General features: G+C 57.3%; 54 protein-coding genes (2 of these 54 running past the window's edge). 34 read left to right on the forward strand and 20 right to left on the reverse strand.

Features of this window, described 5'->3' with window-relative positions; all coding sequences use genetic code 11:
* The 4 genes from K8R57_05385 to K8R57_05400 form a co-directional block, all read right to left on the reverse strand.
* Nucleotides 1-365, reverse strand: the beginning of a protein-coding gene (locus tag K8R57_05385; GenBank protein MCE9587727.1) for a phospholipase. It extends 655 nt beyond the left edge of the window; 365 of the gene's 1,020 nt are visible here — the first part of the coding sequence; the start codon lies at nt 363-365; the stop codon falls past the left edge of the window.
* Between the two features lie 361 nt (nt 366-726).
* Nucleotides 727-6,357, reverse strand: a complete 5,631-nt coding sequence (gene uvrA, locus K8R57_05390) for an excinuclease ABC subunit UvrA (protein ID MCE9587728.1) — start codon at nt 6,355-6,357, stop codon at nt 727-729.
* Nucleotides 6,358-6,406: 49 nt separating this feature from the next.
* Nucleotides 6,407-6,745, reverse strand: coding sequence for an integration host factor subunit beta (locus K8R57_05395; GenBank protein ID MCE9587729.1), 339 nt, complete (start codon nt 6,743-6,745; stop codon nt 6,407-6,409).
* Nucleotides 6,746-6,876: 131 nt separating this feature from the next.
* The gene (locus K8R57_05400; protein ID MCE9587730.1) at nt 6,877-8,583 is read right to left on the reverse strand and encodes a 4-alpha-glucanotransferase; all 1,707 of its coding nucleotides are present in this window, start codon (nt 8,581-8,583) and stop codon (nt 6,877-6,879) included.
* 114 nt (nt 8,584-8,697) lie between these two features.
* On the opposite strand from K8R57_05400, the gene K8R57_05405 reads away from it, so the two are divergent.
* Together K8R57_05405 and rho are read left to right on the forward strand one after the other, a co-directional pair.
* Nucleotides 8,698-9,378, forward strand: coding sequence for a metal-dependent hydrolase (locus tag K8R57_05405; protein ID MCE9587731.1), 681 nt, complete (start codon nt 8,698-8,700; stop codon nt 9,376-9,378).
* 830 nt (nt 9,379-10,208) lie between these two features.
* Nucleotides 10,209-11,357 carry a transcription termination factor Rho gene (rho, locus tag K8R57_05410; protein MCE9587732.1) on the forward strand — a complete coding sequence of 383 codons (1,149 nt, stop codon included), beginning with the start codon at nt 10,209-10,211 and terminating at the stop codon, nt 11,355-11,357.
* Between the two features lie 126 nt (nt 11,358-11,483).
* Here the strand turns inward: rho and K8R57_05415 are convergent, their stop codons facing one another.
* The 3 genes from K8R57_05415 to K8R57_05425 form a co-directional block, all read right to left on the reverse strand.
* Nucleotides 11,484-11,852: a hypothetical protein gene (locus K8R57_05415; GenBank protein MCE9587733.1), complete on the reverse strand. Its 369-nt coding sequence runs from the start codon at nt 11,850-11,852 to the stop codon at nt 11,484-11,486.
* 80 nt (nt 11,853-11,932) lie between these two features.
* Nucleotides 11,933-12,250, reverse strand: coding sequence for a type II toxin-antitoxin system PemK/MazF family toxin (locus K8R57_05420; GenBank protein ID MCE9587734.1), 318 nt, complete (start codon nt 12,248-12,250; stop codon nt 11,933-11,935).
* Nucleotides 12,231-12,470, reverse strand: a complete 240-nt coding sequence (locus K8R57_05425; GenBank protein ID MCE9587735.1) for an Arc family DNA-binding protein — start codon at nt 12,468-12,470, stop codon at nt 12,231-12,233. Before K8R57_05425 ends, K8R57_05420 begins: the two co-directional genes overlap by 20 nt.
* Before the next feature lie 415 nt (nt 12,471-12,885).
* Between K8R57_05425 and K8R57_05430 the strand changes: the two genes are divergently transcribed.
* The 18 genes from K8R57_05430 to K8R57_05515 all read left to right on the forward strand — a co-directional run bounded on the left by K8R57_05430 (nt 12,886) and on the right by K8R57_05515 (nt 35,219).
* Entirely contained in the window at nt 12,886-13,338 is a 453-nt protein-coding gene (locus K8R57_05430; protein MCE9587736.1) for a hypothetical protein, read from the forward strand.
* A 115-nt stretch (nt 13,339-13,453) separates the two neighbouring features.
* Nucleotides 13,454-14,404: a 16S rRNA (cytosine(1402)-N(4))-methyltransferase RsmH gene (gene rsmH / locus K8R57_05435; protein MCE9587737.1), complete on the forward strand. Its 951-nt coding sequence runs from the start codon at nt 13,454-13,456 to the stop codon at nt 14,402-14,404.
* Nucleotides 14,401-14,805, forward strand: a complete 405-nt coding sequence (locus tag K8R57_05440; protein MCE9587738.1) for a hypothetical protein — start codon at nt 14,401-14,403, stop codon at nt 14,803-14,805. The genes rsmH and K8R57_05440 overlap by 4 nt, the downstream gene beginning before the upstream one ends.
* A 5-nt stretch (nt 14,806-14,810) precedes the next feature.
* Nucleotides 14,811-16,541, forward strand: a complete 1,731-nt coding sequence (locus tag K8R57_05445; protein ID MCE9587739.1) for a penicillin-binding protein 2 — start codon at nt 14,811-14,813, stop codon at nt 16,539-16,541.
* A gap of 11 nt (nt 16,542-16,552) precedes the next feature.
* Nucleotides 16,553-18,061 carry a UDP-N-acetylmuramoyl-L-alanyl-D-glutamate--2,6-diaminopimelate ligase gene (locus K8R57_05450; protein MCE9587740.1) on the forward strand — a complete coding sequence of 503 codons (1,509 nt, stop codon included), beginning with the start codon at nt 16,553-16,555 and terminating at the stop codon, nt 18,059-18,061.
* Nucleotides 18,058-19,419, forward strand: coding sequence for a UDP-N-acetylmuramoyl-tripeptide--D-alanyl-D-alanine ligase (locus K8R57_05455; GenBank protein MCE9587741.1), 1,362 nt, complete (start codon nt 18,058-18,060; stop codon nt 19,417-19,419). Before K8R57_05450 ends, K8R57_05455 begins: the two co-directional genes overlap by 4 nt.
* Nucleotides 19,420-19,438: 19 nt before the next feature.
* Nucleotides 19,439-20,557 (forward strand): phospho-N-acetylmuramoyl-pentapeptide-transferase, encoded by a 1,119-nt coding sequence (mraY, locus tag K8R57_05460; protein ID MCE9587742.1) that lies wholly within the window; start codon nt 19,439-19,441, stop codon nt 20,555-20,557.
* Between the two features lie 9 nt (nt 20,558-20,566).
* Nucleotides 20,567-21,952, forward strand: a complete 1,386-nt coding sequence (murD, locus tag K8R57_05465) for a UDP-N-acetylmuramoyl-L-alanine--D-glutamate ligase (GenBank protein MCE9587743.1) — start codon at nt 20,567-20,569, stop codon at nt 21,950-21,952.
* Between the two features lie 75 nt (nt 21,953-22,027).
* A complete protein-coding gene (locus K8R57_05470; GenBank protein MCE9587744.1) occupies nt 22,028-23,131 on the forward strand; it encodes a LysM peptidoglycan-binding domain-containing protein in 1,104 nt (367 codons plus the stop codon).
* A gap of 54 nt (nt 23,132-23,185) precedes the next feature.
* Nucleotides 23,186-24,331 carry a putative lipid II flippase FtsW gene (ftsW, locus tag K8R57_05475; protein ID MCE9587745.1) on the forward strand — a complete coding sequence of 382 codons (1,146 nt, stop codon included), beginning with the start codon at nt 23,186-23,188 and terminating at the stop codon, nt 24,329-24,331.
* A gap of 9 nt (nt 24,332-24,340) precedes the next feature.
* Nucleotides 24,341-25,474: a UDP-N-acetylglucosamine--N-acetylmuramyl-(pentapeptide) pyrophosphoryl-undecaprenol N-acetylglucosamine transferase gene (locus K8R57_05480; protein MCE9587746.1), complete on the forward strand. Its 1,134-nt coding sequence runs from the start codon at nt 24,341-24,343 to the stop codon at nt 25,472-25,474.
* Complete coding sequence (gene murC, locus K8R57_05485; protein ID MCE9587747.1) at nt 25,471-27,852, forward strand: UDP-N-acetylmuramate--L-alanine ligase; 2,382 nt, start codon at nt 25,471-25,473, stop codon at nt 27,850-27,852. Before K8R57_05480 ends, murC begins: the two co-directional genes overlap by 4 nt.
* On the forward strand, nt 27,842-28,765 hold the full coding sequence (locus tag K8R57_05490; protein MCE9587748.1) for a D-alanine--D-alanine ligase: 924 nt from the start codon (nt 27,842-27,844) through the stop codon (nt 28,763-28,765). The genes murC and K8R57_05490 overlap by 11 nt, the downstream gene beginning before the upstream one ends.
* Entirely contained in the window at nt 28,762-29,736 is a 975-nt protein-coding gene (locus K8R57_05495; protein ID MCE9587749.1) for an FtsQ-type POTRA domain-containing protein, read from the forward strand. Before K8R57_05490 ends, K8R57_05495 begins: the two co-directional genes overlap by 4 nt.
* A 24-nt stretch (nt 29,737-29,760) precedes the next feature.
* Nucleotides 29,761-30,984 carry a cell division protein FtsA gene (gene ftsA, locus K8R57_05500; GenBank protein MCE9587750.1) on the forward strand — a complete coding sequence of 408 codons (1,224 nt, stop codon included), beginning with the start codon at nt 29,761-29,763 and terminating at the stop codon, nt 30,982-30,984.
* Nucleotides 30,981-32,276, forward strand: coding sequence for a hypothetical protein (locus tag K8R57_05505; GenBank protein ID MCE9587751.1), 1,296 nt, complete (start codon nt 30,981-30,983; stop codon nt 32,274-32,276). The genes ftsA and K8R57_05505 overlap by 4 nt, the downstream gene beginning before the upstream one ends.
* Nucleotides 32,277-32,291: 15 nt before the next feature.
* A complete protein-coding gene (gene clpB / locus K8R57_05510; protein MCE9587752.1) occupies nt 32,292-34,862 on the forward strand; it encodes an ATP-dependent chaperone ClpB in 2,571 nt (856 codons plus the stop codon).
* A gap of 12 nt (nt 34,863-34,874) precedes the next feature.
* Complete coding sequence (locus tag K8R57_05515; protein ID MCE9587753.1) at nt 34,875-35,219, forward strand: hypothetical protein; 345 nt, start codon at nt 34,875-34,877, stop codon at nt 35,217-35,219.
* Nucleotides 35,220-35,245: 26 nt separating this feature from the next.
* Here K8R57_05515 and K8R57_05520 read toward each other — a convergent pair whose 3' ends face one another.
* On the reverse strand, nt 35,246-35,656 hold the full coding sequence (locus K8R57_05520; GenBank protein ID MCE9587754.1) for an OsmC family protein: 411 nt from the start codon (nt 35,654-35,656) through the stop codon (nt 35,246-35,248).
* An 86-nt stretch (nt 35,657-35,742) separates the two neighbouring features.
* Here K8R57_05520 and rmuC point away from each other — a divergent pair, with 86 nt between their 5' ends.
* The 3 genes from rmuC (at nt 35,743) to K8R57_05535 (ending at nt 39,236) form a co-directional block, all read left to right on the forward strand.
* Nucleotides 35,743-37,116, forward strand: a complete 1,374-nt coding sequence (gene rmuC, locus K8R57_05525; GenBank protein MCE9587755.1) for a DNA recombination protein RmuC — start codon at nt 35,743-35,745, stop codon at nt 37,114-37,116.
* Between the two features lie 78 nt (nt 37,117-37,194).
* Complete coding sequence (locus K8R57_05530; GenBank protein MCE9587756.1) at nt 37,195-38,304, forward strand: hypothetical protein; 1,110 nt, start codon at nt 37,195-37,197, stop codon at nt 38,302-38,304.
* A gap of 8 nt (nt 38,305-38,312) precedes the next feature.
* Nucleotides 38,313-39,236, forward strand: coding sequence for an N-acetylmuramoyl-L-alanine amidase (locus tag K8R57_05535; protein MCE9587757.1), 924 nt, complete (start codon nt 38,313-38,315; stop codon nt 39,234-39,236).
* Here the strand turns inward: K8R57_05535 and K8R57_05540 are convergent.
* Nucleotides 39,233-39,550: an RNA-binding protein gene (locus tag K8R57_05540; protein ID MCE9587758.1), complete on the reverse strand. Its 318-nt coding sequence runs from the start codon at nt 39,548-39,550 to the stop codon at nt 39,233-39,235. The genes K8R57_05535 and K8R57_05540 overlap by 4 nt on opposite strands.
* Before the next feature lie 342 nt (nt 39,551-39,892).
* On the opposite strand from K8R57_05540, the gene K8R57_05545 reads away from it, so the two are divergent.
* Nucleotides 39,893-40,141, forward strand: coding sequence for a hypothetical protein (locus tag K8R57_05545; GenBank protein MCE9587759.1), 249 nt, complete (start codon nt 39,893-39,895; stop codon nt 40,139-40,141).
* 48 nt (nt 40,142-40,189) lie between these two features.
* Nucleotides 40,190-40,375, forward strand: coding sequence for a hypothetical protein (locus K8R57_05550; GenBank protein MCE9587760.1), 186 nt, complete (start codon nt 40,190-40,192; stop codon nt 40,373-40,375).
* Between the two features lie 67 nt (nt 40,376-40,442).
* Here K8R57_05550 and K8R57_05555 read toward each other — a convergent pair whose 3' ends face one another.
* The 8 genes from K8R57_05555 to K8R57_05590 form a co-directional block, all read right to left on the reverse strand.
* Complete coding sequence (locus K8R57_05555) at nt 40,443-40,712, reverse strand: hypothetical protein (protein MCE9587761.1); 270 nt, start codon at nt 40,710-40,712, stop codon at nt 40,443-40,445.
* A gap of 116 nt (nt 40,713-40,828) precedes the next feature.
* Entirely contained in the window at nt 40,829-43,303 is a 2,475-nt protein-coding gene (ppsA, locus tag K8R57_05560; protein ID MCE9587762.1) for a phosphoenolpyruvate synthase, read from the reverse strand.
* 2 nt (nt 43,304-43,305) lie between these two features.
* Nucleotides 43,306-44,316 carry a 2-hydroxyacid dehydrogenase gene (locus tag K8R57_05565; GenBank protein ID MCE9587763.1) on the reverse strand — a complete coding sequence of 337 codons (1,011 nt, stop codon included), beginning with the start codon at nt 44,314-44,316 and terminating at the stop codon, nt 43,306-43,308.
* A gap of 78 nt (nt 44,317-44,394) precedes the next feature.
* Entirely contained in the window at nt 44,395-44,769 is a 375-nt protein-coding gene (locus K8R57_05570) for a hypothetical protein (GenBank protein MCE9587764.1), read from the reverse strand.
* A gap of 114 nt (nt 44,770-44,883) precedes the next feature.
* Nucleotides 44,884-45,249 carry a DUF5615 family PIN-like protein gene (locus K8R57_05575; GenBank protein MCE9587765.1) on the reverse strand — a complete coding sequence of 122 codons (366 nt, stop codon included), beginning with the start codon at nt 45,247-45,249 and terminating at the stop codon, nt 44,884-44,886.
* The gene (locus K8R57_05580) at nt 45,233-45,478 is read right to left on the reverse strand and encodes a DUF433 domain-containing protein (protein ID MCE9587766.1); all 246 of its coding nucleotides are present in this window, start codon (nt 45,476-45,478) and stop codon (nt 45,233-45,235) included. Before K8R57_05580 ends, K8R57_05575 begins: the two co-directional genes overlap by 17 nt.
* Nucleotides 45,479-45,559: 81 nt before the next feature.
* Nucleotides 45,560-45,733 carry a hypothetical protein gene (locus K8R57_05585; protein ID MCE9587767.1) on the reverse strand — a complete coding sequence of 58 codons (174 nt, stop codon included), beginning with the start codon at nt 45,731-45,733 and terminating at the stop codon, nt 45,560-45,562.
* A 128-nt stretch (nt 45,734-45,861) separates the two neighbouring features.
* Nucleotides 45,862-47,433 (reverse strand): APC family permease, encoded by a 1,572-nt coding sequence (locus tag K8R57_05590; GenBank protein ID MCE9587768.1) that lies wholly within the window; start codon nt 47,431-47,433, stop codon nt 45,862-45,864.
* Nucleotides 47,434-47,842: 409 nt separating this feature from the next.
* On the opposite strand from K8R57_05590, the gene K8R57_05595 reads away from it, so the two are divergent.
* From K8R57_05595 to K8R57_05615, 5 genes are all read left to right on the forward strand, one after another.
* Nucleotides 47,843-47,998 (forward strand): hypothetical protein, encoded by a 156-nt coding sequence (locus tag K8R57_05595; GenBank protein MCE9587769.1) that lies wholly within the window; start codon nt 47,843-47,845, stop codon nt 47,996-47,998.
* Between the two features lie 53 nt (nt 47,999-48,051).
* Nucleotides 48,052-49,164 carry a WYL domain-containing protein gene (locus K8R57_05600; GenBank protein MCE9587770.1) on the forward strand — a complete coding sequence of 371 codons (1,113 nt, stop codon included), beginning with the start codon at nt 48,052-48,054 and terminating at the stop codon, nt 49,162-49,164.
* A 314-nt stretch (nt 49,165-49,478) separates the two neighbouring features.
* Nucleotides 49,479-50,012, forward strand: coding sequence for a hypothetical protein (locus K8R57_05605; GenBank protein ID MCE9587771.1), 534 nt, complete (start codon nt 49,479-49,481; stop codon nt 50,010-50,012).
* A gap of 22 nt (nt 50,013-50,034) precedes the next feature.
* A complete protein-coding gene (locus K8R57_05610) occupies nt 50,035-50,679 on the forward strand; it encodes a VWA domain-containing protein (protein ID MCE9587772.1) in 645 nt (214 codons plus the stop codon).
* 146 nt (nt 50,680-50,825) lie between these two features.
* Nucleotides 50,826-51,074, forward strand: a complete 249-nt coding sequence (locus K8R57_05615) for an antitoxin VbhA family protein (GenBank protein MCE9587773.1) — start codon at nt 50,826-50,828, stop codon at nt 51,072-51,074.
* A gap of 34 nt (nt 51,075-51,108) precedes the next feature.
* Here the strand turns inward: K8R57_05615 and K8R57_05620 are convergent, their stop codons facing one another.
* Nucleotides 51,109-51,288: a DUF433 domain-containing protein gene (locus K8R57_05620; GenBank protein MCE9587774.1), complete on the reverse strand. Its 180-nt coding sequence runs from the start codon at nt 51,286-51,288 to the stop codon at nt 51,109-51,111.
* A 144-nt stretch (nt 51,289-51,432) separates the two neighbouring features.
* On the opposite strand from K8R57_05620, the gene K8R57_05625 reads away from it, so the two are divergent.
* Entirely contained in the window at nt 51,433-51,624 is a 192-nt protein-coding gene (locus K8R57_05625; protein MCE9587775.1) for a type II toxin-antitoxin system HicB family antitoxin, read from the forward strand.
* A gap of 666 nt (nt 51,625-52,290) precedes the next feature.
* Here K8R57_05625 and K8R57_05630 read toward each other — a convergent pair.
* Entirely contained in the window at nt 52,291-52,551 is a 261-nt protein-coding gene (locus K8R57_05630) for a hypothetical protein (protein MCE9587776.1), read from the reverse strand.
* Between the two features lie 11 nt (nt 52,552-52,562).
* On the reverse strand, nt 52,563-52,760 hold the full coding sequence (locus K8R57_05635; protein ID MCE9587777.1) for a hypothetical protein: 198 nt from the start codon (nt 52,758-52,760) through the stop codon (nt 52,563-52,565).
* 427 nt (nt 52,761-53,187) lie between these two features.
* Here K8R57_05635 and K8R57_05640 point away from each other — a divergent pair, with 427 nt between their 5' ends.
* From K8R57_05640 to K8R57_05650, 3 genes are all read left to right on the forward strand, one after another.
* Nucleotides 53,188-53,619: a hypothetical protein gene (locus K8R57_05640; protein ID MCE9587778.1), complete on the forward strand. Its 432-nt coding sequence runs from the start codon at nt 53,188-53,190 to the stop codon at nt 53,617-53,619.
* 104 nt (nt 53,620-53,723) lie between these two features.
* Complete coding sequence (locus K8R57_05645; protein MCE9587779.1) at nt 53,724-54,335, forward strand: DUF4236 domain-containing protein; 612 nt, start codon at nt 53,724-53,726, stop codon at nt 54,333-54,335.
* Nucleotides 54,336-54,590: 255 nt separating this feature from the next.
* On the forward strand, nt 54,591-56,746 hold the 5' portion of the coding sequence (locus K8R57_05650; GenBank protein MCE9587780.1) for a DEAD/DEAH box helicase family protein. Its footprint extends 577 nt past the window's final position; the window shows 2,156 of its 2,733 coding nt (coding positions 1-2,156); its start codon is at nt 54,591-54,593; the stop codon falls past the right edge of the window.

Consider the following 56,746-nt stretch of genomic DNA (forward strand, 5'->3'; position numbering starts at 1 on the left):
AGTCCGAAGTACTTCGGGGCCCAGTTGAGTGACATGATGAAGGCCTGTTTGCCGTCCACGACCATCGATTTTTCATGGGTGATCGGGTACTTCGGATTCGTCTCCTTCACGTTCACCTTCGCATTCTTGAAGAGCTCGAAGGCCTCGTCATTGTCATGCTCCCCGGTGAAGCGGGAGGGATTCAGCATCACTCGGACCTTCACTCCCCGCTTGTGCGCCGCGATCACTGCCTCCATCAGGACCGGATCGGTGAACTGGAACATCTTGATGTCCAGCGAGTGCTTGGCATTCTCGATGGTGCCCAGTATCGGGGCGATCCCATCATCTGGTTGAACGATCAGGCTGTGAACAGAGTCTTCAAACATAGCTTTGATTTGATCTGATTCAGAATCCGTGTCAATCAGTGATGGGGATGGTCTGCTATCGATGTCGACTTACCCGAGGTCACCGACAGAAGGCTCAAAAGTTTCTAAAAAAAGCCATATCGCCACAGGGAGGAGTAGAAACGGCATGGAATCCCTTGCTTGGATGAAGTGCACTCCATGGTGAAAGAAGCCGTGGCTTGCTACTTCGAGGATGAAGTTGAGCAGAGCGATTTAACACAATCTACTGACCGCAAAGAAGTGTTGCCTCGCTCATTCCCATGAGGCTCACTCCTTAGCCGCTATAGTACCATTTCTTCCTGTGATTGGTATGAGTTGTGCCAACAGCTGAACAGTCTTCAGCCTAAACCCCTTTGGCCACCTTGCGGCCAAGCACTTCCTTGAGAAATGGAGCTGTCCTGCTGGTCTTGCTCTTGGCTACTTCCTCGGGGGTTCCGGTCGCAACGATCTGGCCGCCCCGATGCCCAGCCTCCGGACCGACATCAATGATGTAGTCTGCCTCGGCCACGAGATCCAGATGATGCTCCACGACGATCACTGTGTGCCCCTCGTCGACAAGACGATGGAGCACGGTCTGAAGGAGTTCCACATCGGCTGCATGCAGTCCGATCGTTGGTTCTTCGAGGATGTAGAGTGTGCCTCCCCGCTTGGCCATGCGTGGGCGTTCGGTGCCTCCTCCTCCGCGCGCAAGCTGAGTAACGAGCTTGATGCGCTGGGCCTCACCGCCGCTGAGCGTGGGGCTCGGCTGTCCGAGCTTGAGATAACCGAGGCCTGTCTCGACCAGGAGCTGCAAAGGCTTGCGGATCTTGGGATGGGCGGCAAAGAACTCCGCGGCCTGTTCGACCGTCATCGAGAGAACGTCTCCGATGGACTTGCTATCGTACTTTACTTCCAGGGTCTGGCGGTTGAAGCGGGTTCCGCCGCAATCCTCACAGGGCATGTAGGAAGCGGGCAGGAAGTTCATCTCCAGCTTGATGACACCCTGGCCCTCGCAGGTGTCGCAGCGCCCGCCCTGATTATTGAAGGAGAAGCGACTTCCCGAGTAACCGCGCATCCTGGCGTCCGGCAAACCCGCGTAGAGGGTCCTGATAGCATCGAAGATCTTCAGGTAGGTGGCGGGGGTCGAGCGGGAGGTCTTGCCGATCGGAGACTGATCGACCTCGATCACCTGCGAGAGGTGCTGGACTCCGCTGATCGATTTCCAATACTGCGGGCCGTTCTTCTTCCGTCGGCCGGTACGAACCAGGGATTCCTCGACGGCAGGAAGAAGCACACCTCGCAGCAAGGTGCTTTTGCCGGATCCGCTGATGCCGCTGATGGCGGTAAGGCGTTGAAGAGGGAAGCTGACGTCGACGTTGTCGAGGTTGTGACGCTTGGCGCCCTTGAGTTCGAGCCATGCGGCAACATCCTTTATCGAGCGACGCGATCCGCGCAGTGGATGAACGGGCGGTTCGCGTAGGAACTTTCCGGTCAGTGAGCGCTCGTTAGCCATCACCTCATCCATGGTGCCGAAGGCGATGATTTCCCCTCCGTGGCTTCCGGCCTTGGGGCCGAGATCGATGATCCGGTCGGCCCGGCGCATCGTTTCCTCATCGTGCTCGACGATGATCAACGAATTACCCTGCGCCGTGAGTTCCCCAAGCGCATCGAGGAGTCGCTCGTTATCGCGGGGGTGCAGTCCGATGGTCGGTTCGTCGAGGACATAGAGGACGCCGCGCAGATTCGAACCAAGCTGGGCGGCGAGACGGATACGCTGCGATTCTCCGCCGCTGAGGGTCTTGGCTGAGCGGTGGAGTTGCAGGTAGTCGAGGCCGACACGGCCCAGGAACTCCAGTCGCTGGCGAATCTCCGGAAGGATATCCCGTGCCACGATCTCATCGCGCCCCTTGAAGTTCCAATTTCCTGTGAGAGTGAGTGCATCGTTGGAGGATCGTGCGGAGAAACCGGCGATGCTCTCCCCGTTGATCCTCACGGCACAGGCCACGGGATTGAGGCGGTCACCCTGGCAGACGGGGCAGGGGCGGGTCTCGCCCTCCTCACGGTTTTCAAAGGATTTTTCCGCCGCCAAGTCGGCCTCCAACTGGGAGTCAAAGTCCTTGGCCTTGGGGATCTCGCTCCAGACCTCGCCGAAGCCCCGGCAATGCTCGCACCATCCATGGGGTGAGTTGAAGGAGAAGAGCCTGGGATCGAGTTCTTCAAAGGATCGTCCGCAATCCGGGCAGTTCATCTCCGAGCTGAGGATTCGGAATTCCTCGGCGATGGCTGCGTTGGTTTTCTTGCCCGCTTTTTCCTTAAGTGCCTTGGAGGTCTTCGAGGCTTTGGTAGTTTTTCCCTTGGCAGGTTTCTCCTTGGGCATTTCAGCAGGCACGGGGCGTGCCTTGGCTGTTCCCTTGCCGATATCAAGAGCCTGCTTAGCCAGATCGAGGATTCCTTTCTTCGCTCCCTTCTCGATCGTGCCGATCAGGACATCGATGCTGTGTTCCTTAAAGCGTTCCAGAGGCTCAAAATCCTCCACCCCGACCAGTTCCCCATCGACCAACAGAGTCGAATATCCATGGTCACCCGCCCAGCGGGCGACCTCGGTGTGGTATCCCTTGCGTCCCCGGATCAGGTTGGCAAAGAGTTGGACTGGGGAGTCTTTCGCCATGGCCTCAAGCTCCGTGGCCACGGCGGTGAGTGAGCTCTTCTGGACGGCAACGTTGCAGTCGGGGCAATGCTGGGTTCCGAGCTTTGAGTAAAGGAGTCTTAGGAACTGGTGGATCTCTGTGACGGTGGCGACGGTCGACTTGCCTCCACCCCGGGTGATCCGCTGCTCGATCGCCACACTTGGTGGCAGGCCTTCGATCCTGTCGACATCTGGTTTCTCGAGTTGTTCAACGAACTGACGGGCATACGGGGACATACTGTCAAGGAACCGCCGCTGCCCTTCCGCGAAGAGAATGTCGAACGCTAGTGTCGACTTGCCGCTGCCGCTCAGTCCGGTCACGACGATCATTTCGTCACGCGGGATATCGATGGAGATGTTCTTGAGATTGTGTTCGCGTGCTCCGTGAATCTGGATCGATTTTGAAACCGGTGTCTGCTTTCGGACCAGGCCTTTTTCAAGAAGGAGAGGGGGTCTTCCCGCTAGGACTTCGCGCAAATAGCGTCCCGTGTGAGAGCCCTGGGTGGCCGCAACTTCCTCGGGCGTTCCGCTTACGACGAGATTTCCACCCTCGTCACCGGCTTCTGGACCGATGTCGATAACCCAGTCGGCGGTCTTGATCACGTCGAGGTTATGCTCAATGACAATGATGCTGTTCCCTTCCGAGACCAGACGCTCGAAGGCCTTCAGCAGGATGGCGATGTCGTCGATGTGCAGACCGGTCGTCGGCTCGTCGAAGATGAGGAGGGCCCCTCCCGGTTCGTGACCGGCAAGCCGTGCGGCTAGCTTCAGCCGCTGCGACTCGCCACCGCTCAGGACATTGAGGGGTTGGCCTAGCTTCAGGTAGTCGAGGCCAACATCGGAGAGAAGTTGCAGCGGGGCACAGATCGCTTCGGATTTGGAGCCACCCTTGAAAAAGGCGATTGCCTCCCGGGAGGTCATCTCCAGGACGTCGTGGATCGACTTGCCTCGGTGACGGATAGCCAGCACACGCTCCTGATAGCGCTTCCCCTCGCACTCCGGACAACGGAGGAAGAGATCGCTTAGGAACTGCATCTCGACCTTCTCAAAGCCAAGGCCCGAGCAACGATCGCAGCGACCTTGTCCCGAGTTGAACGAGAAGGCGGAGGGGCTCATGCCGGCCTCGATCGCTTCGTCCTCCATGCCAAAGAGTTCGCGGATCGCATCGAAGACCCCGAGATAGACGGCAGGGGTGGATCGGGGAGTGCGTGCGAGGGGCGACTGGTCGACCAACACCACGTCGGAAAGCTCATCTCCCCCCTTGATCGAGCGACAGCGACCGGCTGCCTCGCCCTCTTCGGCCGCTGCCGACGTGAGATTTCTGTAGAGGACATCGCGGACCAGTGAGCTTTTGCCGGAGCCGGAGACACCGGTCACGCAGCAGAAGACGCCAAGTGGGAACTTCACATCGAGTTTCTCGATGTTGTGGTGGCGGATCCCTTTGATCTCGATCCACTGCTTCGGTTTCTTCCGCTTCTTTGGCACCCCGATCACTTTGTCCCCCCGCAGGTAAGCGGCGGTGAGCGATTCCTTGGAGGAGGCAAGTTCCGAGAGCGGGCCCGAGAACATCAGGTGGCCTCCTTCCTGCCCGCGACCTGGTCCCAGGTCGACAATATGGTCCGCCGAGCGGATCACGGCCTCCTCGTGCTCGACGACGATGAGGGTGTTCCCCTTGTCGCGCAGAGCGCGCATGATTTCGAGGAGTTTGCCGACATCACGCGGATGCAGGCCGACGCTCGGTTCATCCATGACAAAGAGTGTGTTGACTAAGGATGCCCCAAGACAGGTGGTCAGGTTCACCCGCTCGATCTCTCCGCCGGAGAGTGTCTTGGTGGCGCGGTCGAGCGTGAGGTATCCCAGGCCGACCGACTCCAGGTAGCCGAGTCGCGAAACAATCTGGTCCAGAAGCATGATCGCCCCGGCATCGCCTGGAGCAATGGGAAGTTCTCTGAGCAGCGGAGAAAGTCGTGAGACCGGTGTCCCGGCGATCTCGGGCAGGGTCATCGGCTTACACGGCAAGGGGAGACGGAAGTTCAGGGTCTCCGGTTGGAAGCGTCCCCCCTTGCACGTCGTGCAGGGTCTGTAGGCGCGGTAGCGGCTCAGGAAAACACGGATGTGCATCTTGTAGGTTCGCTTCTCCATCCACTTGAAAAACCCGTCGATCCCGTACCACTGGCTGCTCTGCCAGAGTTCCTCGCCGCTGAGATCTGCCCCCTTTTCCCCCTCTATCACGAAACGCTGATCGGAGTCGGGCAGCTCCTCGAAGGGAAGATGCACGTCGATGTCTGCGGTTGCACAGGCCTTCAGAAGATCTCGCTGGCACTCGCGCGACTGACCGCTCTGGAAGGGTTTCACCACACCTCCGGCTATGCTCAGGGAACGGTCCGGCATGACTCGGTCATAGTCGAGGCCGATCACCCGACCGAAGCCGCGGCAGTCGGGACAGGCGCCGAGGGGATTATTGAAGCTGAAGAGACCGGGCGCCGGAGGACGGATATCGAGGTCGCAATGGGCGCAATGCCAGCCCGACGAGTGGGGAAACTGTTCGCCGCTTTCAGGATCAATCAGAGTGACCCGATCCTTGCCGAGTCGCAGGGCGGTTTCGATTGCCTCGGTGAGGCGCCCGCGTTCCTCCTCGGTGATGGCCAGACGATCCTGGATGACCTGCACGACAGCGGGCAGTTGGGTCAGCTGTGTGGGCTCATCCGTCCGATGGATGGTTCCCTCGATCCAGATCCGGAGATATCCCTGCTCCTGGAGGAAGGTGAAAAAGTCGGCCGGTGAGCGGGGAAGGGGTGGCACCTCTGTCTCTTCCTCCGATACTTCCGATCGCGTGGCGACGGGGAAGGTCACAAGCATCCGCCTTCCCGAGAGGGAGGACATAAGCGAAGAGGTGACTGACTCGGGTGACTCCGGTGTGACAGGGCGTCCGCATCCGGGGCAGGAGGCCGTGGCGGCGCGCGCCATCAGCAGCTTCAGGTAGTCGTTGATCTCTGTGATCGTACCGACCGTCGAGCGGGTGGTCTTGACGCTGTTGCTCTGCTCGATGGCAATCGCCGGAGGAATCCCCTCGATGGTGGTCGCACGGGGCTTGTCCATCCGGTCGAGGAACTGCCTCGTGTAGGGGCTGAAAGTCTCGACATAGCGTCTCTGTCCCTCCGCATAGATGGTATCGAAGGCGAGGCTCGATTTGCCCGATCCGCTGGGGCCCGTAACGACAATGAGCGACCCTGTGGGAAGGTCGAGGTCGATGCCCTTGAGATTATTCTGCGTGACGCCCTGAAGGCGGATCCTTGGAGACTCAGTCACCGGCTAAGTTTTTTTGGTTGGGGGGGGAGCGGTCTGGCTTGCTTAGGCTCTAGGCCGCAGCGTTCCCGCTGTGAGCCGGCTGACTCTTGAGCTCTTCGGTGCGAAGCAATACCCGCTGGCGCATGATCTTTCCTGACTTGAACTTCACAGTCGCACGCGAGGGGATGGGCACGTCGACATCGGGTTGGTTCGGATTCCTTCCCACGCGGGAACGGGTGAGGCGCACCTCGAACACGCCAAAATTCCTCAACTCGACTCCGTCGCCTTTGGCTAGGGCCTCCGTGATATGGTCGAGCGTCTTCTGGATGACGTTGAAGACATCACTCTGGATCAGGCCCGTTTCGTTACTGATGGCAATGACGAGGTCGCGTTTGGTGAGGTTGGCCATGATGAGAAGATGTTATGGTGGTTGTTTTCTCTATCGGGGGCCAGAGAAGAAAAGAAATGTCCTACAGAAAGAACTCTCTGATAGCAAGAAACAAAACTAAAAGAAAACCCTTCCTAAGGAATCTGCAGAACTCAACATCTGCCATTCTTGAGCACCGCCGAACGCCACCAAGCCAGCAGCTCGTGATGGCAGGCATTCCACTCGGAGATAGGCTCGGCAATACGGGCCGTCCAGTTGGCGGATCCTACGGCCCCCGGTACGTTGAAGCGCTGGCTTGTCCCGAAGAGGTCCGTGATCATCGGGATCGCGATCCAGGAATTGCAGGCCAAGATTCCTTCCATGAGAGCTCGATGAACAATATCGCCGAAGGAAGTCACCGGATCGATCTCCGGATGGGCTGAGAAGAGGAGGAGTTCATTGAGGATTTTGCGGCAACCCGCCTCTTCTTCCCCGCCATGAGCCAAGCCTGCTTGCCATGCTTCCCACTGAGTAATCATTGGCGCGTGGTCGTGGGTTGCGTAGGTGGCGACCGAGATGCGGTCGTAAGTTTCCCCACCCTTCATGGTGCCGTCGGGGTTTCGCTCCCACATCGGGATCTTGAAGCCTGGAAGCCCCATCCTGGCCATGACTGGGCGGACATACGGCGCGACTTCCCCGAGATCCTCGGCGATGAGGCGATGATCGCCGAGTTCCTCGTTCAGGATGCCGAGCAGCACCTCGCCGTGGCGTTCGTTGTGGAAGCGGTTCCCGGGCGTGCTGTCATCGAAGTCGATGAACCCCGGCAGTGGGCCGCCTGTCTTAGCCCGGGCCTCCTCGTCGGAGATTCCGGTGAATTCGGCATTGCGCTGCGGCGGCCACGGGAAGCTGTAGATGCGGAAGAACCCGAGTGCATGATCGACGCGCAGCAGATGAAACACCGACCGAAGCAGTCGGAGACGCCTGCGCCACCAGAGGAAGTTATTCCGGGCCATCACATCCCAGCGGTAGAGAGGGAACCCCCAGTTCTGCCCCCACTGCTCCGTGAAGGGATCGCTCTTGAAGACATGCTCCGGGGGCGCGCCGCAAGAGCGCGTAGGGTCGAACTCCTCCGGTGAGGCGAAGACATCAGCACCGCCCGCGGCCACGCCGACCGGCACATCGCCGATCAGGGCAACCCCCATGACCTCCGCGAGATCTGCCACCGCAGACCACTGGGAGAAGGCAGTCCACTGCACGAAGGCAAAAAAGAGCCGTTGCTCCTCCACGTCAGCACGCTCTTCCTCGGGAAGGGATGCAAGCCAGACTCGGGCCGATTTGGTATTCCGCTGGGTCAAGGGCCAGCTGGAGGTATCTTCCACGTGGTGATTGATCTCCAGTAGCACGCGGTAGAGCGTATAATCCGGCAGCCATGAGGAATGCTGGTCCAGGAAACGAGCAAAGAGCTTCGAGCGTCCACTGCGCCCGTCGCCTTTGCGGAAGCGCTTCCAGGCGGCTTCGAGAAGTTCCCGCTTGAGCGCTTTGACCCTTGTGTAATTCACCGGTCCGGTGCGAAGCGCTGCTAGGTCATGGCGTTCCGTGATCTGCCGATAGTCGCCGGGAGTCAGTTCCGGGAGCCTCGAGGGATGGGTGGTGATCGTGGAGGGCTCCAGCGCGAAGGCGCTCAGGACATTGTAGGGGCTGTGGTCGCCGCCTGTTTCATTGACCGGCAGGATCTGTACGGCGCGGAAATTGTTCCCCGCGGCCCATTCGATCACTTCGCTGAGAGCCTCCGTATCGCCGACACCCAGATCGTGCCTGCCACGCAAGGCGAAGAGGGGAACCAGAAGTCCCGCGATTTTTTTCTCAGGATCAAGCGTCATAGGGATTCAGCGTTTCCTTAGCCTGAAGGCGGCAGGGTGGGCTTGCAAGATTTCAGAAGTCTTTTGAAGCATTCTCGCTTGGCGCTGAACGAAGAACCCAGGATGATGACATCCATGAAGGTCACCTACTACGGCCACTCCTGCTTTTCCGTCGAGGTCTCCGGCAAGACTCTCCTCTTCGATCCCTTCATCACACCCAACCCCCTGGCTTCTTCCATCAACTATGCCAATCTGCACCCCGATTACATTCTGATCTCGCACGGACATTTCGACCATGTCGCCGATGTGGAGGCGATCGCGCGTCTGAGCGGCGCGACGCTTATCGGCAACTATGAGGTTATTCAATGGTTCGGCGGCAAGGGAATCGAGAAGATCCATCCCATGAACTCCGGCGGTTCCTGGACCTTCGACTTCGGCCGAGTCACCTTCACCCCGGCAATTCACTCCAGTAGCATGCCGGACGGTACCTACGGTGGACAACCCGGAGGCTTCCGGGTGGAGACACCTGAGGGGGCATTTTATTACAGCGGCGATACCGCGCTCAACCGGGATATGGAGCTGATTGGGCAGGCGGGCCTTTTGAAATTCGCAGTTCTCTGCGTTGGAGATAACTTCACCATGGGTGTGAAGGAAGCCGTGATGGCCGCGGAATGGCTCGGGTGCACGGAAATCCTAGGGGTGCATTACGATACATTTCCCCTGATTGCCATCGACCATGGGGCGGCTAAGAAGGCCTTTGAGAAGGAGGGAAAGAATCTCCATCTCATGGAAATCGGTTCGGAGAGGGAGTTCTAGAGGGATTGCCGAGAAAGGCGTTGACATGCCGGACCGGTATGATTTCATTTACTCAAGTTTCGGTCTTTTCGGATCTCTCCCCATACGGTTGCCGGTGAGTTGAAGTAACCTCGGCAGGTTGGTTTTGGAGATCCGTACCAACCCAATTGCAGATCAGCAGATCATTCATTCCAACAAGGAAGTGGTCATCGGTACGACGGAAAGCCGCTGTTGATAAATCAGCGATCCAGATCGTCACCGGGTCACCTGATCCCATGCCGGAGTGATTTCAAGTTTTTCCCCTCACCTCATCATCTAGAGCCTAAATCGCTAGAGTCTCCCCTTTCTCTCCCAACAGTCTGACAGCCCCAAGTCTTCCCCCCCTTCAAAAAATCACCTCTGACCTAACAGTCTAAAAGCCTTCAGTCTTCCCCCCATCACCCATCCCCAATTTCCTATCCCCTATTTTCATGAGCGACGATCAACAGCCCCAGCCCCAGCCCCAATCACAGCCCGAGCCCTCTTCACGTTCCCACGAACAGGCTCCCTCTCAGCAATCCAACTCCGATTCGTCTGCAGGCCAAGCCGGTAGCTCCGAGGGAGGTCAGCAGGCAAGCCCTCAAGGAGGTGGAGGTGGAGGAGGAGGCCGCAGGTTTGATAACAACCGCCGTGGTGGCGGCGGTGGCGGTGGTGGAGGAGGACGCAATCAGCGTGGACGCCGACCCTTCCGCAACAATCGCCAGGACAACCGTGGCGACCGCGCTCCAAATGATCAGGGAGGACAAGGTGGTCAGGGTGGGCAGGGTTTTCAGGGAGAACATGGCCCGGGCCCCGATGAATTTGCCGAGCCTGTGCCCGGATCTGCAGGAGCCGCGCCTCATGACGGACCTCCACCCGAGCCTACTTACGCCGAGGGGATCGTCGAAGTCTCCGGCAAGGGATTTGGTTTCCTCCGCGAGGCGAAGCGCGCCTACTCCGCCACTCAGAACGACATCTTCATCACCCCTGAGGTGATCCGTCAGTACAATCTGCGTGACGGAGTCCTCATCAAGGGTGAGACCCGACGTGGTCCCCGAGGGATCCAGCTCTTCCGCGCCACCGAGATCGAGGGTGATGATCCGGCAAAATTCATCAACATTCCTCTCTTCGAGGAACTCACCACGATCAGCCCGAACAAACGCATCAGGCTCGAGACCACGCCGGAGCGCTTCACCACCCGCGTGATCGACCTGATGACCCCCGTGGGCAAGGGCCAACGCGGACTCATTGTGGCTCCTCCTCGCACCGGCAAGACAACCCTTCTGCAGCATATCGCCGATGCCGTGGTGAAGAACCACCCCGAGATGAAGCTCCTCATCCTCCTGGTCGACGAGCGTCCCGAGGAGGTTACCGAAATCCGCCGCACCATTCCCCAGGCCGAGCTCTATGCGAGCTCCAACGACAGCGATATCCGCAGCCACACCCGCATCGCCCAGATCGCTATCGACCGCGCCAAACGTCTTGTCGAGCAGGGCAAGGATGTTTTTGTCCTGATGGACTCACTCACACGTATCGGACGTGCATTCAACAACGCGCAGGGGGGCGGGGGTCGCACCATGAGTGGAGGTATGGATGCCCGTGCCATGGAGATCCCCCGCAAGCTCTTCGCGGCCGCGCGCAATACCGAGGAGGCCGGATCACTCACCATCATGGCTACTGCCCTAATCGACACCAACAGCCGCATGGATGACCTGATCTTTCAGGAATTCAAGGGCACCGGCAACATGGAGCTCGTCCTCGATCGCAAGATCAGCGACCAGCGCATCTATCCGGCCGTCGACATCTTCCTCTCCGGCACCCGGCGCGAGGAACTCCTCCTTACCCCTGACGAGATGCATAAAATCAATATCATCCGCCGTGGACTCGCTGGTCACAAGCCGATTGAGGCGATCGAGCGGCTATTATTCTTCATCCGTCGTTATCCGACGAATGCGGAACTGCTCAAAAACATCCCTGGTTAATTTTTAAGGCTTGGAAGGATAGAGCAAGGAGAGGGCCTTCAACGGCATCCGAAATTCCTGCGAGTCGAACACAAAAAAACGGCCGGATTGCTCCGGCCGCTTTCGAGAGTGATGAATGAAAAGTGATTAGTTCTTCTTAGGCTTGATGGGGGTCGAAGCAGGAGCCGCATTGGTTCCTCGAGCCGACTGTTGGGCCTGAATCTGCTGGGCCAGGTTCTGGACGGCCTGCTGGAGATCGGTGAGGGGTACCCATCCGATCAGGTTACCCTGCTGTCCGGTGGACTTATCGGCAAAGGAAGCCGCATTTAGAAGGCGAGCCTCACCGGTCTTCGTATTCCACTGAACCACAGAGTCCACCTGCTTATCAGCGATGGTGACCTTCGTCGCGATGCACTGGAAGGTGCCTCCATTATTGGTAGCCGTGTCAGCCTTGGCTGCGGAGAGTGAGAGAGTGAGCACCGAAGCGGCAATGAGGGAAGTAGTGAGGAATTTCATGAATGAGTGAAAATATTGAGATTCATTATGGAATCAAGCCTCTAGGGTTCCTGCCAGTCTATCTCGCCTCTACGAGCCGATTACAAATCGAGCCATTCCTTCAGTTTGCCGTCGAGGGTTGCCACATCCTCGGCGCTCAGTCTTCCCACGATTTTACGTACGAGTTGGGATTCCACGGTCGCCAGTTGACCCTTCACCACGCTGGGAACATTCAGGCCGCAGGACTGCCATCCGCTGAGGGGAAAGTCCCCATGTTTCAGGCGCGACGTGATCGGGACTAGGAAAAGATCACCGCCCGTGGAGCCATGGCCGATAACGATTGCCGGGCGTACCTTGGTGCTGCTCAGATCCGAGAACGGAATCGGCAGCAGCACCACATCATTGCGAGAGCAGTTCATTGTAGACGTCGTCTTCAGAGTTATCCCACACCTTCATTAGTTCCTGCTTTGAGGATTCGATCCACGCACGGTTCTCCTGAGCGGGTGAGGGGATGATCCCAACAAACTGCTCCAGGCAGTAGAGCAATTCCTGATTCAGGGAGCGGCGGTTCCGGGCAGCGCGCTGCTTGAGGGCTACACGCAGCTCCTGAGGCACATCCTTCAGAGTGATTGTTGACACATTGGAATCTTAAAGGATCCATAATGAATGTCAAATGGATGTCTTTAGGAAATTATGGCCCCCAACGCGAGTCTTGCTGTCTTCATTCTTCGGGTGCAGCGGCGAGCGTCCAGAGTTAGGAGCTATTGGTGGCGAAGTTCACAGTGCCGTTGATGACGAGGCTGTTCGTTCCGCTCGGAGCGATCGAGCCGTTGTTCATCACGTTTCCGTTAATGGTGCCGTTTCCCCCCCGAGACTATTGGAGGCACCTGAGTAGAGGGGGCTCCTGGGATTAGGGGCTTTTAAGATGGGAGGCGGTCATAAACCCCACTTAATTTTCCTCTTTTTATCTTTTTTACGTTGACCGCTTTCTCTTTTGGTGGGAAAAAGTGGGGCGTAGTGGCGAAAAGTGGTCTATTTTCCCATTGCATCCCAAATGTCCAAAACAACCCCCATCGCGATCAGCTACGCCGGGACTTTCGAGAGGTCCATGGATGCGAAGAATCGTGTCACGATCCCAGCAGCTTGGTTGAGCGGGGGCCCGGATGAGTTCCATGCGATCCCTGGACCATCGGGCGATTGTCTCATCGTGATGCCTCCGGCGGAGTTCGATTCGATCGAATCGCGCATTGAGCAGAGCGGTGCTCCCGCGCCCGAACGGCGCAAGGCAATTCGCCAATTTTATGGACAGGCGCGCTCAGTTTCTGCGGACAGCAACGGCAGGATCCTTCTTCCCGATGAGCAGTGTGATTCCGTCAAGCTCAAGGGAGACGTCGTGCTGGTAGGCGGCCGCAGCCGTTTTGAAATATGGAACGCCACGCGTTGGTCCGAAGTCAGCGCTGCGGAATCCGCTTCTTACCGGCAGGTGGCCGAGTTGATCGGTCTCTGAGCCGCATGAACCGATGACCCGCCTCCAATACAAACTTAGACGCAACAGATTCCTCAGGGCCCATCACGACCTCGCGACGACAACCTTCTCTCCTTCCACACCGTCCACCTATTTCATGAGCACCTCTTTCCGCCACGAACCCGTTCTGGCCAAGGAGGTCGTCGAATTCCTGCGCCCCGCTCCCGGCCGTACCATCATTGATGGGACCCTGGGGGGGGGAGGCCACAGCAGCCTGCTGCTGAAGGGCGGGGCGCGGGTTATCGGTTTTGATCGCGATCCGGAGGCTCTGGCCCACACACGAGAGTTTCTTGTCTCCCATAGCGAAAGCTTCACCGCAGTGGAGGGGAATTTTACCAGTGCTGCGGAAGCGTTGCCTGCCCTTGGAATCAGCCAGGTTAACGGAGTATTACTCGACCTCGGGGTCTCTTCCCACCAACTCGACACCCCGGAGCGAGGGTTTTCCTTCCAGCGTGAAGGGCCTCTCGACATGCGCATGGGAAACACCGGAATAACCGCCGCTGACCTTGTGAACACGGCACCTGCCCCAGAGCTCGCCCGAATCTTCCGGGAGTATGGCGATGAGCCACGCGCCATTCAGTTTGCGGCACGTATAGTTAGGGCACGTGAGAAAAAGCAGATTGTAAGCACCGCAGAGCTTGCCGAGTTGATAGCTGCGGGACGTACGGGGCCTCGTCATCCTGCGACTCGTGTCTTCCAGGCGCTCCGCATCGCCGTGAATGACGAGATCGGCTCGCTGGAACGTGCATTGCCCGCGTTCACGTCCCTTCTGGCACCCGGAGGACGGCTGGCCGTCATTACCTTCCACTCGCTGGAGGATAGGATCGTGAAGCATTTCTTCCGCCGTCACGCCATGAGCGAGATCGACGATCCCACATGGCCCGCTCCCCGTCCCAACCCCGAGCACCTTTTTGAGGCGCTCACCCCGCGATCAGTGACAGCCTCGCCAGGCGAGCTTTCCTCCAATCCCCGTTCACGAAGCGCCCGGTTGAGGGTTGTCGAACGACTCGGATCAACCTCAACGCTGAAACAGGGAGTCCGACCATGAGCGTGAATCGCCGCCGCACCACGAACGTAATTGAGGTGAATTATCTCGCTGGGTGGCTTACCATGATCTTTCTGATCGGCCTTGGAGGGCTTTTCTTCGTCTATCTGAAGAACCAGCAGCATGCGGTCGGCAATCAGTCTCGCATGATCGAGGCATCCCTCCGCGAGGAGGAGGCCAGGGACGACGCGCTGAAGGCGAAGATCACCTCCATGACGTCACGCGGGGCACTGCAGCGCCGCCTGGACGATGGATACATAACGCTTCAGGCGATCCGCGACACGGCGATCGCCCGCGTCACGCCACCTACCCTGGCTGAAGTTGACGGGGTTCTGCGCACAGCCTCGCACGATCCGGAAAGCCGGTTCGGTCCCGGGGCTCCCCAGCGCGCCGTTAACAGGTGAAGGGTATGGGCAGGCGCATCGGGCTTGTCTGCGCCCTCCTGGTACTCGTCTTCACCGCTTTTGCATGGCGGTTGATCCACCTGCAGGTCCTCAAGCACGACTATTATCAAGAAATAGCCGCGGATAAGCACGAGAGCAGACAAGTGATTTTAGCTCGCAGAGGGCGTATCCTCGACAGAAACGGCGAGGAACTAGCAGTGAATATTCCCGTGCAGATGGTCTATGCTGATGGCTCCCGCATTCATGACCCGGCGGCGCTCGCCATGCTGGCGGCTCCGTTTCTGGAACTGCCCGTCAAGGAACTCACGGAGAAGCTCACGACTAAGAGTAAGTATGTGGTCATTCGGAAACGAGTCTCCGAGGAGAAAGCCCAGGACATGATAAGGGCACTTGAGAAAGCGAATCTCCACGGCCTCTATCTTCAGGAAGGATCCGTGAGGAGTTATCCCAATGGGGAGATGCTTTGCGATGTGTTGGGATACGTTGATCACACGGGGCACGGGGCCGACGGTATCGAGAAAACCTGCGATGAAGAGCTGAGAGGGCAGGAGGGTCTTCGAATGATCGAACACGACCGTAAGGGAAGGGAGATCGTTGTCTATCGGGGGCAGGAGCAACCTCCCGAGAACGGCTCGGATATCCGCCTTTCCATCGATATGGGACTGCAGGCGATCGCGGAGCGCGAGGTAGATGAGGCCTACAAGACAAATCACCCCGCCTCGGCGACGGCTATTCTTGCAGATCCCAATACAGGCGAGATCCTAGCGCTTGCCAGCAGGCCGAACTACGACCCGAACAAATTCAACGAGGCGAAGCCCGATCAACTGCGTAACCGCGCCATCTCGGACATGTACGAACCGGGATCGGTCTTCAAGATCATCGTCACATCAGCCGCATATAATGAGGGGATCGTCGACGACAAGACCCGGATCTTTTGTGAGAACGGACACTTTTCCTACGGGGGGAAGATAATCAAGGACCACCATGGTAGCGGCGATCTTAGTATTCCCGAGATCCTCATTAAGTCTTCTAACGTCGGTGCCGCCAAGATCTCCCTGAGAATGAAGGATCAGATGTTCTATGACTATGTCAGGAAATACGGATTTGGAACCCGCACCGGAATCCCTCTTCCTGGGGAAATCTCGGGGCTGGTAAACCCGCCGCACCGTTGGGATATGCTGACAAAGACACGCATGGCTTTTGGCCAGTCAATCAGCGTGACACCGATCCAGATGGTGATGGCGATGTCCGCGATCGCCAACGGCGGCAAGCTCTTGAAGCCTAAACTCGTTCTGAGCAAGGGTGAGGGAAGCGCTGAACTTCAAGAGCCTCCCGTCGCCCAAGTGGTGAAGGCAGAGAGTGCCAACTACATCGCCAATGCGCTGGAGAAGGTAGTCAGCAACCAGGGAACTGCACCGCTGGCCCGGGTCGAGGGGTACCGCGTCGCCGGCAAGACGGGTACCGCCCAGAAAATCAGTCCCCATGGAGGATACCTACAAGGGCGCTTCATCGTCTCGTTTGCCGGATTTTTCCCAGTCAATAAACCCAGAATCATGGGAATCGTCATCGTGGACGACGCCAAGTTGGGCGAGACAGCAAACTACGGCGGTTCGGTGGCCGGCCCCGTCTTTTCAAAAATCGGAGGGAAAACAGCCCGTTACCTCGATATGAACCCCGAACCTGGGGAATCCCTATCCAAAACGGGTTCCAGCATGGGCGCCGTTAGTGCCCGATGAGTATCCCTGCCATGAATCTAGAAAACCTACTTCAATCCACCCCGGTGATTTCCGTCATGGGAAGTCCCGATGTCATGCTCACGGGCCTGAGTTGCGATTCGCGATCTGTCCGCGTCGGCGACCTCTTTTTTGCGATTTCAGGATCCATTGAAAACGGAATCCACTATGTAAGCCAGGCGATCGAAAAGGGAGCCGTTGCGGTCGTGACAGATGAAGACATTTCCCGAAAAGAGATTCCCTCGATAGAGGGGGTTCCTGTTGTGAGGGTTCCCGATGCGCGTTTGGCGATGGCGACCCTGGCATCTACCTTCTACGGACATCCCTCGGCATCGCTAGCCGTGGCCGGTGTCACCGGAACGAATGGCAAGACCACCACGGCCTGGATCATCAGGCATCTCTGCGATGCAGTCGGCCGTCCTTGCGGGCTTGTCGGGACGATTGAGTACGTCCTTCCGGGTATTGTCGAGCCGGCTTCCAGGACCACGCCAGAGTCGATCGACCTGCAGAGGATGCTGGCCATCATGAGAGACGGGGGATTTCGGGCAGCATCCCTTGAAGTCTCCAGCCATGCGCTGATGCAGCACCGCGTTGGAGGGGTCGAGTTCGACGCCGCCGTCTTTACCAATCTCACCCAGGACCATCTCGACTACCACGGATCCATGGAGGAGTACTTCGAGGCGAAACGCATGCTCTTCACGGGACTTACAAAGCAGACCAAGAAAAAGGGTCGAGCGATCATCAACTCGGATGACCGTTACGGGCATCGTCTCCTCGACCGTGTTCAGGGTGTCCCGATCATCACCTACGGTCAGGGAAGTGGCTGTCATTTCCGCGCCAGTGACATTGCTTACACTGCGGCAGGCACCATCTTCCGATTGGATGCCAAGGGAAGAAGCTATCTGGTCAGGACTCCGCTGATCGGTCTCTTCAATGTTTACAACACCATCGCCGCATTGGCCGCTACCTCGGCTATGGGACTTGAACTGCGCCGTGCCATCGCTGCTGTAGCAACGATCCCCCAAGTTCCAGGACGCCTGGAGCGCGTTCCCGTAAAGCGGAATTTCCAGGCTTTTGTCGACTACGCCCACACGCCGGATGCGCTGGTGAATGTGCTCGGTACACTCCGGCAGCTGAACCCCGGCAACATCATCACGGTTTTCGGTTGCGGTGGTGACCGTGACCGAACCAAGCGTCCTCTCATGGCGGCTGCCGCCGAGCAGAATTCGGATCGCGTGATTCTGACCTCCGACAATCCTCGCGGCGAGGATCCTCTGGAGATTATGAACGAGGCAGCAAAAGGCTTCCGTGCCCGGGGCCACGAAAGCTATGTCGACCGTGAGAGCGCCATCAGGCGTGCTGTGGAGATCGCGGCGCCAGGGGATATCGTGCTGGTGGCGGGCAAGGGCCACGAGGATTACCAGGAGACAGAGTCCGGGCGTCACCCTTTTGACGACGTCAGGGTCACTGCCCGCGCGATGGCTGGAAAGGAGTTTGATGAGAGGGAGGAACCGAGACGATGAATCCGCTTTCTCTTTCCGAGATAGCCGGAATGTGCGGGGCAGCTCTTATTGCCGGCAATTCCGAAGATATAGTGCGCCGTGTCGCCAAGGATACGCGCTCGATCGAGGCCGGTGATCTCTATGTCGCACTCAGGGGGGAACGTTTCGACGGGAATCAATTTATTGCTGAAGCCGCTGCAAAGGGAGCCGTTGCGGCTCTCTGCGATGGTGAACCTCCGGCGGGTCTGCCTCAGGGGTTTGGTATTCTGGATACACAGGATTCCCTGACAGGACTCGCGCTCCTTGCCTCAGCGTGGCGGTCCAGACTCACACTGCGTGCCATTGCCATCACCGGCAGTAGCGGTAAGACCTCAGTGAAGGATTTTACAGCGGCTGTGCTTCGCTCATCCCTACGCACAACAGCAACCCTGGGTAATCTGAATAATGAGATCGGTCTTCCTCTCTCCATACTGGCGGCCGATCTGGAGGATGAGGCTGCCGTATGGGAGATAGGAATGAATCACCGCCATGAGATCGCACCTCTTAGCGGATTGGCCAGGCCGGAGATCGGCATCATCACAAATGTCGGAACCGCCCACATCGAGCATCTCGGGAGTCGTGAAGAAATCGCGGCCGAGAAGGGGGATCTTCTAGAAAAGCTGCCGTCCGGGGGATATGCGATCATCCCGGCTGAGGATGATTTTTCCAAGGAACTCGGTTCCAGAACATCGGCCCGGGTCTTGCAGGTTGGGTTCGATCGGGGAGACCTCCGGGCCACGGGGATTCGATACGGCATGGATGAGACACGTTTTGTGATCGAGGGAGAGTTCGGAAGATCCGAAGCCATTCTCCCGGCGCCGGGTCGGCATATGGTCGGCAATGCCCTTCTGGCGATTGCGGCTGGATTGCAGTGTGGCATCACGCTGGAGAAGTGTATTTCGGGACTTGCTGGCGTCACCTTGACTTCAGGACGACTGGCCAAGATGATCCGGCGAGGCGTGACTTTTCTGGACGACACCTACAATGCGAATCCCGAATCGATGATAGCCGCTCTTGAGACGCTTGAGAGACTTTCCCTGCCGGGTCGCAAGATTGCTGTTCTTGGCAGGATGGGGGAATTGGGAATACATGCGGCTACGGGATATGAAAGCGTAGGCACCAAGGCTGCGGTCGTACTCTCCACGCTGATAACCGTGGGTGAAGAAGCTTCCGCAATCGCTGATACGGCTTCGAAGGCAGGACTTTCGGATGTGCACGTTGTTTCTGACAATGCTGCGGCCGCCCAACTTCTCTCCTCATTTGCCACTCAGGGCGACCTGATCCTGCTGAAAGCCAGCAGGAGCGCGCGCATGGAGGAAGTCCTTCAACACTTCAACTGAACATCCAACCCATCACACGATGCTCTATTACCTGTCACAATTCGGATCTCTCCTGCACGGGGTGCAGATAGGAAAAGCCCTGAATGTTTTTCAATACATCTCCTTCCGCGCTCTCTGCGCCGGGCTCACTTCCTTCCTGATCTGCCTGATGTTCGGTAATATGGTCATTCGCCGCCTGGTCGAGCTGAAGCTGGGACAACCGATCCGAAGCGCCGAGGAAGTCCACCGACTCAATGAACTTCATGGCGGAAAGAAGGGAACCCCAACCATGGGGGGTATCCTGCTCATTGCGGCCGTGGTTTTTTCCACTCTGATCTGGGCGCGTCCTGACAACCCTTTTGTCTGGATCTGTCTCATCACGGTCCTCTTTCTCGGAGCGCTTGGATTTTATGACGATTGGCTGAAGGTGACGAAGAAAAGTTCGGCAGGCATCAGCAGTCGTCTCAAGTTTGTTCTTCAATGCGGCCTCGCGGCCGGAATCACAGCATTCTTTCTCCTCTCTCCCTCTCTGGCCAAGCAGGCGCAGCAACTCTACATCCCGTTCATGAAGGGCCCTGTTTTAAGCCTCGGCATTTTCTGGACCTATATTTTCTATTTACTGATCATCGTCGGATCCTCGAACGCAGTGAATCTAACCGATGGACTCGACGGACTAGCCTCGGGATGCACGGTCATGGCCGGGATCTGCTTTGGCGTCTTCACCTATCTGGCCGGAAACAGCAAGGCGGCCCTCTACCTTCAGATTCCGTATTACGGGTTTTCCGGCGAACTGGCTGTTGTGAGTCTTGCCTTGGCGGGCGCGGCACTCGGGTTTCTCTGGTGGAACTGCCATCCAGCCAAAGTCTTCATGGGTGACACGGGGTCCCTGGCGATCGGAGGTCTGCTTGGCGTGCTCGCGATCTGCTGCAAGCAGGAACTGATGCTTGCCATCGTCGGAGGGGTTTTTGTCGCCGAGGCGCTCTCGGTCATCCTTCAGGTAGCCAGCTTCAAGCTGACTGGAAAACGCATCTTCAAGATGTCGCCGCTACACCACCATTTCGAACTTTCCGGATGGAAGGAAAACACAGTTACCGTGCGGTTCTGGATCATGGCCATTGTGTTCGGACTTCTTGGCATCGCCACCCTGAAGTTGCGCTGACCCGTGCCCATGAACGCCTCATCCAATCCCTACGCTGGCAAGAAGGCCGTCGTCCTCGGCTTGGGGAGAAGCGGTCTCGCCGCGGCGCGCCTGCTCAAGCGCTCTGGTGCCGAGGTGACAGTCTGTGACAGCGGGGAATCGTCTGTTCTTAGCGAACGGGCGGAACTCTTGCGTAAGGAAGGGATCAGCGTTCTCACGGGAGCTGATGCCGCGGGGGATTCCATCATTCACGATATCGCGGTCCTGAGCCCTGGGATCGAGGAGACGGCAGCTATCGTCGTGAATGTCCTAAGGAAGGGCATTCCGCTGATCGGCGAGCTCGAGCTGGCTTTTACGATCTGCCCCTTTCCGGTAGTCGCGATCACAGGCACCAATGGGAAAACAACCACGACGGAACTTACCACACTGATGCTCCGTGGAGCGGGACTCAGGGCGGCCTCCTGCGGGAATATTGGAACCCCCATGTCGGAGCTGCTGGACGGAGTATTGACCTGGGATGTGCTGGTTGTTGAGGTCAGCTCATTCCAGCTTGAGACCATCAAGACATTCCGTCCGAAGGTCTCCGTATGGCTCAACCTCAGTCCCAATCATCTCGACCGCTATCCCTCGATGCATGAGTATCGGGAAGCAAAGCTCAGGATCTTTGAGAATCAAACCGCAGGGGACTGGGCGGTGATTCCTGCGGATACAAAGGATCTGGAACTTTCCAAGATCAGAGCAAGGCGGGTCAGCTTCAGTACCACGGATCCTTCTGCAGATCTTTCTCTCAACGACAATCTTAGGATCCAGCATGAGGGGAAAGTGCTACTCGATCTGTCCACGACCCGGCTCCGCGGTCCACACAATGCCGCCAATGTTATGGCCGCCTTTGCTGCCGGCATCGCGCTTGGTGCCGATACGGGCATGATGGCCGATGCGATCCGGGAGTATACCCCGCCGGCTCATCGCTGTGAATTCATCGGGGAGTATGATGGCATCAGCTGGATCAATGATTCCAAAGCAACAACCCTCGATGCCATGGAGCAGGCGATTCGCTCCGTGACGGGACCCCTCATCCTGATCGCCGGTGGAAAGGACAAAGGTTTTGAATTCCTACCCATCGCCGACCTTGTCCGTGAGCGTGTGAGCCTGGCGATTCTCATTGGTGAAATGCGCCATCGGATTGCAAGGGATTGGGCGCCTCTTCGCTGCCTCGAGGCAGAGAGCCTCCAGGAGGCGGTTTTGACCGCCCGAAAAGAAGCCAAACCCGGAACGACTATTCTTTTCTCACCCGGCACCTCCTCATTCGATATGTTCCGCGATTATGTGGAGCGCGGGGAGACATTCAGAAGGCTTGTGAAGGAATCCATGGGCACAGGGTTTTCCCTCACTCAAGGAGCCACACACAACCCCTAGAAAAAATAATCTTTTAGCTCTTCAACAACCACAACACCTAGTAAATCAAATAGGATACTCCAACCCATGAATCCGATGACTCCGAAACGTACCCGTCGGCTCCGCGCTCGCGCTGCAACCATGCCCGCTCCAGAAGAGGAGTTTGAGGACTATGGTCCCGAACCGAACATGAAGCTCTCTCATGCCTTCCTGGTGGTTCTTCTTCTTCATGTGGTGGCTGTGGCCGGACTTTACGCCTTTAATTCCATGAAGGCCGGCAAGGTCTCTCCCACCAAGACGGCTCGCTCCACCGAGCCTGCGGCCTCTCAAAATCAGCCATCGAACGGCCAAGGTCCCGGTAATGCCGGTGGTTCTGGTTCTGGCTCTGGTCCAGGCAAAGAGCCTCCAGCACCTTCCAAGGCCCCTCTTGTCGCCAAAGTGAGCGAGGCTCCCAAGGCAGTGAAGGCCGCTACTGAAAGCGTTGCCAAGCAGACGAAGCAGACCTCGACTGCAACCACGCCTCAGAAGGGATTACTCGCAAGCGCCGGGAACATGATTGGGAAAACCCTTGGCGCCTCGGGCATCGGTGCCGCTGCTGTGTCAACGTCCTCTGCTCAGGAACCGGCGACTGCAACTTCCCCGGCATCTCAAGCGCCTCAAGCATCCCAAGTGGCAGGGTCATCCGGAATTCCCGCAACAGCGAACACCTATATGGTCAAGGCGGGAGACACTCTCACGCGCATTGCCTCCTCACTGGGAGTGGCGATTCCCGAACTCGAAAAGGTGAACGGAATGACAGAAAAGTCCGTGCTTCAGGTTGGCCAGATCCTCAAGGTTCCTACCAAAGTGATGAGCCAGGCAGTATCTGATGTCTCGGCCCAGGCTGGAAAGGTTGTGGAAAGCGTGCAGCAGGCGCCTGCTGCAGTTGCTGGCGCAGTCACCGCGGCGTCTGCGGCGCTTACGGGAGCAACTCCAGCAGCGGATGCCGCTGCGGTAGCGGCACCTGGTGAGGATCAGGGGCCGACCACCGAGTACACCGTCGTCAAGGGTGACAGCCCTTACAAGATTGCCAAAAAATTCAAGATCACTCCCGATCAGCTAATGAAGGCGAATGGCATCACCGATCCGAAGAAGATCCAGATCGGTCAGAAGCTGAAGATTCCCTCTTCCGCTACGTCATCCAAGAAAGCGGCCCAGTAAACGTCTCTAAAACCCTCTCGCAACCGTCGCAGAGCACTTCAGAATCCAGGAGCCGTGCAGCGCAGCAGCATCTACCTCCTCCTGATCTCCGTGGTCGGGCTTCTTGCCCTTGGAGTGGTGATGCTTTTCAGCACAAGCGCTTATGCCCAGGAGAGTCACGGTGACATCTACTATTTTGTCAAAAAGGATATCTTCTGGCTGATCATCGGCGTGGGGGTCTGTGTTGTGGGCGCGATGACCGATTATCATCTCTGGCAGCGCACGTGGAAAATCTGTTTCGGGGTCTCAGTCCTCCTGCTCGCTCTCTGCTTCGTTCCCCACGTTGGAATGAAGATCAACGGGTCACATCGCTGGCTTAATCTGCACATGCTTGTATTCCAGCCTAGCGAGTTCGGGAAAATCTCGGTGGTTTTTTTCCTCGCCTGGTGGTTTTCCCGCAAAGAGACGGATCCCCGGAAATTTCTGGACGGATTCGTGATTCCGATCGGTGTCGTGGCCATCATCATGGGCCTTATTGCCAAGGAGGTGGATCTCGGTACGGCAGCCCTCATTGGAGCGACGACGCTCGCCATCTGTCTGGTGGGGGGTGCCAATTGGGTGATCATCGCCGGACTTTGCGGAGTGGGACTTACGGGGCTGGTTGGAATCGCCATGCTGATTCCGGAACGCGCCGCCCGGATGATGACCTTCATGCATCCCGATTCCGACAAGTTGGGCAAAGGACTCCAGCAATGGCAGGCCCTAATCGCATTCGGCTCCGGCGGATTCGAGGGTCTTGGGCTCGGGGAGGGACGTCAGAAGATGCTCTACCTGCCCTACGCCCACACCGACTTCATCTTCCCGATGATCGGGGAGGAATTGGGACTCCGATTCACATGGCTCGTCCTCCTGGGATTCATTCTCATCATCCTCTGCGGTGGCCTGATCGCTGCCAATGCCAAGGATCGCTTCGGAAAACTTCTCGCCATGGGAATCCTCCTGTTGATCTCGTTGCAGGCAGCGGTCAATATCGGGATGACGACCTCGATGCTTCCCAACAAAGGGATGCCTCTGCCCTTCATCAGTTACGGGGGAAGCAACATGGCCGTTTGTCTCTTCATGATTGGAATCCTTGTCAACATTCACCGCACCGGCACCCCGATCGCTCCCGCTACGGAGAGGCAGGTCGTCCTCGCGGGACGATCCGTTCCCAGAATCTAGGAATCACGCATGGCGGTCCCCAAACAATTCGTCATCGCCTGTGGAGGTACCGGAGGGCATCTCTTTCCCGGTCTTGCGGTCGCTGAGGTCCTGCATGACCGCGGCAATGAGGTCCTGTTGCTTGTCTCGGAGAAGGAGATCGATGCTGTGGCGCTGAGGGATCATGCCGAGTTCCGGTGCGAGAAGCTTCCCTCCATCGGAATGCCCGCACTCCTCTCTCCGGCATTTCTACGATTCCTGAAGCGGGGTTGGGAGAGCTTCAGCACCTGCAGGCAGCTCTACTCGCGCTATCAGCCCGCCGGGGTGCTTGGGATGGGGGGATTTACCTCCGCGGCTCCCCTGCTGGCGGCGCGTCTGTCAGGCATTCCCTGCTACCTGCACGAATCCAACGCGATTGCCGGCCGGGCTAACCGTCTCGCTTCACGTTGGACCGATCGCGTTCTTCTGGGATTGAAGGTCTGCGAATCCTCCTTTCCGAAGAGCACCTGCATCGTGACAGGAACTCCGGTGCGCCGTAATCTCGGGACCCCTCTGCCCAAGGGGGAGGCGCGTGCCGCATTCGGACTGGATCCGGAACTGCCGACACTCCTGGTGATGGGTGGGAGCCAGGGTGCCGCCGGAATTAACCGGCTCCTTTTCCGCTCGGCCGCTTTTCTGAAGGATTTTCGCAACGAAGAGAACAAGCCCCTGCAAGTCATTCATCTCACCGGTGAGCGCGATGACAACCTGGCCGCCATCAATTACCAACGGGAGGGAATCGCCTCTCATGTTGCTTCCTTCCATCACAAGATGGAACAGGCTTATTCCGCTGCCGACCTTGTGGTGTCGCGTGCTGGCGCGGCAAGCCTCAGCGAGATTTCGCAGTTCTCGCTTCCGTCTCTCCTCATTCCCTTCCCCTTTGCAGCGGATCTGCACCAGCATCGCAATGCCGAGGCCTTCCGGGATGCCGGCGCTGCGGAGCTCATCGAGGAAAAGACGGCGGACCCTGAATCCTTCTCTCTCTTAATCCGGAACCTCCTCACCGACGTCAGGCGTCGCGAGCGCATGGCGGCTGCAGCCGGCTCCGTTCTGCCGCGCGGTGCTGCGGGACTTGTCGCCGACGTCATGGAGCAGGGGATCGTGACCCGGGAGGCTGTGCGATGATTTCCGAGAGGAGATGCGCCGGCGTCCGTCTTGAGGGTGCCGAACTGGCATCATTCCTTCTCGGCCCAGCATCACGTCGCATCCACCTCATCGGAGTAGCTGGTTCCGGTATGAGTGGCATTGCGGCACTTCTATTGGCCCTCGGTCATCGTGTCAGCGGTTCGGACAAGGTAGACACCCAGGAAGTCGAGCGCCTGCGCCGCAAGGGTCTCGACTTTGAGTCTCCCCACGGCAGCCGCATGGTCGGCGATGCAGAACTGGTGATTTTTTCTTCTGCGATCCATGCCGGCAATCCTGCCTTTGATGCCGCTCTGGCTCTTAAAAAACCGATGGCACGTCGGGCCGAAGTCCTGGCCGCCGTGATGACCGGCAAGCAGGGAGTGGTGGTCTGCGGGATGCACGGAAAAACCACGACCTCAGCCATGGCCGCCCATGTGCTGCGAGCCGGCGGTCTCAAGCCTTCCCACTATGTTGGGGCTGAAATCCCCATCCTCGGAACGAATGCCCGCTGGGACTCAGAAGGGACGCATCTGGTGGCCGAGGGGGACGAAAGCGACGGCACGCTAGTCCATTACCACCCGCGCCACGCGCTAGTGCTCAACATCGAACCCGAGCATCTCGACCACTACCGGGATCTCGCCGCGATCGATGCAGTTTTTTCCAAACTGCTCGGCCAGACTTCCGGCAAGGTCTACTTCTGGGCCGACGATCCCGGCGCCACGCGTATCTGTTCCACGCACCCTGGGGCTGTTCCTGCGGGGACAGGATCCCACTGCCATTATCAACTCGCGGAGGTGGAACAGTCGGGACTCACGATCCGCTTCGCGGTTTTCCGTGAAGGGGAACTGCTCGGTCGCATCCATCTTGGGATTCCTGGGTTACATAATGCCCAGAATGCCCTCCTGGTGATTGCACTGGCGACTGACTTGGGAATTCCCTTTTCCGTTATCGCCTCCTCGTTAGAAGCCTTCCGTGGAGCGAAGCGCCGCTTTGAGCTCAAGTATCAGGACGAGGAGTTCAGAGTCTTCGACGATTACGGCCATCATCCAACCGAAATTGCGGCAACGCTTGCGACGGCCAGGGTTGCCCTCCGTGACGCCGGGAAAGAAGGGGAAATTGGAAGAGAGGGCCGTCTTGTGGTTCTCTTCCAGCCTCACCGTTATTCCCGCACAGCTTCCCTTAAAGCCGAATTCGGAAGGTCCTTTGGAGATGCCGACCTCGTCTTTGTAGCCCCTATCTATCCCGCCGGCGAAGCCCCCATCCCAGGAATCGATGAGGGGAGCGTGGTGGAGGCAGCCCGTGCCGAAGGCCATCAGGGAATCACGCGCGCTGCTTCTGTGCTGGAGGCGGGATGTGCTGCAGCAGCCTCTCTCAGAGAAGGAGATATGGTCATCACCCTCGGTGCAGGAAATATCCATGAGGCAGGTGCACTGATCGCCCGGGAATTGGTTCTTCGTGGAAAGCTTCGCAAGGCCATGGGCCCGGGTGTCATCAAAATGTCCGAACCGCTTTCCCGTCACACATCGATGAGGGTCGGCGGGCCAGCGCGTTTTTGGGTAGAGCCCGAGAGTGAGGAAGGGTTTTCGGAACTTGTCCGACTCTGCCACGACGAGGGGATACCCTTCATGGTCATGGGTCGCGGATCCAATCTCATTGTCCGGGACGGCGGTTTTCCCGGTGTCGTCGCCCATTTGTCCAAGGGTTGCTTCGCCGAGGCCTCGGTGGATGGGAATGAGGTTGTCGCCGGGGTCGGGATCCGACTCAAGCAACTGGCCGCCGTCGCCCGCAATGCCGGCCTTAGTGGGTTTGAATGGATGGACGGCATCCCGGGAAACCTGGGTGGGGCATTGCGCATGAATGCGGGTGCCATGGGGGTTCAGACATTCGATCAGGTCGTCAGGATTCGCTTTGCCGATCGTGATGGAAACATCGTTTCCAGGACCCCGGAAGAAATCGAAGTGCGCTACCGCGATGTCCCGGTTCTGCATGACCATTACGCGCTCTCGGCCACGCTCTCCGGAGAATTGGCCGACACCGGAAAGATAGACGACCTCCTCGGCGAATCGCTTCGCCACCGTAAGGAAACCCAGCCTGTGGCCGCCAGTTCCGGTTGCATCTTCAAGAATCCCGGTGAGATTTCTGCCGGCAAACTGATCGACCAACTGGGACTCAAGAACAGCGCTATCGGAGGTGCCCGCGTCTCCGAAGTCCATGCGAACTTCATTGTCAATGACGGCGGCGCCACGGCCGCCGAGATCCTTGCCCTGATCAGGCGAATTCAGGATCAGGCCCGTCTGGAGCGCGGGATTGAGCTGGAGACTGAGGTTTCCATCATCGGTGAAGAACCGGAAGATCACGAAAATACCCATGACCACTGAATCATCCTTCGATCCCCGTAACCGTTGCCTTGTTGTTCTCAAGGGAGGCCCCGGTTCCGAGCGTGAGGTCTCTCTCCGCTCCGGTGCCTCCGTGGCCGCCGCACTCAGGAATGCCGGAGCGCATGTCGAGGAGATCGAGCTTGCAGGCACGGAGGTGGCTATTCCGGAAGGGACCGAACTTGTCTTCAATCTGATCCACGGAACCTTCGGCGAGGATGGAGGGCTCCAGCAAGTGCTCGACGAACGTGGTGTAGCTTACACGGGTGAGGGGGCCGAGCAGAGTCGTGTGGCCTTTGACAAGATCCTGACCAAGCAGGCTTTGGTAAAAGCCGGTGTGCCGACGCCTCGTTTCGAGATCTTGCGTGAAGGGTCGCCTCCCACGCTTCCCCTGCCAATCGTCATCAAGGCCCCACGTCAGGGATCGAGTGTCGGCGTTCATCTCATCCATGAGCCTTCTGGAATCGACCAGGCCCTTGCCGACTGCCTCCTTCACGGTGAGGAGATCCTTGTCGAGGAGCTGGTGACGGGAAGGGAACTGACCGTGGGCGTGATCGGCGATCAGGTGCTACCTGTGGTCGAGATCAGGCCGAACGAGGGATTTTACGACTACACCAACAAGTACACCAAGGGAGCCACGGAGTATCTGGTGCCAGCACCCCTCTCTTCCTCGGAGACAGAAGCCGTACAGGTAGTGGCGCTAGCCGCAGTGAGCGCTCTCGGGCTGAGCGTCTACAGCCGGGTCGACGTCCTGCTCACCCCTGCCGGCCCCACCGTTCTGGAAATCAACACCATCCCCGGAATGACGGAAACCAGCCTGCTTCCCAAAGCAGCGGCCGCCATGGGGCTCGATTTTACAGCCCTTTGCTGCAGAATAGCGGAACGATCACTCAACTCCCGAACTGCCCGCGCATGAACACACGACGCAATACTCGAGGGAACAGACGCAAAGGAGTCGGCCCCGCGCGCCGTCAGCACCTCCTCGAGGTGAATGTGCGAACGGCCAGCATGAAACGTCAGCATCGCGGCAAGGCGAGAGGCTTCCTTTGGAAAGCATTCTTCATCGTGATCGTGGCCGTCCTGCTGGCCGTCGGAGCGCGGATGGCCTGCGGGAAATTCTTTTTCAAGAACCCCGAATATAATCTTAAGCACCTCGTCACCCATCTTAACGGGGTTCTGACCCTGGAGGAGTTGGTGAACCTGACTGGCTTCACCGAGGGGAAGAACATCTTCGGCCTCGACCTTGAGCAGGCGAACCAGAAACTGACTGCCCTTCCCGAGGTCCGCTCCGTGAGCATCGAACGGATGTTGCCCGACACCATCGAAGTGGGGTTGGAGCCGCGGGCTCCCGTTTTTCTGTTTGTTGCCCCGGGAGAGAGCGAAGCGGCCGCCGGTGAATCGTTCATCCCCGGCAAGAGTTTCCTCTGCGATAAGGATGGAGTGATGATGCGTCCCGCTAGACTCGATGACAGATTCCTTGAGCTTCCCGTGCTTCGCGGCGTTTCTCTGGGCAGTGCTCTCCCTGGCAAGAAATTGGAGAGTTCGTCACTCGCCACAGCCCTCCTGTTAAGGCAGGCGCTCTCTGAACTTCCCGAAGAGACTTTTCGGATTAGCTCGATCGATGTTTCCAAGCCCTATGCCGCCGTCGTGACCGATGCCTCGGGTGCGAAATTCACGTTTGGAACTCTTGGAGAGGCCGACATGCCGTCGCAGCTCGATCGTCTTCGCAAGCTGCTCGACCATTGCCAGGAAACCGGCCGCAAGATTCAAACCGCCAACCTCATGGTCAGTCGCAATACGCCCGTCACTTTTGTGCTTACGCCCGAGCAAGGGTCTGACAAAATAGCACCCGTGGCATCCTCCAAAAAAACCCCGAAGCATAACTAGCCCCCGGCAACCAATTTTCCCGCCATGGCCAACGAGCAAATCTTTGTGGGACTCGAGATCGGAACGACGAAGATCAGCGTCATCGTCGCCGAAGCCAGGGCCGATGATCAGATTAGCATTCTCGGAGTGGGGGAGACCCCGTCACGAGGCGTGCGCAAGGGGGAGATCGTCGATATGGAGACGGTCACCGAGTGCGTCCGCGAGGCAATCCTCGACGCCGAGGACAAGACGAATGTTGAAATCGGCAATGTCTGGGTCGCAATCACCGGTTCTCATCTGGCGAGCTTCAATAACCGTGGCTCCCTGGCTCTTCCCGGCGAGAGGCAGATCGAACCCGAGGACCTGGAGGCCGTGGAGGTGAATGCGAAGGAGGTCGCCATACCGACACCGAACACCTTTCTCCACACCATTCTGCAAGCCTACCACGTCGACGGAAACCAGAACATCATCGATCCCCTCAAGTCGGAGGGAGCGCTGCTGGAGGCTGATTTTCACATTGTCCACGGGATTAAGACACGCATTCACAACACCCTCCGCTGCATCGAGTCGCTCAAGATCGGCATTGAGGATGTCGTGCTCAGTTCGCTTGCCAGTGCCCAGGTTGTGCTTTCCCAGGATCAGAAAAACTACGGGGCCCTCATGATCGACATCGGTGGCGGAACGACCGATTACCTAGTCTATATCGACGGAGCCATCCGCCATAGCGGCGTGCTGGCTCTCGGAGGGGACCACATCACCAATGACATTTCCGTGGGGCTCAGACTGCCGATTGCCAGGGCTGAACATCTCAAGATCGAGGAGGGTTCAGCATCCGATCCGGCGGTTTCGCAGGGTGGGATTATCTCACTCAAGAACGACCCCAGATTCCTCGGCTGCGATGTCGACCGCGCTTCCCTTGAAGCGATCATTCACCTCCGAGTGAAGGAAATCTTCGAACTGATCCGCCGCGACATCGAGTCATCCGGTGAGGGGATGATGGATCTCATCCGGGGGGTCATGATCACAGGGGGCTGTTCCAAGCTGAAGGGAATCGCTCAGGTCGCCGAGGAGGTCTTTGACATTCCGGTGGAGCTCACGCGCGCCCGTAATGTCAGTGGAGCCACCCAGATCTTCGAGGACCCGCAGTACTCCACCGCAATCGGACTGACCAAATACGCGAGGCTCGTGACCAAGAACATCGCGCCCGAGAGCATGATCGATCGCCTCACTCACGGACTTGGCAGCCTCTTCAAGAAACGTTCCCGATGAGCACCTCACCATCCCGTCGCATCCTGGTCGGTGTTGGCAATGCCGGTGTTACCGTGCTCGACCTGCTTTCCGTCGAGCACCCGGGCATGACCGGACTTCTGGCCGTCAATAATGATCCCGATTCGCTGAATGCCTCCATTGTCCGTGAAAAAATCGAGGTGCCCGAGGGAGATCCGGGGGAGGGTTTCCGCGTGATCGACGAGGAGTTCGGCCGGACCGTTGAGGGGGCTTCCGCAGTCATTCTTTGCGGCGGCCTCGGTGGTGAGACAGGTTCCTTCCTTCTGTCGGCCCTGGCCATTCGTGCCAAGTCGGCTGGCCTGACCACGATGGCCTGTGTCGGCATGCCCTTCTCCTTCGAGGGAAAGCACAAGAGGGACCTTGCAGAGCGGTCCTTGGAGAAGTTGCAGGAGATTTGTGATGCAGTGGTCGTGATCGGGAATGATCAACTCTCAGGCGGCTCTCCATCCATAGCCGCCGTGGGTGAGGCCTTCGTGCTTTCCGACCGGACACTGCTAGCCGCGCTTCTGGCGCTGACCGGAATGCTCTCCACTTCGGGACCCGTGAAGATCACCCGTACTGACATTCACAATGTGCTCGGTAAACCTGGGGCACTTACCCATTTCGGATTCGGGAAGGCCGAGGGATCCAATCGTCTCCACGAGTCGCTGGAAAGAGCCCTGAAGAGTCCCCTCCTGACGATGCCCGGCAAGGGATCGGCCCTCAAGGAGTCGTCGATGATTCTTCTTCTTCTCCGAGGGGCCAAGGACATTTCCTTTGCAGAGGTTCAGACCATTGTCGGTAAAATTGAACAAATTGCCGGTGATAGCTGTCAAATAAAAGTAGGAGTCCATGCGGATGGGCCTCTCGGATCAGCCTTGGAGCTCTATCTCTTGGCCTCTTCCGGAGGGACCGTCAGGAAGCCTGCCAAAACAAGTGAAAGCAACGAAACCGGCGAACCGATCAGTCCGAATAGCCCAATCAGTCGGATTGGGGCAATCGGGACACAGTTGCCCCAAGCACCCCAACCAACTGGTGAGGAGGAGATGCCTTCGGGACACAGTGAAGGGGGAGAGGGTGCTGACGGGCTCTTTCCGGTTCAGGCAAGGCCTGCTTCCAAGTCTGGAAAGAAGTCCGCTGCCGCTTCCAAGCAGATGCAGGGCACGCTGGCTCTGGACACCTACCAGCGGGGTCGCTTCGACAAGAGCGAGCCGACCATCGTCGAGGGTGAAGATCTCGACGTTCCCACCTTTCTTCGCAAGGGGATCAAGCTCAACCCACCCAGCAGGAAATAGCGGATAAGTCCCCCTATGAAACCCGACAAATTCACAGCCAAGATGCAGGAGGCCTTTAACGGGGCGATCGACATCGCCTCAGGTCTCGGCCAGCAGGAGATCGGGAACGAGCATTTCCTGCTCTCGCTACTCGCTCAGAGCGAAGGCCTCACCCGTCCGGTCTTGGAGAAGATGGGAGTGGCAGTTCAGCCTTTCATTGCCAAGCTCGAGTCGGCCTCCGCAGCTCTGCCCAAGGTGCACGGAGGTGCCCAGCCCTTTGTTGGCAATGAACTTCGCAAGAGCATCGACTCCGCCGAGGGGGAGATGGCAAAGCTCAAGGATGAGTTTCTTTCCGCAGAACACTACCTTCTAGCCCTGAGTCAGGAGAAGAATGCCACCGCGAAGTTGCTCCAAGAGACTGGCGTCACTCACCAGACACTGATGAAGGCCCTGGTCGAGATCCGTGGCAGCCAGCGTGTCACCGACCAGAACCCCGAGGGAAAATACCAGACACTGGAGAAATACGGCCGCGACATTACCGAGCTTGCCCGCAAGGGGAAAATCGACCCCGTCATCGGGCGCGACGAGGAGATCCGTCGCACCATGCAGGTCCTCTCCAGGCGTACCAAGAATAACCCCGTGCTCATCGGCGAGCCCGGCGTCGGCAAGACGGCCATCGTTGAGGGACTTGCCCGCCGTATCGTCAGCGGGGATGTTCCCGATTCGCTCAAGAATAAGCGCCTGGTCGCCATGGATATCGGCGCGATGGTGGCTGGAGCCAAGTTTCGCGGCGAGTTCGAGGACCGTCTGAAGGCTTTCCTGAAGGAAGTTACAGCCTCGGAGGGGGAGATCATCCTCTTTATCGACGAGCTTCACACCATCGTCGGCGCCGGTGCCGCCGAGGGATCGATGGATGCCTCCAATCTCCTCAAGCCCCAGCTTGCCCGCGGAGAACTCCGCACGATCGGCGCGACCACCCTTGACGAGTACCGCAAGTACATCGAGAAGGACGCCGCCTTGGAGCGTCGCTTCCAGCCCGTGAAGGTCGACGAACCGAGTGTCGAGGACACGATTGCTATCCTGCGCGGCCTCAAGGAGCGCTACGAGGTCCACCATGGCGTCCGCATCCAGGATGCCGCGCTTGTCGCCGCCGCCGTCCTTTCCCACCGCTACATCTCCGACCGCTTCCTTCCCGACAAGGCTGTCGATCTGATCGACGAGGCCGCTTCCCGACTAAAGATCGAGATCGAGTCGATGCCGACCGAGATCGACCAGATGGAACGTCAGATCATGATGCTCGAGATGGAGCGCCAGGCCCTCCGCAAGGAAAAGGATGCCGCCAGCAAAGAGCGCCTGGAGAAGCTCGAGAAGGAACTCGCAGAGACAAAGGAAACCGGATCGGGATTGAAAGCCCGCTGGCAGAAGGAGAAGGAAGAGATCGGCAAGTCCCAGAAGATCAACGAGCAGATCGAAGCGATGAAGAACGAGCTTGTGATCGCCCAACGTCAGGGTGATTTCGCCAAGGCGAGCGAGATCCAGTACGGGCGCATTCCGGAACTCCAAACCAAGCTTGAGGAGCATAATGCCAAGCTCGCCAAAAGCGGCCAATCCGCCCTACTCCAGGAAGAGGTTACCGAAGAGGATATCGCCAAGGTGGTCTCCGTCTGGACCGGAATCCCCGTCTCCAACCTCCAGGAGGGAGAGAGGCAAAAGCTGGTCAAGATGGAGGAGCGCCTTATCGAGCGTGTGGTGGGACAGGCTCAGGCCATCAAGGCCGTTTCCAACGCCGTCCGCCGTGCCCGAGCCGGCCTTCAGGAAGAGAACCGCCCCATCGGTTCCTTCATGTTCCTCGGCCCCACCGGTGTCGGTAAGACGGAGCTTTCCAAGGCTCTGGCCGAGTTCCTTTTTGACGACGAGAACGCCATCGTCCGGCTCGACATGTCCGAGTACATGGAGAAGCACACCGTGGCTCGTCTCATCGGAGCTCCTCCCGGATACGTGGGTTACGAGGAGGGTGGCCAGCTCAGCGAGGCCGTTCGCCGGAAGCCCTACTCTGTGATCCTCTTTGACGAGGTGGAGAAGGCCCACGGCGATGTCTTCAATGTCCTCCTCCAAGTCCTCGATGACGGACGGATCACCGATGGTCAGGGCCGCACGGTCGACTTCAAGAACACTGTGATCATCATGACGAGTAATATCGGCAGCCAATACATCATGGAGGATCTGGCTGTGGAGGAACGGAATAAGCGTGTCATGGAGGCGCTTCGCGGCCACTTCCGCCCCGAGTTCCTGAACCGCGTTGATGAGATCGTCATCTTCGACCGCCTCACCGACAAGGAGATCGGCAAGATCGTCGATATCCAGCTCGCCCGTCTCTCCAGCCGCCTTGGCAAGCAGAAGCTCCATCTGGAACTCAGCGACAAGGCCCGCGCTTATCTGGCCAAGGAGGGCTACGATCCCGCCTACGGCGCCCGTCCGCTCAAGCGCGTCATCCAGCAGAAGATCCTCGATCCCCTCAGCATGGAGATCCTGGATGGAAAGATCCACGAGGGTCAGACCATCAAGGCGGATGTTGCCGGCGGGGAACTCGTCTTCAAGACGAAGTAGATCCTAAATTTCATGTCTCTCCGTGAAGTAACGATCAAGGAGGGACTTCCGACGCTTGAGGAAGCCAAGCGCCGACTCCTGCTGGAAGTGAGGCGTTGCCACGGAGACGGTATCTCCGTTCTCAAGATCATCCACGGCTACGGTTCGGGTGGCCGTGGAGGGGTGCTGAGAACGGGCCTAAGAAAAGTCTTCGCCGAGTACCAGCGCGACGGTGACATCCTGGGATATGCTTCAGGAGAAGAGTTCTCGATCTTTCACCCAGTTTCCCTGGAAATGATCACGCTTGCCCCGGAGCTCCGTACCGATCGGGATCTGGAGCGCTCCAATCCCGGCGTCAGCTTCCTATGGATCCAATAATGGATTCAGTAGGAATTTAGAAGGATCTACCCCACCCAGCGGAACTCGACCGTGGCGTCGACTTCCGGAGCTAGGCTCTGCTTCACTGGGCAGGCCTTCGCGGCATTCTCGAGCAAAGTGCGCTGCGGGTGATCAGAGGGCAGGGGGATTGTCATCACGGACTTGAGGCCGACGATGCGACGTGGAAGATCGGGACTCATCTCCTTGCCGATTGAGACGGTTGTCCCCTTGAGGTCGATGCCATGCCTTTCTGCAGCGATTCCCATGACCGTCATCATACAGTTGGCGACAGCCGTGGCGACCAGATCGGTGGGCGAGAAACTCTCACCCTTGCCGTGGTTGTCGAGCGGTGCATCGGTGATCAGCTTGACGCCGGAGGGGCCATGGGTGGAGGTGCAGCGGAGACCGCCGTCGTAGGTGGAAGTGATGGTTACCATTGAGCTGACAAAATAGCAGAATTCCTTGGAGAAAAAGAGGAATTGAGAGGAAAATCACGCGACTTCCGGGTAACGTCGTCCCTGTCATGGAACTGTTCCTGCTCTCACTCATCGTTGTTTTGCTGATCGCGGTGCTAGTGATTCAGCTAAGAAAGCCTGGTGTTTCCACGTCTTCTTCCCAAGGTACAAGCCCTGAGGAGATCGTAGCCAAGCTGGAGCAGATTCGCGCCATGCACGATCAGCATGCGGCCGTCCTGAGCAAGGAACTCGACCTCACCCGTCAGGAGGCCGCCACCCATGCTCGTGACGGCCGCACAGAGATCGTGACCATGCTCAATCAGGGTAACGCCTCACTCCTGAACGGACTGACCCTCCTCGGACAGACCCAGAATGATCGCCTGCAGTCCTTCTCCGAGACCATCACGGCACTCACCAGTGCCAACGACACGAAGTTCGAGAGCATTCGCGCCACCATGGAGACCAAGCTTAAGGAGCTGCGTGACGACAATGCCCTCCGTCTTGAGGAGATGCGCCGCACCGTTGATGAGAAGCTCCAGGGGACCCTGGAGAAGCGCCTCGGCGAATCCTTCAAGCAAGTCTCCGATCGTCTCGAGCAGGTTCACCGCGGACTCGGCGAGATGCAGAACCTCGCCATCGGTGTCGGGGATCTAAAGAAAGTCCTCACCAACGTGAAGACACGCGGCGGTTGGGGCGAGGTTCAGCTGGGAGCATTGCTGGAGCAGATGCTCACGCCGGCCCAGTATGAGAAGAACGTGAAGACGAATCCCTCCTCCGGGGAGATCGTTGAGTATGCAATCAAGCTTCCGGGCAAGGGAGAGGATGATTCCGTCGTCTGGCTGCCCGTGGATGCCAAGTTCTTCATCGAGGACTTCAAGCGCCTTCACGAGGCCCAGGAGCGAGCCGACCTGGTTGCTATCGAGGAATCGACTAAGGCGCTGCGCGATGCCGTTCTCAAGTGCGCCAAGGACATCTCCTCCAAGTACCTCAACCCTCCCCACACCACCGACTTCGGCGTTATGTTCGTCCCGACCGAGGGACTCTTTGCCGAGATCATCCGCATTCCGGGAGTCATCGAGGATTTGCAGGGCAAGCACCGCGTCGTCCTGGCGGGACCCACGACCTTCGCAGCTCTCCTGAACAGCCTCCAAATGGGCTTCAAGACACTCACGATCCAGAAGCAGTCAAGCGAGGTCTGGAAGACCCTCAGCGATGTGAAGGCCGAGTTTGCCAAGTTCGGCGACTCCTTGGACGCCGTGAAAAAGAAGCTTCTGGAAGCATCCAACAAGATCGAGTCCGTCGGCACACGTTCCCGGGCTATTGAGCGCAGCCTCCGTAATGTGGAGAGCCTTCCTGGTCAACCAACGGCTCCAGCCCTTGATATTGATGATCTGCTCAAGATCGAGGAATCCGAATCCGACGCTCGGGAAGAGAGAGAGTAGTGTTCCCCGTTTTTCAATAAGCTGATTCCTTAGGGGTTCCAACTTTGGAGGTTGGTCGTTCCGCCCGATACTTCGGGAATGAAAGACTCCTTCGGTCCAGACAGTCCTCAGCCGACAGATCATGGTAAATGGCTTCCCGGGGGATCATCCCACAGGCATATCCTCTCGCAGAGTTGGCTCATCCGGACGCACCCACTCGTTTACTCCGCACTGACGCTTATCCCTTTGTTCCTGAGCGTCTTCGTGATCCTGCATTTTCTCGAGTCGAGAGGCGTTCCGATGACACGTTCGGTCAGGTTGCCAATCGATTCCATGTCTGAGAAATTCGCTGGTGCATCCCTCTACTCCCCACTTGCATCTGCCTTCCGCGTGGCATTACCCCCGTCGATTGATATTCTCGACGACGACATCGGTGTTTCAACCCTCCCGTCTTGCTCCGAGCTTTTCTTTGCCAAGAGAAAACCTTCCCTTGGTCCTTCCGCCACAATTACAGGTCCTTCGTTGAGCTCCACGGGGCTCCCTCTCGTCTTCATCATCGGATTCGACCACGGGAATGAGAGAAGCCGTCTTTTGACAATGCTGGCGCTTGAGAACCTGCTCAAGACCACGAATCTCAGAAGCATAGCCTTTGAATTTTCAAGCGACCTTCAGAGCTCCTTCAACAAGTACTACGCCTCCCCCAAGAGAGCTGGTGACAAGCAGGAATTCGCTAGCTCGATGATCGCCCACTGCCCCCTGTCGGCTTACTTGGACAATCGTCAGAAGGCTGAGTGTGCCCGCAGGTTGCTCGGGACGGAAAGCATCATGAGCGTCCTGGATGTTGCCGAACTGGCATCCCGATACAAGGCCACCGTTGTCCTTGTTGATACACCGATGGCCACTGTGAGTATGACTGATCCGATGATTTCTTACCGCAACCAGATCATTGCCAAGAACGTGCTCAGGAACGTGCACGGAGACAAAGTTCTCCTTATTGTCGGCTCAGCCCATACGGGTCACGGCGATCTGGGATTGAGTCTCGATGACCGCCTCATGAGCCTTGGTGCCCGTACGCTCAGCATCAATGTTGCCGCTCAGAAGGTTCCTCCCCGTCGTGACTGGGGGACCAACCACGCCAGCGCCGACTTCAGGATCTCCGATCCCATGGAACTCGCCTCCCTTCTCGCCAGGAGGTATCCTGGGATGTGATGGATTCCGTGAAGCGATTTCGGCACCCTTCACTCACGATTTTCCTCACCGGTCTCCTTGCATTTCTCACGGTCTTCACGAACGGCGTTTTTGCCGCCGGGGAGGTGACGGTGATCATTGACCCGGGTCATGGGGGAACGAATATTACCGGGACACACCTCCTGAAGTCGAACTCCTCGCCCAACAACGCCACCTCTCCCTCGGGCCTCAGGGAGAAGGATCTCACACTCGAGCTTTCCCAGGAGATCCAGCGCGCCTTTGAATCGGAACGCGGTCCCAATCGCACACCGAAGATCCGCTGCATCCTCACCAGGACCAATGACTGGAACCCCGACTTCGCCCAGCGGGCCAAGGTGGCAGCCGACGCTCTGAATCCCGCGGCTCTGGTCAGCATCCACTTCAATACCTTCCGCCACGGAGCAGCCCTCGGTACGGTGGCCCTGATCCACAGCATGTTTTTCAACCCCAACCACGAGGACGACCTCCGTTTTGCAGACGGGCTTACAGCGGCTACCTCCGCGGCTGTACGGAACTTTCTCCCCCGCTCACCGGCGATGGATTCCCTCAACGACTACCACATCCATGACGGCACGGGCGCCTACCTCTTCTATCAGATGCAGAGATATCCGCAGCTCGACAAGGTTCCCAAATGTTTTCTGGAGATCGAGTTCATCGACCGGAAGGATGTGCAGGGAAAGCTCCTGGACCAACGCTTGGTAACCTTCCCTGTGATCGCGAAGGCGATCGCTGACTACATCTCATGCTATCTTCAGGAGTATCCTCAGGGGAGCTCCGTTCTCAGCCAGCCGGAGGATGAATCGGCCGATGAGAAGTTCATGGATGAACACAAAAAAGCGGAGTCCCCTTTCGGGAACTCCGCCTTGATTGATTGGTTTCTTGGGGCCTTCCGGCGACCCAATTTGCCGGATTAGTAGCGGCGAGGACCGCGATCGCGGTCGCCTCCTCCGAACGAGCGGCCACCACCACCGCCCTGGGGACGATCCTCGCGGGGACGTGCCTCATTGACGGTCAGGTTGCGACCCTGGAAATCCTTGCCCTCGAGAGCACTGATAGCTGCATTGCCTTCCTCGGCGTTGCCCATGGTGACAAAGCCGAATCCGCGGGAACGGCCGGTCTCACGATCGGTAACAAGGGCGACGTCTGTCGGCTTGCCGTACTGTGTGAAGAGCTCGCGGAGATCCTGGTCGGTGGTGTCAAAGGTCAGATTGCCTACGTATAGTTTCATATGATGTGTTTTTTTGTTGGTGTTGAAATCTGCTAATCAGAGCTGTTCCCGAGAACCGGGTTTCAAATCACCATCGAAAAAATCAACGGGCAATCCACCATGCAACGAATCACTAAATATCGAACTCCTTCAAAGTGAACGGCTTTCCATGTTTTGCAAGATAAAATAAAGAAATGCGCTTGATGGCTCAGCGAAAGTCCGAGGAGACTTTTTGATAATTTTATTAGTGTGCGGGCAGAAACAGAGTAGAGTAATCGCCTATTGAGTTACTCAGCCCATTTCTTTTCCACTCTTGCGGGCTCTCCTTTGAGCCTTCCTACGAGAGCCCTACTTTCCTTCTGAATGGGCATCGGGACTAAGAACAGGCAGAACCAGACAGCCGAACTCTGCAAGGAGCACCTCCGGGGCACCTATGCCTCGCAGGGAGTCTTGGTGGAGGACTTCATCGGGGAGATTGAGGGTTCCGGAAAGTCCAAGGACATCTTGAAATGGGCCCAGTTCACCAACATGGACCGGGATACCGCAGCCATGCTCGAGAGACTCGACGAGAAATTCAACAAATGGCTAAACGGTGACGTTGGCGACCTTTAGTCGCTACCGCACCTGTGTCAATAACCCACAACACCAACAGAACAACCCATGGTTAAAATCAATTACGGATTCGAGAAGCGCAGGAAAGAAATGGAGAAAAAGCGCAAGAAGGAAGAAAAGAAAAAAGCCAAGGCCGAAGGGAAGCCCTCAAGCGACTACGATATCGTCGAGAATCCAGACGCTGTCGTGGAGACTCCAGAGGACTCTACGGAAACTCCTCCGACTGCCCAATAATAGACCCGACCCCTGTGACAAAGCTCGGGAGGAATCTCCCAAGCCGGGTTGCGGTACACTTTAGAACCTAGTTCGATTTTGGAATGAAGGCGTTGATAGCCTGGGAGCCTATGCTTCCAGCGCCGGCACTCACGGCACCGATCGCGACAGGACTAGAGCCTCTCATCATGGCTCCTGTACCCGCGCCGATGCCTGTAGCCGTAGCGGTCTGAACAACCGCTGCCCCCATAGGAGTCATCACCGAACGGGTGTTTCCATATCGGTCGGTGACCGTCGTGCAGCCGCTCGTGACCAATAGAAGGATCGTGGAGACCGTTACGGGGATCGTAGTTTTCATTGGGGTAACCTCGACCCGACAGGAAGCCCTTTCAAAGCGAAGAGACTAAGCGTTCGGCTTAAGTTTCCAGGCTGTAGATTTTCGAACTCAGGCAGTGAGCTAATCACCGACTGATGTTAATTCTTTTTGAGGATTTCGATGTCGTGCTCTGCCTTGGCGATGACCCGTTTCACGGCTAGGAAGCTATCGGGACTCACCGATATGGAGTCGATTCCGTTCTTCACGAGGAAACGCGCGAAATCCGGATGGTCGCTGGGCGCCTGGCCGCAGATTCCCGTGTGGATCCCGCTTTTTCTGGCCCTGGAAAGCAGATCCGTGATCGCCGTCATCACGGCCTCGTCGCGCTCTTCGAAGAGGTGGCTCAGGATGCCGCTGTCGCGATCGACACCCAGCACCAGCTGGGTGAGGTCATTGGATCCAATCGAGAAGCCATCGAACCGCTGCGCGAATCGCTCCGCCAGGATCACGTTGGAGGGGATCTCGGCCATCACGTAGACCTGAAGCCCGTCACGGTGACGGACCAGTCCGTTCTTGGTCATTTCTCCCAGCACCTTGTCCGCTTCGTGTATCGTCCTGCAGAAGGGGATCATCACCACGATGTTGTCGAGTCCCAGCTCCTCCCTCGCCATCCGGACGGCACGGCACTCGAGAGCGAAGCCCTCGCGGTATCCCTCGCTGTAGTAGCGGCTCGAGCCTCTCCATCCGAGCATCGGGTTCTCCTCCTTTGGTTCAAATGACGCGCCGCCGATCAGCTGGGCGTATTCATTGGTCTTGAAATCACTCATCCGCACGATCACTGGCTTGGGATAATGAGCGGCCGCGATCCTGGAGATCCCTCGGGCCATTGTGTCGATGAAGTAGCGGGTCTTGTCCTTGTAACCCTTGGTCAGTTTCTCGATCTCACTCCTTACCACGGGATCCTTCAGCTGCTTGAAGTGGACGAGAGCCATCGGGTGGATCTTGATCAAATTCCCGATGATGAACTCCATACGGGCCAGGCCGACCCCGTCGCTCGGAAGCCTCCACCATCGGAACGCGGTGCTAGGGTCGCCCGCATTCACCATCAGCTTTGTCCGGGTCTTTGTGATCTTCGTGGTGTCGATCTCGCGGACCTCGAAATCCAGGATCCCTGCGTAGACAGATCCTTTTTCCCCCTCGGCGCATGAGACCGTAACCTGGCTCCCGTTTTTGAGCATGCGTGTGGCGTCACCGGTCCCGACGATCGCGGTGAGTCCGAGTTCTCGGCTGATGATCGCGGCGTGGCTGGTCCTGCCCCCGTGATCGGTCACGATGGCTGAGGCCTTTTTCATGATCGGGACCCAGTCCGGATCGGTGATCCTTGTCACAAGGACGGATCCCTCCACGAACTGCCCGATTTGAGCAACGCTCTCCAGGAAGCAGACCTTGCCTGTCGCGATGGAGTCACCCACGGCCAGTCCGCTGGCGAGCAGGCGCCCCTTTTCTTTCAGCCGGTAGGTCTTGAGTGCTGCCGACTTCAAGCGCGATTGGACGGTTTCCGGACGTGCCTGAATAAGATAGAGAGCGCCCTTGGGGCCATTTTTAGCCCACTCCATGTCCATCGGCCGCCCGTAGTGCTTCTCGATGATGCAGGCCCACCGTGCGAGCTGGAGGACTTCCTCGTCATTCAGGACAAAGCTGGAGCGCTCCTTCTCGGTGGTGTTCGCCAGCCGTGTAGAGAAGGAATGGGAGTGAGTTCGTGAATCTCCTGCCTTCGCGTAGACCAACTTCTTTTTTTTTGGCCCGAGCGTCTTTTCGATGATCGGCTTAAGTGACGTTTTCCCCAGCAGCGGCTTGAAGACCCTGTACTCATCGGGCTCCACCATCCCCTGGACCACGGTTTCTCCCAGACCCCAGGTGCAATCGATCAGCACACAGCCCGGGAACCCCGTCTCCGTATCGATCGAGAACATAACACCCGATCCTGCCCTGTCCGAACGGATCATCTCCTGAACTCCGACCGAGAGGGCCACCTTCATCTGGTCGTACCCGTGGTTCATGCGGTAGATGATCGCCCTGTCGGTGAAGAGCGAGGCATAGCACTTCCTGCAGGCCTCAAGCAGCGCCTTTTCGCCGCGGATATTCAGGAAGGACTCCTGCTGACCCGCAAAGCTGGCCTCCGGCAGATCCTCCGCCGTCGCGCTGCTGCGTACCGCCACACTTTCCACAGTGTGGCCGCAGCGCTGCTTCATTTCCCGGTAGGCGCCTGTCAGTTTCTCAGCCATCGCGCTCGGGAACTCGCCCTTCAGGATCATCTTCCGGACAGCGGCTCCGACAGCAGGCAGGTTGCTGTTATCTTTTTTCAGTCCGGCTAGACAGAGGGAGATCGGCCCGTTCAGATCATTGGCTTGCAGAAACTCCCGGTAAGCCTCAGCCGTCGTTGCGAATCCGTTCGGGACCCTGATGCCCGCGTCGCCCAGAGTGCTGATCATCTCGCCCAGAGAGGCGTTTTTTCCTCCCACGATGTGGACATGGGATCGGTTGGTGTCCGAAAACCAGCGTATCCAATGCTGGGAGTTGGAGTGCGAGGAGGAGTTCTTGGAGCTAGGGCTGTGGGGAGGAGTTTTTTTCATGGTCAGTTGCGTCTATTGGCGGTCGTCACCTGGTTCTCGGGTACCACCGCGTGATGCTCGTAGTCAGAGATGTTTTGGATCGTCGTCTCGGCGATGTTGTGGAGCGCACTGTCCGTGAAGAATCCCTGGTGGCCCGTGACGATCACGTTGGGAAAAGTCAGTAGCCTCATGAAAAAGTCGTCCTGGATGATCTCGCACGAGAGATCCTCAAAGAAGAGGTCCCCTTCCTCCTCGTAGACATCCAGACCCAGGAAACCGATCTGGCCGCTCTTCAGACCTCCGATCACGGCCGCCGTGTCGATGATCCCGCCCCTGCTTGTGTTGATGATCATGACACCCCTCTTCATCTGAGTGAGGGCCTGAGCGTCGATCATGTGATGGGTCTCAGGATTCAGGGGGACATGCAGCGAGATGATGTCGCTCTTTTCCCAGAGCTCGCTGAGGTAGACATAGCGCCCGCCCATCTCGGCGCACTCCAGGTTCTGGAATGGATCGCAGGCCAGAACCTCCATGCCGAAACCCCGCATGATCCTCACCATGTTCAGGCCGATCTTTCCCGTTCCCAAGATGCCGATTGTCTTCCCGTAGAGCTCGAATCCCATCAGTCCATCGAGCGAGAAATTACCGTCCCTCACACGGTTGAACGCCCTAGGAATCTTCCTGTCCAGCGCCAGGATCAGAGCCACCGCATGCTCTGCCACCCCGTGCGATGAGTAGGCCGGGATTCTGGTCACCGTGATCCCAAGCTCCCTTGCTGCGGTGAGGTCGACATTGTTGAAGCCTGCACAGCGAAGGGCGATCAGACGGGTCCCGTGCTCAGCCAGTTTGGTCAGGACTGCGCGGCTCAGCTTGTCGTTGACGAAGGCGCAGATGCCCTCGAATCCAAAGCCCAGGCCACAGGTGCCCAGGGAGAGGTGGGGCTTGAAGTAAACAAGCTCGTGTGAATGGTCTCTGTTGGCCCAGTTGAGAAATTCCTCGTCGTAGGACTTGGAGTTGAACACAGCGACCCTCATGACTCATTCCTCGGCGTTGGGGTCGGAGTTGGGGTTTAGGAATTGGGGCCGGGACTGGGACTGGGACCGGGACCGGGTTTAGGCCCGGGGGGGCTTGCTCATGGCGGCCCGTAGCATCGTGTCGTGCTCGGCCTCCAGGATTCCCTGCTCCACGAGTCTGGCACTCACACTGTGACCCTCCTGATCGGTATCCTCGCTGGGTGACTCGTAGCCGGTCTCCTCTTTGGAGGCATCAGCCTCGCTCAGGCGTTCGACCTCGGGGGTATCGAGTTCTGTTCCCCCGGTCAGCTCGCTGAGCGCCTCGTCCCAGTCCTCTTTCTGGATCTGGTTGTCGGGACGGTTGTTGATCAGCGCGATTTCGGAGGCACGGATCTTCACCATCTCCCAGTTTACCGTGCCGAGGCCGGAGAGTTTACTTGCAATACTTCCCTGCGTGAGTGGATTTGTTTTCATGGTTGGTTCCTTGATCCAAGGATCCGACCGCCCACGTACTCGCGCAAAAACTAACCCCTAAGTGGAACGCTTATTCTTCGGCTGTCCGCCTTTTCTGCCTGTGAATCTAACGTGTTAACCCAATGGCAGTTTTCGCAGGCGAGCTCGTTCCTCATCGCAGGAAAGCATGCAACCAGCCAACAGATGTGAAACGAATTTTTCAGCGATCTTCAGGATCAGATCAGCGGCCGGAGTGGCTGTCATCCCCTCCATTCGGAATCTTATAACGCTCGGACCTTTGGCTCCGGAAAGAGCCAGGATAGCATGAAAATCCGCATCGAGCGTCACTACGATACGATCCTCCTGCGAGGCATGCTTCAGGATCAATTCATCAGCAGTTTTGGCCATGCCGATTTCCGAGACATGGACGGCATCCTCGCCGGCCGATCGTAACAGATCAGCGGCCCTCAGGGGCAACCCCTGATCAAGCAGCCACCGCATGGCCGCTATTCAGTAATACCGTCTGGTCCGGCAGATAGAGCGCCGCGTAGCGGATCGCTTGAGCCACATCCGCATCTTCCAGATCAGGGTAATCCTTCTTACGCTCGGCCGCGTCGGGATAGAGGGCTGCAATCTCCAGCACCCGACGCACGGTCAGACGCATTCCGCGCAGGCAGGGTTGCCCGTTCATCACGGCCGGATCCACGGTAATTCTATCCAAGGATTGCATACCTCACCCTTACTCCTGCCATCATCCGTTCACAACCCGTTTCTGTCGTGCCCGGGGCAACTACCCCACTACCGACTGAGCCTACTTCTTGGCTTTTGTCTTCGTAGGAACGGGGTGGGCTTCAATAAAGTCCCTCACCGATCGTACCACCACATCACTCAGAGTGACATCGGCTTTGTCGGCGATGGCCTGAAGTAGGTCTTTTTCGTCCGTGGGAATGCGGACTGTCATGATCCCGTCGCGTTTTTTAGGCATATGGAAACCTAGGAGGTCATACCTCGGAGCGCAAAATATAATTCGTAAGGCAAACGCTTATTCGCACGATTTCTTAGAAAAGCGAAGCTGAAGCGTTATTGGTAAAATTACCTTTCGGATACTTAGCGTTAATTTCCTGGGCCCTTGTTCGTAAATTTGAGCTGAGAATCCGGAGAGATCCTCTCGAGCCTCGAGGCCACCGCGATGGGAAAGATCGCCAAGGCAAAGAGCGCCGCAACGACCATCTGCGCCCGTAGGGTAAGGGGGTGCCAACCATCAGGAGCCGTGATGCAGAGAATGGCAATCAGGCCACCCAAATAGGCGATCCACCAGAGCCCGTTCCGCATTTCAAGGAGCCGTCCCCGCAGCCACTGGGGCACCAGAAATAGGATCGTGGGTAGCAGAATCGCGCCGGTGGCACAGAGCACAGAGGTCTTTCCGCTCCAGAGAATCGACCAAGTTGCCATGACAAAGGCCAGCCTGCACCAGAGCCCAGCAGCGAGCAGGCGGAATGGCCTCTTCACCCCGGGAAGCTGTTTGCGTAGCGCCATGAGACTCACGGGTCCGACCGCCAGCGCGATCACTATGGTGGCTGTCAGGAAACCGACGATCCTCTGCCAGCTCGGCCCTCCGAAGAGCATGATAATCCCGATCACCAGACTGCTGATCAGACCCACCCAGGGGACGGATTGGTCATTCAGGCGCTGGAAGCATTTTGGGAGAAGCTCGCATTTACCCATCATCCAGCTCACGCGTGCCGAGACCCCCATGTAGGCCATGGCAGTGGCTCCGGGCGAGAGCACCGCATCGACAAGGAGGAGATTGGCCACCCAGATCAGGCCAGCCCCTAGGGCTATCGCCACCAGGGGACCTCCGTGGGCTGTCAGCACGAGTTGGCTCCACCCGTGGGTGAGTTGGCTCGGGTCGACCGAGACCAGAAAAGCGAGCTGGAGGACCATGTAGATCGCCAGAGAGATTGCTAGCCCCATACCCATGGAGAGGGGGACATCGCGCTGGGGGCGCTTGGATTCTCCAGCCAGATTCATCGCTGTCTGAAATCCGAAGAGACTAAAGAGCACCCCTCCTGTGCTCACCGCCGTCAGGATCTCGTCGCGGATGGTCCCGTCCCAAGGGATCTTCTCTACCAGGTTGCCCCAGTGCGATTGCTTCACCATGAGGGTCACGGAAACCAGCAGCGGGATCGTCAGCTTCCAGAAAGTCAGACCGTCGACCCACCTGGACAGAATCCCGATTCCGCTCAGATTGATCCAGGCAAAGAGGCACAACATCACCGCCGCACATCCTATCCCCCCGGTGCTCAGGATCTGTTCGTTGCCCACAGTGATCGTGAGCCACGGGAACTTGCTCGCCAGATACTGCATCATCGCAAGCACCTCGATCGCGGGGATCGAGACATAGGAGATCCAGACGCTCCAGCCTCCGATAAATCCGGATGTCCTTCCGTGGGTAAGCAGGGGGATCTCCGCAAGGGCGCCGGAACTTGTCACAAGCGCCCCCAACTCCGCGAAGACGATCCCGATTCCGAACGACATCAGGCCCCCGAAAAGCCAGGCCAAGAGACTGGCCGGGCCGGCAAACTTGGCGCAGAGATACGGCGCGAAGAGCCAACCCGATCCTATCGTCCCGGTCACGACAGCGAACGTCATGCTCCAGAGGCCGAGTTGGCGCTTCAGTCCCATGTCGGAGCCCGTGTTGTCGCGTGATGGATCGGGCATGGGATTAAATCAGCGGTTCTCTAGATAGGAGGTTGATTTGCCAATGTCAAAACAGTGGCTCAGGTGTTGTTGTGACGCCTGACTTCCGGGCGTGAACAATCACCTACTCAATCTCTCAATCGGAAAGCTTCCTCAACCGGAAGGCCCCGATCTCTTCACCGATTATGCCTTACCGTCCGGGGCGCTTGTTCGAGGTCTGTTTCATGGGCTGAGTGGGGAATATATGGGGGTTGTCAGCTGGGTGAGGGGGAAACTTCCGACACATCCAATGTGGTACTTGTCACCCAAAAATCAAATGGAGATTTCAGCTCCGGAAAAAAATTCTGAGACCTAGGACACTCGGTGACTGGGTTGCCGTGGCAGGATGTGGCGTATGGAAACCACCGACATCCGCATCCCCGCCAATATCCTCGCCCTCCTGGAAGCCACCGCCTTTGCCAATGGCTACGAACCCGAAGAGGTAATCATTGCTGCCATCGAAGCATTTCTCGAGAGCGAGCATAACCCTCCCTATGAAACTGAAAGGTGACAGAGTGTTAAATCCCATTGAGTTCATTGTGGGACTTGGACATAAAGGGGCCCATGTCACGCATTGCCGCCAAGGCCTCTCTCAAGCCGTCTCCCAAGACTTCCCGTGCACGTTCGGTCAAGCCGGCTAAGTCATCTAAGTCCCCTAAGCCTTCCAAGTCTGCTAAATCAGTTAAGCCCGTCCAGAATCACGGGCGCTCGGCACGCCTGCCGATGTATCGGATGCTCCAGATCCATGATCTTCTGAAGGAGGGTAAGTTCCCCAACTGCCAGGCTCTTTCCTCTGACTTCGAGGTCTCCTACAAGACCGTCCAGCGCGACATCGACTTCATGCGGGATCAGCTCCAGCTGCCGATCGAGTATGATTCTGCACGCAGGGGTTTTCTCTATACGAGAGAGGTGAAGAACTTCCCCTCCGTCACCCTTCAGGAGGGGGAAGTGGTGGCTCTCTTGGTAGCCCAGAAGGCCGCTGAGCAGTACCGGGGGACTCCCTTCGAGAAGCTCCTAAACACTGCCTTCACCCGTCTCGTCGAGGGACTACCCTCCAAGGTTGAGATTTCTTTGAGAGACCTGAGCGAGGCCGTCTCCTTCCGCCCGCCCGGTCCCCCAGCCACAGATCTCGGAAGCTTCCAGACCCTTTCCAATGCCTTGATGGACTTGCAGGAAATCTCCTTCCAGTACTGCAAGCCCGGCGACGGCTCCGGCAGCGAACGCCGCGTCCAGCCCTACCATCTCGGCTGCATAGGCGGCATCTGGTACCTGATCGGGTTTGACCTGGCTCGCAATGCCATCCGCACCTTCGCGCTCGCCCGCATCTCCGATCCCAAGACCCTCAACCGCCGCTTCACACGTCCCAAGGGATTCTCCCTCGACAACATGCTCAGCGACAGCTTCTCCGCCTTCGAGACCCAGAATGCCCAGCAGGTCCGCATTCTTCTGGATCCTCTTGCCGCTTCCCTCACCGGAGAGCGCAAATGGCATCCCACCCAGAAGATGACCTTCAGGAAGGACGGGTCCGCAGAGCTTTCCCTTAAGGTTGGCCTGGCTCCTGATCTCGAGGCCTGGATCATGGCATGGGGCCCTCGGGCCAAGGTGCTTTCTCCCCCGGCACTCAAGAGTCGGATCGCAGCCGCACTCCAGCAAGCGGTCATGCAGTACCAGAAATAAAACATTTTCCCCCATCCAGATCTTTCAGTGCCTCGGAGTTGATGTGGATTTTGATCACGCACGGCCATTCCTCCGCTTTGGGTCGTGTAAGAAGTAGGATTTTACGCTGTGCCTCCGACAGCCCTCGACGCTCGACTTCAGCCTCCCTCCTAACAGCCTAACAGTCCTCAGCCTAACCACCTAATCCCTCACTTTTAACCGCTCCTGCAGCGCCGTTGGCGCTTAATACCCTTCAGCCTTCAGCTTTTCGCCTTTCGCCTTTCTTTACCCCTAGGACGCTCAGTGACCTAGCTCGTGTAGGAGGATGTTCGCCCATGAATATCAAACCTACTCAGTCCTCACCACTCCTCGCCTTCATGCGAGGGTCCTTAGCCCAAGTTGTCATCGGAGGCTCCTGCCTCGGAATGACCGCATGCGCCAGCATTGTCAGTAAGTCCTCCTACCCGGTCACCATCTCCAGTAACCCTCCCGGTGCCTGCTTCACACTCAAGAAAGCCAACGGCATGGCAATGTCGACCGGGACTACACCGGCCACCATCATCCTCAACTCTTCCAACGGTTACTTCCAACCCGCCAAGTATGTAGTTGAGTTCAACCGCAAGGGAGTCACCCAGACAGTTCCTCTCAATGCCTCCATCTGCGGATGGTATTTCGCCAACCTCCTCTTTGGAGGACTCATCGGCCTCCTCATTGTCGATCCAGCGACTGGTGCCATGTGGCGTCTTGATGACAACGTGATCGCCACCTTCAACCAGACAGCCTCAGTGGGTCATTCCCATGGACTGAAGATCTGCACGATCGACCAGGTCCCTCTTTCCCTGAGGAAGCATCTCTTGGCTCTGAACTGAAAACCCAAAAAAACAGAATACTATGAACAATCTCACAGAAATCGCGTTCATTCTCGACCGATCCGGCTCCATGCAATCGATTGCAGAAGCAGCCGTGAATAGCTTCAACGAACTTCTTGCCCGGCAGCAAGCAGAGCATGATCAGACACCGGTTAAGATGTCCCTTGTGCTCTTCAACGCCGAGTATGAAGTCCCATTTGCATCCGTGAACGCCCCAGAGCTTCCACGCCTGCATATGGCAACCTACGCACCGGATGGCGGCACCGCTCTTCTGGATGCTATTGGCCGTACCATTGACGAATTGGGCCTTCGCCTCGCCGCTATGAGCGATACGGATCGCCCGGGCAAAGTCATCCTCGCCATCATGACCGATGGTGAGGAGAACTCCTCACGCATCTTCAACTGGGAACAGATCAGCGAAAAGATCCGTCATCAGCAGGATGTCTACAAATGGGAGTTCCTCTTCCTTGGAGCCAACCAAGATGCCATTGCAACGGCTGGCAGGATGAACATATGTGCGAGCAAATCGGCCAACTTCTATTCTACTGATGCAGGCATGCGGAAATCCATGAGGGGTGTGGAGCAGAACTTCTTCGAGACGAAACACCGTGTGAGCGAGCCAACCCCACTTTCACAGTTGGTCGAGGAGGCCGACGACAAAGAGTAACCCCCTACAGGCCCTCGACGTTGACGTCACTTATCGCCCGCAAAGCGGTGCCGCTCCTTTCGTGCGCAGATTGACTCTCTTCTGATGCGGGGGAGGAGAGAAATCTTTTAGCTGTAGATGGGAGGGGTTTCTGTCAGAATATCACCATGAGCATTAAGTCCATGGGTTCTCCTTTGGCGGGCAAAAAAGTTACCCTCGTGAAGAGGGAGGTATCGATTCTCCGCTCTAATGCAATTGTGTCTCTCGAGGGCTATAAGCCGACAAAACTTGATCGAGAGTTAGATCGACAGTTTATTTCAGGTCGTATCACCCGTTCTCAGGCAATTGCCCGTATCAATAGGGAAGCACGGCTTCTAGCCAAGAAGTCTAAGGTTAGGGTGCTCGTTACTGCGTGATGGCAGCTTATGGTCCGCAAGGGTTACCGGATCCCTATGCGTAGGCGATCGAGGCGCGGATATCCTCGGCCTCGAGATCGGGAAAATCCCTCAGGATCTCCTCTTGAGAGGCACCTCCAGCCAGCATCTCCAGAACATCCTTCACGCGGATACGCATTCCCCTGATGCAGGGACGGCCTCCGCACTGGGCGGGATTGAGAGTAATGCACTCCATGCACATACCAGTACTCTTGCATGCCGCACCAGTCAACCTCGGCAAGCTTTACAGCTATTAGGCCAACGGCCTTTTGTATGCAGGATGAGGCCCAGACGAACTTGCCGGTTGAAACAAGGTCTTTAATCGCTTATTGAAGGGTTCATGAAAGCGACTGGATTCACTTATTGGGAGTCGGACGGGCATTGGGTTGGATACCTTGACCAATACCCCGACTACATCACCCAAGGAGAGAGTCTGGAGGATCTCAAGGAACATCTCGCCGATCTCTACAAGGATCTTACTTCAGGAGAGATCCCGCACGTTCTTCACCACGCAGAGTTGGAGCTCGCGTGAAGCGCAGGGATCTCGTCCGGGCGGTTGAAAAGGTGCGTGGGAACGCAGCTTAGTCATACCGAAGGTAGTCCGAGCATTGCTCGGATGCCTGATCGGGGACGATCGGCAGACAACTAGCTGGTGCCGTCTTCATTCGGCATGGGGGTAAGCACGACTGGTATCAGAATCCGGCAACAGGGATCAGTCAGCCGATTCCCAGGCATACGGAGATTAATGAATTCCTAGCCCGAAGCATCCTTCGCAAGCTTGGCGGTGAGAGTAAGAAGTAAGGATTTTACGCTGCGTCTCCCCGCTGGCCCCCAACAGCCCTCGACGCTAGACCCCTCGACCCTCGACTTCAGTCTCCCTGCAAAAAGCCCAATAGCCTAATAGCCTAATAGCCTAATAGTCCTCAGCTTTCCTGAGCCCTCGACATTGACGGCACTTTACGCCCGCAAAGCGGTGCCGCCCCGTTGGGGCTACGACTGCGTCGTAGTCTTCCGCGCTCCATCCGTGAAGCTTGGTTCGACCCATCGACGCTCGACTTCAGCCTCTACCTTGCAACTTTCCAACGTTTTACTTTTTAACCGCGCCTCAAGCGCCTCCCCATCTCCCATATCCCATATCCCATATCCGCGCCGTAGGCGCTTCATCCCATTCCCTTTATCTCTGTGAAACTGATCCTCTCTATTTCCCTGAAATCAGGCGATCGTAGTCGGAGTGATGCCCGATCCAGAACCATTGCAGCCCGTCCGGATGATTCGTCGCCAGGGCCCGGTAGTGAAGCCCTACTCTTACCGAATGGAGCAGTCCGATCTTCTTCAATCGGAGAGAGGGATGTGAGGGGTCGGACTTCAGCATGGCGAAGTTCTTGTCCGCCAGTTCACGGACAGCGTCAGGCAGTCGGTTGTAGGCCGCCCAGAAATCCGGGTCTGCAAAATGTTTCAACAACAGCGGGTTCAAAGCGGGGTACAGCGACCCGCTTCGCGATGTTCTCCGGCTCGCTCCAACGCCTCATTTAGGCGTCCGGCTTTGGCATCGCGCTCGATTTGCCGATCCCACTGATCGGCGACAAACTCCTCAAACCACTGCGAAAAGACAGAAAGCTCCTGAGACGAGAGTTTCGCCACGGCGGTCTCGATTTCCTGAATGCTCATATCTCATCATTACTCCTGCATCCCACATCAGTCAACCTCGGCCAGGCCTCCGAAAGCCCTCGACGCTCGACTTCAGCCTCTACCTTGCAACTTTCCAACGTTTTACCTTTCAACTGCCCCTCTGGCGCCTCCCCATCTCCCATCTCCCATATCCCATATCCGCGCCTCTGGCGCTTAATACCCTATCGCCTTTCGCCTTTTATCTGCCGGTCATCCCCGACCAGGCATCCTCGCAAAAACTCGGACTACCTACGGTATGATTAAGCCTCGTTTGATTCGCTCGCTCCCGCGAGTCTTACCCCTGTCGGGGCTACCTGCGGTAGTCTATCTCCTGCTTCCAAGCATTCGATTCCACGAGCCTTTTGCCTAACCACCTTTCTTAAAAGCTAGGACACTCAGTGTCTTGATCGGGTGGTAGGCTCTGTCCATGAAACTACTCCTGACTCTCCTTGCCATTTCAGCATCTCTCCACGCCCAGGACTACTTGGGCCAGCTCAGTGCTAATCCCTATACCCCAGACTCCACGGCAAATCCCTACGGCCAGTACGGCAGCCCGTACGGTCCGAACAGCATCAATAATCCCTACGGCGCCTATGGGAGTCCCTACTCCTCCACTAGCGTGAACAATCCCTACACCACCGATGCTCCTCGGATCATCGCTCCGGATGGCACCTATCTGGGAAAGCTGAGTGCCAATCCCTACGCTCCTGATTCTACGGCCAATCCCTACGGTCAGTACGGAAGTCCTTACGCCCCAAACAGCATCAACAACCCTTATGGTCCCAACGGAAGCCCTTATTCCCCAACCAGCGCAAGAAACCCTTACGCACCAAAGGGACCAGTCATCGTCCATCCCTAATAACGTTCCCACTTAACCCAATGGGGCTGAACGCGCCGACTTCTGTATGAATCCCCATTACCCATATCCTATCTCCCATACCCGCGCCTTAAGCGCTTAATCCTATGGGCTTCTTCCGTTTTCGTCGCAGCATCAAGCTTTTCCCTGGGGTTCATTGGAACTTCGGGAAGAAGAGTACCTCCCTGAGTATTGGGGGGAGGGGAGCCCACTACACCATGGGAACCTCGGGCAGTAGATTTACGGCCGGTATTCCCGGGACAGGACTCTCCTACACCGACATCCACAGCAGTCATTCACGAGTTAGAGCCCGTCACCCTCGTATTCCAGAGCCATCTGAGGAATGGATCCGGAACAACCGGATTAACGTTAATATCCACACCGAAGACCGTAAGCCAGGAGAGCCACCAATCCGTCCTGACCAACTCGATACCATCAAGTCGATCCTTCCTGACTTCGACCTCAGTAAGGTGACTGATTACGGAGAGGTTCAGGCCGACAGCTTCATCGAGCAACTTCGCTACCAGCAGAAGGAGGCCTCCAAGACCCTCCTCAAGCAGTTCTACGCTGGCCACGGTCACGCCATCCCGAATGATTTCATCGACCACTGCTACGACAACCCCGATCAACCGTATCGAGCTCGGAAAAAGTGGGGGTGCGGGAACTGGTTCGTAATAGGGATCGCCCTCTGGGTGTTGATCTCCCTCCTGCGCAAATGAACCAGCTTGAACTAGCAGAGAAGCTCGGCAGGCCTGCTCTCTGGATTAATCGGATGCGGAAGCTTTGCAAACTGGGTTTGCTGAAGGACTCGGGATATCGGCGTAGAGCTGTGTTGCCCTGCGCTCGGAGTAGCTCGCTACACCTTCCCTTGGCCGCCTTGCTCTCCATCCGATTTTCCGAATCATGGCTGAAATGAACCGAATCAACTCGTCAGGGCACTATCTGTGCGTTACATGTAATACACCGTTTTTTATATGGCCGTTCACCCTGAATTCCCCAGTTCACCGTTTGCACCGCTGATTCCTGAGCAGCGGTGGTTTCCGGCTGATGAGGCGATGCGGAGCACCGCCTATGAGAAGCTCCTCCCTCCTCTTGTTGCGAGCATTAGGAAGGAAGTCTTTGCATGGCGCGAAAGTGACTACAAAGGGGCTTCCCCGACCTCCATTGCACTTCTCAGACATTGGTTTGAAACAGACCATCTCCTGGAGAACGCCAACGGAACACTTTCAACCTTCCGCTACTACTACGCTCAGAGAGAAGCGGTTGAGACTGTGATTTGGCTTTATGAAGTCCGAAAGTCAAGGGACAAATACGACCTGATTCGTTTTGACGCATCGGGAGCGGTCTCTCCCGGAATGTTTCCTGAGGATTGGCCCCGTTATGTCTCCAAGCTCGCAACTGGGGCTGGGAAAACGAAGGTGCTCTCCCTCCTGATTGCTTGGAGCTACTTCCACAAGCTCTATGAGCCCGATTCGGCCCTCGCCCGGAACTTCCTTGTCATTGCACCCAACATCATCGTCCTTGACCGTCTCCGCACAGATTTCGAGGGGTTGAAGATATTCTTCAATGACCCGATTCTTCCTCCGAATGGACTCGATGGGAAAAACTGGCGGGATGATTTTCAGATCACTCTCCACATTCAGGATGATGTTCGCATTGTCAGACCCACAGGCAATTTCTTCCTGACCAATATTCACCGCGTTTTCCTTGGCGATGTTCAGGAGCCGACCCTAGAGGATGATGACCTTCGTAATTACTTTTTCGATGATGCTTTCGGTCCCAAGCCAGTCGGCAAAACCACGCATTCCAAGACTGACCTTGGCGAAATCATTCGCGAAATCGAGGAGCTGGCCGTCTTCAATGACGAGGCTCACCACATCCATGACCCCCGGATGGCATGGTTTAAATCCATCCAAAACATCCACCATAGGATGCTTCAGAAAGAGAGCCGTCTCTCTCTTCAAGTTGATGTCACGGCAACGCCGCGCCATGACAATGGCGCAATCTTTGTTCAGACAGTCTCAGACTACCCACTGGTCGAAGCCATTCATCAGAATGTCGTCAAGCATCCTGTCCTTCCCGATGCGGTTAGTAGGGCCAAGCTCCATGATAAGAAGAGCTCTATCTTCACGGAAAAATACGACGACTATTTGAAGCTGGGCGTCGAGGAATGGAAAAAGAGTTATGCCGAGCACCAGCAGCTAGGAAAAAAGGCTGTCCTCTTCGTCATGGTGGATGACACTAAGAATTGTGATGAGGTAGGGGAGTATCTTCAGAAGATTTGCCCGGAGCTTGAGGGGGGCGTCTTGGTGATTCACACCAAGAACAATGGAGAAATTTCCGAGGCTTCAAGCGGCAAGAACAAGGAGGAACTCGAAAAACTCCGCAAGGAATCCAACGCGATTGATTCTCCAAAATCCCCTTACAAGGCCATCGTCTCCGTCCTGATGCTCAAAGAGGGCTGGGATGTTCGCAATGTCACCGTTATTTGCGGACTCCGTGCCTACGCCGCAAAGTCGAATATCCTTCCAGAGCAGACACTGGGCCGTGGACTTCGACGCATGTATTTCGGGAATGAAGCCGTGAGTGAGACGGTTTCCGTTCTTGGTACTCCGGCTTTCATGCAGTTTGTGGAATCCATCCAGAGTGAGGGCGTCACCTTCGAGCGTGTTCCCATGGGAGCAGGAGCCCAGAGACAAGATTCCATCGTTGTTGAGGTTGATTCTGAAAACGAGGAGAAGAACCTTGATGCCCTCGACATTTCTCTGCCGAAGCTCACCCGCCGTTATCAGCGTGAGTTTAAGAACCTAGCGAGAATCGACCCCGCCGCCTTTGGAAATCCGCGCATCCCAGTAAAGCCATTCACCCCTGAGCAGACCCGTGACATCGTTTTCAAGACGATGCTCGATGCCGAAGTTCACCACACCATTCGTATGGATGGTTCCGGCCCTGCTGATTTTCGCTCTGTTGTTGCTTTCTTCGCTCGCCAGCTCCTCAACGACCTTCGCCTCGTTGGTGGCTACGACATCCTCTATGGAAAGGTGAAAACCTTCATGTCGGACTATCTCTTTGAAGGCTCACCCCATGGCAGCGTCGATCTCGAAGACGCGGTGATTCTTCGGAATCTCTC

It is taken from the genome of Verrucomicrobiota bacterium, assembly GCA_021413925.1.
Taxonomy (GTDB): domain Bacteria; phylum Verrucomicrobiota; class Verrucomicrobiia; order Chthoniobacterales; family UBA6821; genus UBA6821.

What these genes read in the sequence shown, in the direction of transcription:
- K8R57_05490 (MCE9587748.1), top strand. Translation starts at nt 27,842, where the DNA reads ATGACCACTGAATCATCCTTCGATCCCCGTAACCGTTGCCTTGTTGTT.
- rsmH (MCE9587737.1), top strand. Translation starts at nt 13,454, where the DNA reads ATGAGCACCTCTTTCCGCCACGAACCCGTTCTGGCCAAGGAGGTCGTC.
- K8R57_05445 (MCE9587739.1), top strand. Translation starts at nt 14,811, where the DNA reads ATGGGCAGGCGCATCGGGCTTGTCTGCGCCCTCCTGGTACTCGTCTTC.
- K8R57_05555 (MCE9587761.1), bottom strand. Translation starts at nt 40,712, where the DNA reads ATGAAAACTACGATCCCCGTAACGGTCTCCACGATCCTTCTATTGGTC.
- K8R57_05570 (MCE9587764.1), bottom strand. Translation starts at nt 44,769, where the DNA reads ATGAAAACAAATCCACTCACGCAGGGAAGTATTGCAAGTAAACTCTCC.
- K8R57_05620 (MCE9587774.1), bottom strand. Translation starts at nt 51,288, where the DNA reads ATGGAGTGCATTACTCTCAATCCCGCCCAGTGCGGAGGCCGTCCCTGC.
- K8R57_05530 (MCE9587756.1), top strand. Translation starts at nt 37,195, where the DNA reads ATGAAAGACTCCTTCGGTCCAGACAGTCCTCAGCCGACAGATCATGGT.
- K8R57_05420 (MCE9587734.1), bottom strand. Translation starts at nt 12,250, where the DNA reads ATGAACTGCTCTCGCAATGATGTGGTGCTGCTGCCGATTCCGTTCTCG.
- K8R57_05640 (MCE9587778.1), top strand. Translation starts at nt 53,188, where the DNA reads ATGAAACTACTCCTGACTCTCCTTGCCATTTCAGCATCTCTCCACGCC.
- murD (MCE9587743.1), top strand. Translation starts at nt 20,567, where the DNA reads ATGAACGCCTCATCCAATCCCTACGCTGGCAAGAAGGCCGTCGTCCTC.
- K8R57_05625 (MCE9587775.1), top strand. Translation starts at nt 51,433, where the DNA reads ATGAAAGCGACTGGATTCACTTATTGGGAGTCGGACGGGCATTGGGTT.
- K8R57_05455 (MCE9587741.1), top strand. Translation starts at nt 18,058, where the DNA reads ATGAATCCGCTTTCTCTTTCCGAGATAGCCGGAATGTGCGGGGCAGCT.
- K8R57_05590 (MCE9587768.1), bottom strand. Translation starts at nt 47,433, where the DNA reads ATGGGACTGAAGCGCCAACTCGGCCTCTGGAGCATGACGTTCGCTGTC.
- K8R57_05415 (MCE9587733.1), bottom strand. Translation starts at nt 11,852, where the DNA reads ATGAAATTCCTCACTACTTCCCTCATTGCCGCTTCGGTGCTCACTCTC.
- K8R57_05440 (MCE9587738.1), top strand. Translation starts at nt 14,401, where the DNA reads ATGAGCGTGAATCGCCGCCGCACCACGAACGTAATTGAGGTGAATTAT.
- K8R57_05470 (MCE9587744.1), top strand. Translation starts at nt 22,028, where the DNA reads ATGACTCCGAAACGTACCCGTCGGCTCCGCGCTCGCGCTGCAACCATG.
- K8R57_05635 (MCE9587777.1), bottom strand. Translation starts at nt 52,760, where the DNA reads ATGAGCATTCAGGAAATCGAGACCGCCGTGGCGAAACTCTCGTCTCAG.
- K8R57_05605 (MCE9587771.1), top strand. Translation starts at nt 49,479, where the DNA reads ATGAATATCAAACCTACTCAGTCCTCACCACTCCTCGCCTTCATGCGA.
- ftsA (MCE9587750.1), top strand. Translation starts at nt 29,761, where the DNA reads ATGGCCAACGAGCAAATCTTTGTGGGACTCGAGATCGGAACGACGAAG.
- K8R57_05520 (MCE9587754.1), bottom strand. Translation starts at nt 35,656, where the DNA reads ATGGTAACCATCACTTCCACCTACGACGGCGGTCTCCGCTGCACCTCC.
- K8R57_05550 (MCE9587760.1), top strand. Translation starts at nt 40,190, where the DNA reads ATGGTTAAAATCAATTACGGATTCGAGAAGCGCAGGAAAGAAATGGAG.
- K8R57_05450 (MCE9587740.1), top strand. Translation starts at nt 16,553, where the DNA reads ATGAATCTAGAAAACCTACTTCAATCCACCCCGGTGATTTCCGTCATG.
- rmuC (MCE9587755.1), top strand. Translation starts at nt 35,743, where the DNA reads ATGGAACTGTTCCTGCTCTCACTCATCGTTGTTTTGCTGATCGCGGTG.
- K8R57_05585 (MCE9587767.1), bottom strand. Translation starts at nt 45,733, where the DNA reads ATGCCTAAAAAACGCGACGGGATCATGACAGTCCGCATTCCCACGGAC.
- K8R57_05430 (MCE9587736.1), top strand. Translation starts at nt 12,886, where the DNA reads ATGTCCAAAACAACCCCCATCGCGATCAGCTACGCCGGGACTTTCGAG.
- K8R57_05575 (MCE9587765.1), bottom strand. Translation starts at nt 45,249, where the DNA reads ATGCGGTGGCTGCTTGATCAGGGGTTGCCCCTGAGGGCCGCTGATCTG.
- K8R57_05405 (MCE9587731.1), top strand. Translation starts at nt 8,698, where the DNA reads ATGAAGGTCACCTACTACGGCCACTCCTGCTTTTCCGTCGAGGTCTCC.
- K8R57_05580 (MCE9587766.1), bottom strand. Translation starts at nt 45,478, where the DNA reads ATGCAATCCTTGGATAGAATTACCGTGGATCCGGCCGTGATGAACGGG.
- K8R57_05595 (MCE9587769.1), top strand. Translation starts at nt 47,843, where the DNA reads ATGGAAACCACCGACATCCGCATCCCCGCCAATATCCTCGCCCTCCTG.
- K8R57_05600 (MCE9587770.1), top strand. Translation starts at nt 48,052, where the DNA reads ATGTCACGCATTGCCGCCAAGGCCTCTCTCAAGCCGTCTCCCAAGACT.
- murC (MCE9587747.1), top strand. Translation starts at nt 25,471, where the DNA reads ATGATTTCCGAGAGGAGATGCGCCGGCGTCCGTCTTGAGGGTGCCGAA.
- ppsA (MCE9587762.1), bottom strand. Translation starts at nt 43,303, where the DNA reads ATGAAAAAAACTCCTCCCCACAGCCCTAGCTCCAAGAACTCCTCCTCG.
- K8R57_05565 (MCE9587763.1), bottom strand. Translation starts at nt 44,316, where the DNA reads ATGAGGGTCGCTGTGTTCAACTCCAAGTCCTACGACGAGGAATTTCTC.
- K8R57_05400 (MCE9587730.1), bottom strand. Translation starts at nt 8,583, where the DNA reads ATGACGCTTGATCCTGAGAAAAAAATCGCGGGACTTCTGGTTCCCCTC.
- mraY (MCE9587742.1), top strand. Translation starts at nt 19,439, where the DNA reads ATGCTCTATTACCTGTCACAATTCGGATCTCTCCTGCACGGGGTGCAG.
- K8R57_05545 (MCE9587759.1), top strand. Translation starts at nt 39,893, where the DNA reads ATGGGCATCGGGACTAAGAACAGGCAGAACCAGACAGCCGAACTCTGC.
- K8R57_05645 (MCE9587779.1), top strand. Translation starts at nt 53,724, where the DNA reads ATGGGCTTCTTCCGTTTTCGTCGCAGCATCAAGCTTTTCCCTGGGGTT.
- K8R57_05540 (MCE9587758.1), bottom strand. Translation starts at nt 39,550, where the DNA reads ATGAAACTATACGTAGGCAATCTGACCTTTGACACCACCGACCAGGAT.
- K8R57_05515 (MCE9587753.1), top strand. Translation starts at nt 34,875, where the DNA reads ATGTCTCTCCGTGAAGTAACGATCAAGGAGGGACTTCCGACGCTTGAG.
- K8R57_05495 (MCE9587749.1), top strand. Translation starts at nt 28,762, where the DNA reads ATGAACACACGACGCAATACTCGAGGGAACAGACGCAAAGGAGTCGGC.
- K8R57_05615 (MCE9587773.1), top strand. Translation starts at nt 50,826, where the DNA reads ATGAGCATTAAGTCCATGGGTTCTCCTTTGGCGGGCAAAAAAGTTACC.
- K8R57_05480 (MCE9587746.1), top strand. Translation starts at nt 24,341, where the DNA reads ATGGCGGTCCCCAAACAATTCGTCATCGCCTGTGGAGGTACCGGAGGG.
- K8R57_05395 (MCE9587729.1), bottom strand. Translation starts at nt 6,745, where the DNA reads ATGGCCAACCTCACCAAACGCGACCTCGTCATTGCCATCAGTAACGAA.
- K8R57_05505 (MCE9587751.1), top strand. Translation starts at nt 30,981, where the DNA reads ATGAGCACCTCACCATCCCGTCGCATCCTGGTCGGTGTTGGCAATGCC.
- K8R57_05610 (MCE9587772.1), top strand. Translation starts at nt 50,035, where the DNA reads ATGAACAATCTCACAGAAATCGCGTTCATTCTCGACCGATCCGGCTCC.
- clpB (MCE9587752.1), top strand. Translation starts at nt 32,292, where the DNA reads ATGAAACCCGACAAATTCACAGCCAAGATGCAGGAGGCCTTTAACGGG.